Origin of the sequence: Micromonospora sp. GCM10011541 (assembly GCF_042650725.1) — a bacterium.
In the GTDB taxonomy this organism is placed as follows: domain Bacteria; phylum Actinomycetota; class Actinomycetes; order Mycobacteriales; family Micromonosporaceae; genus Micromonospora; species Micromonospora sicca.
Genome location: NZ_JBHSBP010000091.1, coordinates 1 through 54055, shown reverse-complemented (window position 1 = coordinate 54055; position 54055 = coordinate 1). Strand labels below are relative to the sequence as shown.

Here is a 54055-nt window from a genome sequence, read left to right as displayed (position 1 = left end):
CAGGTTGTAGAAGGAGGCCTCGTCGCAGATCAGGTAGTCCACGCGTACCCCCTCGGCCCAGGCGTCCCGGACCAGGTCGCGCAGGTCGAGGGCGTCGTTGACCTCGATGGCGGAGTGGGCCAGGCCGATGCGGGTGGTGACCTGCGGGCCGAGCGACCGGTCGATGCGCGTGGTGACCAGCCCGCGCCGGCCCTGCCGGGCATGGTTGTAGTTCATCTGCAGGGCCATGGTGGACTTGCCGCAGTCCATCGGCCCCCAGAAGAACTTCAGCGCGGCGGCGTGCAGCGGCCGCCCGTCGACGCCGCGGGCGGCGGCGCAGCCGGTGCGGGTGTCGTCCGGTCCGGGGAGGGGCCGGGCCAGGCAGATCGGGGCGGCAGCGGCGTCGTCGGTCACGTCGGGGCAGCCTAGTCGATCGATCCGCGCCGATCAGGACGGTGCGCGGCGGTCGCTACAGCACCCGGGGCGGGGTGTTGCCCGCAGCGACGATCGCCCGCCGGATCGGCACGGCGGCCAGCAGCGCGAACCCGACCACGAAGAAGATCAGCAGTGAGACCAGGCCCACCCGGTAGGAGGCGGTGAGCTGGAACACCAGGCCGAAGGCGAGCGGCCCGAGCCAGCTGGTGCCCTTGTCGCTGATCTCGTAGAAGCCGTAGTACTCGCCCTCCTTGCCGGCGGGGATGAGCTGGCTGAACAGCGACCGGCTCAGCGCCTGGCTGCCGCCCAGGACCAGGCCGATCGCCCCACCGAGGACCATGAACGGCAGCGGCGCCTCGGCGGGCAGCCGGAACGCGGCGATGATCACACCGGTCCAGAGCACCAGGCTGATCAGCACGGTCTTCCACGCGCCGATCCGCCCGGCGAGCGCGCCGAGCGCCAGCGCACCGCCGAAGGCGAGGAACTGCACCAGCAGGATCGTCGTGATCAGCGTGCTCTGCCCCAGCCGCAGCTCCTTGGTGCCGTACTGGCTGGCCAGGGTGATGACGGTCTGGATGCCGTCGTTGTAGACCAGGAAGGCGAGCAGGAAGAACAGCGTCAGCGGGTACGCCTTGATGTTCCGCAGGGTGTGGCCGAGCTGCCGGAACCCGTCGGTGAGCACGTTGCCGCCGCCGACCCGGGCCGCCGCGGCGGCGGCGGGATGTTCGCGCAGCCAGCGCAGCGGCACCAGGGTGAACGCCGCCCACCACACGCCCGCGGACACGATCGACCAGCGGGCCAGGTCGAGGGTGCGCTGCGGGTTGCCCTCCTCGCTGAGCATCGTCACCGCGACCAGGTTCAGCGCGAGCAGCAGGCCGCCACCGAGGTAGCCGATGGCCCAACCGCGGCTGGAGATGCCGTCGCGCTCGTCGGGCCCGCCGAGCTGCGGCAGGAACGAGTTGTAGACGACCACGGCCGCGCCGAAGGAGATGTTCGCGACCAGGAACAGCGCCCCGCCGAGCAGGTAGCGTTCGCCGGTGACGAAGGCGAAGGCGGTGGTGGCGCCGGCGCCGGTGAACGCGGCGGTGGCCAGCAGCCGCTTCTTGTGCATCGACCGGTCGGCGATCGCGCCCATCACCGGCAGCACGAACACGGTGAGGAAGACCGACAGCGAGATCAGGTACGGGTAGTAGGAGCCGGCGGCGACCCGGATGCCGAGCGGGTGCACGTACCCCTCGCAGGTGTCCGCGCCGAGTTCACAGCCGGCGGCCAGTTCGGTGACGGTGGTGAGGAACGGGCCGAGGAAGACGGTGATGACCGTGGTCTGGAAGGCCGAGTTGGCCCAGTCGTAGAGGTACCAGCCGCGCCGTTCCCGGCGGGTGCTCGACGGGGGCTCGTGCAGGGTCGGGCTGACCGTCTCGGCCATCGGGGTCCTCGTGAGTTCAGGCGGCCCAGTGGCCGCGGCTGCGGTAGACGTCGCGCAGCACGCCGACGTGATCGGTCATGATGCCATCCACGCCGAGATCAAGTAAGTCGTGCATCTCGGCAGGTTCGTCGATCGTCCAGACGTGCACCTGCAACCCGATCCGGTGGCAGTACGCCAGGAATCGCCGGTCGACCACGGGGATGCGCCCGTAGCGGACCGGGACCTGGGCGGCGACCACGGACGGCGGCAGCCGCAGCGACCGTCCGTGCAGGGAGGCCATCCGCAGCCGGGCCACGCCGCGCATGCCGAGGCTGGTGGCGACCTTCGGCCCGGCCAGGGCGCGCAGCCGGGTCAGCCGGGCGTCGCTGAAGGAGGCCAGCAGCACCCGCTCGCCGGCACCGGTCCGGGTGACGGTGGCGACGGTGGGTTCGACGCCGCCGTCGGCCTTGACGTCGATGTTGAAGCGGATCTCCGGCCAGGCGCCGAGGACCTCGTCGAGGCGGGGCACCACGGCGGCGCCGCCGACGCGTACCGAGGCCAGGTCGGCCCAGCGCAGGTCGGCGATGCGCCCCGGCTCGCCGGTGAGCCGGCGCAGGGTGGCGTCGTGGAAGACCACCGCCACGCCGTCGGCGGTGGCGTGCACGTCGGTTTCGACGTACCGGTAGCCCAGGGCGATGGCGCGGGCGAACGCGGCGGCGGTGTTCTCGTCGCCGTCGGCCGCGCCGCCGCGGTGGGCGAACGCCAGGGGCGCGGGGGCGTCGAGGTAGCCGGAGCGGGGCTGCACGCCCGGCAGTATGACCGCCCGTGGTGGCGCCCGGGTGACGGGCCGGCGATCACCTCGGGCCGGAAGCGCGACGCGACGGACAACCCCCGCTCCCTATCATTACCTATCCCGCCTATGATGTGGCGCGATGAGTGAAGATATGTACTCGGTGGAGCAGGTGGCCGAGCGGCTCGGCCTGCACCCGCGCACCGTGCGCGGCTACATCCGCGCCGGCCGGCTCCGGGCGGTGCGGATCGGCAAGCAGTACCGGATCGCCCGCGCCGACCTCGACGCGCTGACCGGCCGGCCGCCGGCGGCCCGGCCCGCCGCGGTTCCCGCGGTGGAGGTGTCGAGCATCGTGCAGGTCGACGGCGTCGACCGGGCCGCGGCCGACCGGCTGGGCACCCTCGTCCTGGCCGGGGTGAACACCGTCCACGACCCCGCGCACCCGCTGCGCGTTCAGACCGTCCACGACGAGGAGCGCCGGCGCATGAAGATCGTCATCCTGGGTGGCGCCGCGGCCACCGCCGACGTGCTGCACCTGCTCGACGCCGTCCTCGACGGCGGCAACGGCCTGCTCGCCGGGGAGGCCGCCCATGCCTGACGTGGTGCAGCAGCGGATGGGGGTGCCGGTGCTGGTGTGCGACCCGGCCGGCCCGCCGGTGGCCACCGTGGCGGACGCGTTGGACCTGATCGGCGCGGCGTTCCTCGGCGCCGAGGTGGTGGCCGTGCCGGCGAGCCGGCTCGACCCGGACTTCTTCGCCCTGGACACCCGCTTCGCCGGGGAGATCATGCAGAAGTTCGTCAACTACCGGCTGCGGCTGGCCGTCGTCGGTGACATCTCGCGGCACCTCGCGGCCAGCGCGGCCCTGCGCGCCCTGGTCCACGAGTCCAACCGGGCCGAGCACGTCTGGTTCGTCCCGGACCTCGACGCGCTGGACGCCCGGCTGGCCGGGGCGCCGTCGCACCGAGATTGATCAGGCCAGCCAGCCGGCGGTGATCGTGGCGACGGCGCGGCCGTCGAGGTCGGCGAGTTTCGCCCCGACGAACTGCCGGGCGGTGGTGGAGGTCTGCACGCGCGGCGCCGGCTCCGGGTCGGTCAGGGTGGCGACCACCGCCGCGGCGGCGTCCGCCGGGGACTGGGCGGCCGCGAACGCGCCGGCGGTGCGGTCCAGGTACGCCCGCAGCGCCGGCGCGTACACCCCGGCCTGCGCGACGGCGGCGTCCCGGTCGACGCCGACGTTGGCGACGAACTCGCTGGCCACCGCGCCGGGCTCCACCACGGTGACGAGGACGCCGACGGTCGCGGCGACCGGGGCGAGGGCCTCCATGAAGCCCTCGACGGCGAACTTCGCCGCGCAGTACGCCTCGTTGAACGGCTGCCCGACCACTCCGCCGACGCTGGTGACCGTGACGAGCCGTCCCCGACTGGCACGCAGGTGCGGCAGCGCGGCCCGGCTGACGTGCAGGACGCCGAAGAAGTTGACCTCCATGACGGCCCGTACGTCGTCGACGGTCTCCTCCTCCAGGGTGCCCACGTGCCCGGCGCCGGCGTTGTTGACCACCGCGTCGAGGCGCCCGCGGTCGGCGATCACGCCGGCCACGCAGGCGGTCACCGAGGCCGGGTCGACGACGTCGAGCCGGCGTACCTCGACCAGGTCGGCGACCCCGGCGGCGTCGGCGGCGCGGCGCAGCGCGTCAGCGCGCGACACGTCGCGCATGGTGGCCACGGCCCGCCAGCCGGCCCGGGCCGCGCCCACGGCGATCTCCAGGCCGATGCCGCTGGACGTGCCGGTGATCAGCGCGGTCGGTGCGCTCATGGCTGCCTCCTCCACGGGACGTGGTGTCCCGGCCCGAAGAGTCTCACCCTTCGCGTCGACTCGAAGGCAAATCAGCCGGCCGTGTGCCGCCGGTGCGATCGGGTGGTCTCGCTGGGGCGGCCGGGGTCGACGTGCCGGGGGCGGTCCGGCTCGTCGGGGCGCAGCGGCCCCAGGTCGTCGGTGATCGCGTCGATGATCCGGTCGGTGGCCCGCCGGGCCGCCCCCGGGGCGCCGGGGGGCAGGTCGGGCAGCACCACCGGGGCGCCGAAGTGCACCCGGATCGTCGGCCGGCGCAGCAGGGCCCGGGCGAGGCCGCGCAGCGCCCCCTTGGGCGCGCGGTACGGCAGCACCTCGTGGGAGCCCCACTGGGCGACGGGGATGACGGGGGCGCCGCTGGCCAGGGCGAGCCGGGCGGCGCCGGTCTTGCCGCGTTCGGGCCACATGCCCGGGTCCAGTCCGATCCGCCCCTCGGGGTAGAGCAGGATCACCGAGCCGCCGGCGACGGCCGCCACGGCGGTGTCGAGGGCCTGGTGGACGGAGGCGCTGCCCCGCTCGACGCGGATGTGTCCGGCCCGGCGCATCAGCGACCCGATGACCGGGGTGCGGAACAGCCCCGCGGTGGCCATGATCCGCGGGGCGACGCCCCGGGCGCGGCAGGCGGCCGCGAGGACCACCGGGTCGAACGGGCTGATGTGGTTGACGGCCAGGATCAGCGGCCCTCGGCGCAGTTCGGCCGGCACGTCGCCGGTGACCTCGAGGTGGGCCAGCGCGCCGACGATGGCGCGGGCGAGCAGTTGGGCGGCGCGCCAGAGCAGCGGCGGTCGCCACGGGGTCGGGGTGTTCATCAGTGCTGGATGGTCGCACGCGTCGGGGTGAGCGGGGGACCCGATTCCGGTGGCCGGCCGGCAGAGGTGATCAGGGTCATTGGTCCCGGGTGGGGTCGGGACCCCCGGCCCTGCCCAATTCTCTACGACGCCCGGTAGTATTTACTACGTCTCGTAGTATGCGCAGCTGGGGGTTTCAGGTGGACGCGTTGGACGTCGCCCGCTGGCAGTTCGGTGTCACCACCGTCTACCACTTTCTCTTCGTGCCGTTGACCATCGGGCTGTCGGTCCTGGTGGCCATCCTCCAGACCCTGTGGCACCGCACCGGCGACGAGCGGTACCTCAAGCTCACCAAGTTCTACGGCAAGCTGTTCCTGATCAACTTCGCGATGGGTGTGGTCACCGGCATCGTGCAGGAGTTCCAGTTCGGCATGAACTGGAGCGACTACTCGCGCTTCGTCGGCGACATCTTCGGTGCCCCGCTGGCCATCGAGGCCCTGGTCGCGTTCTTCCTCGAATCCACCTTCATCGGCCTGTGGATCTTCGGCTGGGACCGGCTGCCCAAGCGGGCGCACCTGGCCAGCATCTGGGTCGCCGCGATCGGCACCAACCTCAGCGCGTACTTCATCCTCGCCGCGAACTCGTTCATGCAGAACCCGGTCGGCTACCGGGTCAACCCGGACACCGGCCGGGCGGAGCTGACCGACTTCGTCGCCGTGCTCACCAACAAGGTCGCCCTGATCACCTTCCCGCACACCCTGGCAGGCTCGTTTCTGGTCGCCGGGTCACTGATCGTCGCCGTCGGCCTGTGGCACGTGATCCGCAACCGCGACAGCGCGGACACCGGCGCCTACCGCTTCGCCACCAAGTTCGGCTCCTGGGTGGTGCTGGTCTCCTCGGCGCTGGTGCTGTTCACCGGCGACATCCAGGGCAAGATCATGACCGAGGTGCAGCCGATGAAGATGGCCGCCGCCGAGGGCCTCTACACCACCGAGAGCCCCGCCTCGTTCTCCGTGCTCACCGTCGGCAGCCTCGACGGCAGCCGCGAGGTCTTCGCCATCAAGATCCCGTACCTGCTGTCGTACCTCGGCACCGGCGACCCCAACGGCACCGTCCACGGCATCGACGACCTGCAGGCCCAGTACGCCAGCCAGTACGGCGCCGGCAGCTACACCCCGATCATCCCGGTCACCTACTGGAGCTTCCGCTTCATGATCACCTTCGGGATGGCCGCCGCCGCGATCGCCCTGCTGGTGCTCTGGAGCCAGCGCAAGGGACGCACCCCCACCAGCAGGTGGCTGCTGCGCGCCGGCCTGGTGATGCCCGTGCTGCCGCTGCTGGCCAACTCCTTCGGCTGGATCTTCACCGAGATGGGCCGCCAGCCGTGGATCGTCTTCGGCGAGATGCTCACCCGCAACGGCGTGTCCCGCAGCGTCTCGCTGACCGAGGTCCTCACCTCCTTCACCGCCTTCACCCTGATCTACGCCACCCTCGCCGTGATCGAGTTCAAGCTGCTGGTCCGCTACGCCAGGGCCGGCGTACCCGACCTCACCCCGGCGCCCGTCGACGACACCACCGACGACGCCGAGCGTCCGCTCGCCTTCGCCTACTGATCCCCGGAGCCCATCGTGGAACTGACGACCGTCTGGTTTCTCCTCGTCGCCGTGCTCTTCACCGGCTACTTCATCCTCGAAGGCTTCGACTTCGGCGTCGGCATGCTGCTGCCCGTCCTCGGCCGCGACGACCGGGAACGCCGCGTCCTGATCAACACCATCGGCCCGGTCTGGGACGGCAACGAGGTCTGGCTGATCACCGCCGGTGGCGCCATGTTCGCCGCCTTCCCCGAGTGGTACGCCACCCTCTTCTCCGGCTTCTACCTGCCGCTGCTGCTGATCCTGCTCGCGCTGATCGCCCGCGGCGTCGCCTTCGAGTACCGGCACAAGCGCCCCGAGGCGTCCTGGAAGCGCCGCTGGGACCGAGCGATCTTCTTCGGCTCGCTGCTGCCGGCGATCCTGTGGGGCGTCGCGTTCGCCAACATCCTGCGCGGGGTGCCGCTCGACGCCGACCACGAGTACGTCGGCGGCCTGCTCGACCTGCTCCACCCGTACGCCCTGCTCGGCGGCCTGACCACCCTCGCCCTGTTCCTCACCCACGGCGCGGTGTTCATCGCCCTGAAGACCACCGGCGAGATCCGCGAGCGGGCCGCCGCGCTGGCCGTGCGGCTCGGCGTCGGCGCCGCCGTGGTCGCGGTGGCCTTCCTGGCCTGGACGCTGACCATCCGCTCCAGCGCCGCCGCCGTCGTGCTCGCCGTCGCCGCGGCCCTCGCCCTGCTCGGTGGTCTGGCCGCCGCCCGGGTACGCCGGGAGGGCTGGGCGTTCGCCGGCACCGCGGTGGCGATCGCCCTGGCGGTGGCGACCCTGTTCGCGGCGCTGTTCCCGAACGTGCTGCCGTCGACCCTGGACGCCGCCGGGACGCTCACCGCGACGAACGCCTCCTCCACCCCGTACACCCTGAAGATCATGACCTGGGTGGCCGTGGTGTTCACCCCGATCGTGCTGGCCTACCAGGGGTGGACGTACTGGGTTTTCCGCAAGCGGATCGGGGTAGTGCACATTCCGCAGCACTGACGAGTCTGCGGGTGCGGGAGGCGGGGCCGGTGCGAGGGGGTCGTACCGGCCCCGCGGGGTGTTCAGGCCATCGCCAGTTCGGCGTCGGCTCGCTGCTTGAGCAGGGTGAGGACGCGTCCGGCGACCTCCATCTCGGCGGCGGGGATGTCCGCGTACAGCCGAGCGGTGATGCCGGCGACCGCGTCGGCGATCCGGCCCTGCCGGGCCCGGCCGACGTCGGTGAGCGCGAGACCGGACCCGCCGGCGGGCAGCGCCCGGAGCAGCCCGGCGTCGGTCAGCTCGGCGAGTGTCGTCCCCACCGCCGGCTCGTCGACCTTCAGGGCGCCGGTCATCCGCTGGACGAGGGCCCCGCGCTCGACGGCCCCGCCCTCGGCGGCGACGGCGTTGAGCGCGACGGACTGGGCGAAGGTGATCCCCATGGTGGCCAGCTCGCGTTCGAGCACCGCCCGGGTGGCGTAGTGGGCCTGGCCGATGACCTGGCCGGTGAGGACGGGTGTGCGGGACATGGCTGCTCCTTTTGTTGGTAGCTCCAACGTTGGTTCGGCCAACATATCAGGTATCGTGGGTAGAGCCAACGGTTGCTGATATGGTCCCCACCATGGAGCCCACCACCGGCCCGGCGGCCCCCGCCCGGCTGCGGACGACCCCGAGCTGGCTGCTCACCCAGACCGCCGCCCACGCCGCCCGCCTGGTCGCCGACGGGCTCGGCGCGCTCGACGCGCGCGGCTACCACTACCGGCTGCTCGCCGCCCTCGACGAGCTCGGCCCGGCCAGCCAGGCCGAGCTGGGACGGCGCTGCGGCATCGACCGCAGCGACGTGGTCGCCGTGCTCAACGAACTCGCCGCGAAGGACCTGGTCCGCCGCGCACCCGACCCCGCCGACCGGCGGCGCAACGTGGTCACCCTCACCACCGCCGGCCGCCGCGAGCTGCGCCGGATGGCCGACACCCTCGACCGGGTCCAGGACACCCTGCTCGCCCCCCTGTCGCCGACCGACCGCGACGAGCTGACCCGGCTGCTCACCACCCTGCTCGACCACCACAGCGGCCGGTAGCCCCACCCCCAACCGCCCCCGCCCGTGCGACGGCCCCGACGAGCCGCCGCACGGGACACGCCGTCAGCGGGCGTCGCGCAACTCCGCCAGCCGCGCCTCGATCTCCGCCAGCTCCGCGCGCAGCTTCTCCGCCTGCTGCTCCGCCTCCGCCCGCTCCGCGGCCATGATCTGCTCCACCGCCTCCTGCACCCCCGGCACGTCCACCAGCGCCACCATCCGCAGCGCCTCCGCCGGCTTCACCACGTACGGCTTCGCGAGCGCCTTCGCGCCCTGCTGCGCCGCCACCGTCCACTCACCCTCGGCGTACGCCAACGTCACCGTCAGCCCGGCCGGGCCCTTCGGCTTCGCCGCCTTCACCGGCCGGCGCGCCGGCTTCGCCTCCACCTGCTGCTCCACCTTCGGCTCCTCCTGACGCGGCGCCGGCACCCGCGGCGTGTCCAACACGAACTCCGGCTCCGCCGGCGCGGCCGGCTCCTCGACCTGCGGCTTCGGCTCCGCCGCCACCTTCCGCCCCGCACCCCGCGGCGCGACCGCCACATCGGTGGGGGAGAAGGGCAACTCGTCGCGGCCGAACCGCACCACCACGAACTCCTCCGAGACCGCCGGATCGGTCAGCTCCACCACCTGGCCGACCTGGCCCGCCATCTGACCCGCCGCCGCCGTGAACACCACCCTCGGCTTACGGCCCGCGGCCAACGCCTCCCGGATGCCTTGCACCTCGTCAGTGGACAAACCCTGGCCCGCCATCACAGCCCTCTTCCGTACACATGTTTGATTGCAGCCTTGATACCAGCCGGCTGCGACACCGCGAAGATCAGGCCCCCAGTGCCCGCAACGCCGCGTCCGCGTGCTCGTTCATGCTCAACTCGCTGTGCACCACCGCCAGCACCCGCCGGTCCTGGCCGATCACGAACGTCATCCGCCGCGTGCTCAACGCCCCCAACGGCAGCCGCCGCCGCACCCCGAACGCCTCCGCCACCACGCCGTCGACGTCCGACAGCAGCGGATAGTCGAACCCGTGCCGCCGGGAGAACTCCGCCTGCTTCTCCACCGGATCCCGGCTGATTCCCACCCGCTGGGCGCCCACCGCCGCGAACTCCGCCGCCAGATCCCGGAAATGACAGCTCTCCGCCGTGCACCCCCGCGTCATCGCCGCCGGGTAGAAGAACAACACCGCCGGCCCCGCCGCCAGGAACTCCGACAACCGCCGCACCGTCCCCGTCTCGTCCGGCAGCGCGAAATCGTCCACCAGATCCCCGACACCCACACCCACCGCGCACCTCCGCTGATCGACCCGACGCGGGGAGCCTAGGCGATCACCCCCACACCCCGGCCACCTCGTCGAGCACCACCGCCGCCTGCGCCCGACCGGCCCGCGCCGCAGCCGCCCGCCGCGCCGGATCCAACACGTTGCGCCCGATCGCCGTCCGCGCCGCCGCGTCCGGCGCCACCACCGCCACCCGCGCCGACCGGCGCAACGCCGCCACCTGCGCCGACAGCCGCGGCATCGGCCCGAACGCCGACGACACCGGCGCCAACACCACCACCGCCTCCGCACCCGCCGCCAGGTCCGCGTTCACCGCCGAGCGCATCCCACCATCGACGTACCGGCGATCCCCGATCGTCACCGGCGGCCACACCCCCGGCACCGCGCAACTGGCCCCCACCGCGTCCACCAACGACACCCCGCTGGCCGCGTCGAACACCACGAACTCGCCCGAGCCCGCGTCCACCGCCGTCACCAGCAGCCGCCGCGCCGGCCACTCCCGCACCGGCAACCGCCCCTCGATCACCGCCCGCCGCGACGCCTCCGACGGCGTCCGCGCCGCCACCGCCATCGCCCCGATCCGCACCCGCGACCGCACCTCGTCCCGGGTACGCCCACCCGCCCACAACAGCCGCGCCACCGCGCCCACCCCGAACCGGGCGGCCACCTCACCCGAAGCCGGCCGCAACTGCGCCGCGTACAACTCCTCCAACGGCACCCCGGAACACACCTGCGCCCCCACCACCGACCCCGCCGACGTGCCCACCACCAGGTCCGCCCCGGCCAACTCCAGCCCACGCTGCGCCAACCCGGCCAGCAGCCCCAACTCCCAGGCCACCCCGGTCACCCCGCCACCGCCCAGCACCAACGCCCGCGTCATGTGTGATCGTCCTCTCCACCACCGCACCGTGCCGGTCACGGTAACGTCACCAGCACCACGAGGGCAGGGGAGAGGGCATTGCCGTCCGTCACCATCGTCACCGGCGGCAGCCGCGGCATCGGCGCGGCCACCGCCCGCCGCCTCGCCGCGGCCGGCCACGACATCGCCATCGGCTACCGCCGCGATCACACCGCCGCGAAAGCCGTCCTGGACGACATCCACGCCGCCGGCCGCCGCGGCCTCGTCGTCGCCGCCGACACCACCGACCCCGACCAGGTCCAGCGCCTCTTCGACACCGCCGCCGACCTCGGACCCGTCACCGGCCTGGTCAACAACGCCGGCATCACCAGCCCGATCGGCCCCTTCACCGAGCTGCGCCCCGACGACCTGCGCCAGGTCGTCGACGTCAACCTCATCGGGTACGTCCTCTGCGCCCAACAGGCCGCCCGCCGGATGACCCACGGCGGCGCCATCGTCAACGTCTCCTCCGCCGCCGCCACCCTCGGCAGCCCCGGCGAATACATCCACTACGCCGCCGTCAAGGCCGCCACCGACACCCTTACCCTCGGCCTGGCCAAGGAGCTCGCCCCGCACGGCATCCGCGTCAACGCCGTCGCACCCGGCATCATCCGCACCGACATCCACGCCCTGTCCGGCGTACCCGACCGGCCCGACAGCGCCGCCGGACGCATCCCGCTGGGGCGCGCCGGCGAACCCGACGAGGTCGCCGCCGCCATCACCTGGCTCCTCGGCCCCGACGCCTCCTACACCACCGGCGCCGTCCTGCGGGTCGCCGGCGGGCTGTGACGCCGACGGCCCGGGGGAGCACCCCGGGCCGTCCACACCACCGCCACAGCTAGCTCGTGAACAGCTTCGCCGCCGTGATCACCGTCTGCACCACCCCGTAACCGAGCAGGACCGACACCACCAACCAGGAGATCCACAACCGGACCCGCTGCCCGTGACCGACCTCGTTCATCGCGTGCCGCTCCTCTCCGCCGCCACCGGCTGCGTACCCTCATCCCCGCCGTGGCCCGACGCGGGCTCGTGGAACCGCTCCGGCACCGGCCGGATCAACAGGTTGGCGATGAACCCCACCGCCAGCACCCCGACCATCGTGAACAGCGCCGGCCGGTACGCCGCCGCGGTCAACGTCCCCGGCTTGCCCTGCGCGTCGAGGAACGCGTTGACGATCAGCGGCCCGGCCACCCCCGCCGCCGACCATGCCGTCAACAGCCGCCCGTGGATCGCCCCCACCTCGAACGTGCCGAACAGGTCCCGCAGGTACGCCGGCACCGTGGCGAACCCACCGCCGTAGAACGACAGGATCACGCACGCCAACAGCACGAACAACGCCGTCGCCGCGTGCCCGACCACCGCCAGCAGCACGTACAACACCATGCCCACGCCCAGATACACCAGGTAGATCGGCCTACGCCCGATCAGGTCCGACGTCGACGACCACACGAACCGGCCGGCCATGTTGAACAGCGACAGCAAGCCCACGAAGCCACCCGCCGCCGCCACCGAGACCGCCGACGTCCCGTTGTCCCGGAAGAAGTCCTGGATCATCGGGCTGGCCTGCTCCAGGATCCCGATGCCCGCGGTCACGTTGCAGAACAGCACCACCCACAGCAGCCAGAACGACCGCGTCCTCACGGCGTTCGCCGCCGACACGTTCGCCGTGGTCACCAGCGGCTTCGCCGCCACCTGCGCCGGATCGAAACCCGCCGGCCGCCAGTCGGGCGCCGGCACCCGCACGTTGAACACCCCGAACATCATGATCAGGAAGTAGCCGACGCCCAACGTCACGAACAACCACACCAGCGCGCCGCCCGACGCCGTCGACCCCGCGTTCGCCGGGTCGTAGCCCGGGTCGTAGAACGACAGCAGCTGACGAGACAGGGGAGAGGCCACCATCGCCCCACCACCGAACCCCATGATCGCCAGACCGGTCGCCAGACCCGGCCGGTCCGGGAACCACTTGATCAACGTGGAGACGGGGGAGATGTAGCCGATCCCGAGACCGATGCCACCGAGCAACCCGTACCCCAGGTACAGCAGCCACAACTGCTTCGTCGCGATGCCCAGCGCGCCGACCCCGAAGCCGGCCGCCCAGAAGCACGCCGAGACGAACATCGCCTTACGCGGCCCGTTCGCCTCCACCCACGTGCCCGCCACCGCGGCCGACAACCCCAGCATCACGATCGCGATGCTGAAGATCACCCCGATCGCCGTCTGACTCGCGTCGAAGTGCGCGATCAAAGAGTTCTTGTACACGCTGGTCGCGTAGACCTGCCCGATGCAGAGATGAATCGCCAACGCCGCCGGTGGAATCAGCCAACGGCTGTACCCCGGCGGCGCGACGGTGTGCCGACGATCGAGTGCGGAAAGCATGCTGCTTCCTCTCCGAAGATGGCGAGAACCCTCCCCGTTTCATGCCCCCACCGCACGCCGCGGCGAAACCCGCCACGCGCCCGACGGTCGAAACCCTGAGCCGAACGGTCACCCGCCTCGCGCCCGACTCACCCCACGTCGCCCCGCCGTCACGCCACGGAAGCGCCCGGCCCCATCTCACCCGAACCCGCCAGCGCCGGCCCGCTCCCGTCCGCCTCCCGCCACGGGATCAGCCGCAACGCCAACCGCGCCCGCCCCGGACCCGCCAACCGACGCGGCCCGTACTTCGCGTCGAACAACGCGAACACCCGCGCCCGCTGCGCGTCCCCGTCCACCCGCGCCAACCGGAACCGGGTACCCGACCAGCCGTCCACCGCCAACGGCCGGCGGCTTCCTGGTCGACGCGGTGCTGCCCCTCCCCGAGGAGGTACCGTCGACGGCGCCGGTCGCGGCCGGGCCCGACGGTCACCGGCGCACCCGAACCCTTGTCGAACCGAGCGAAACCATGGTGGACCGATGAGCGAGCGCACCGAGCGAATCATCAGGCTCAGCGCGTTGGTGCCTCATGTCGCCGAGCGGCTCGTGGTCAGCGACGAAACCGTGAAGACGCACGTGAGCCGACTACTGGGCAAGCTCGGCCTGCGGGACCGGACGCAGGCGGTCGTCGTCGCCTACGAGACCGGGCCGATCGTCCCGCGCGGCAACCAGGGGGGACCGTGAACGACGACGCGCTCGCCGCCTCGCTGACGGCGCACCTGGACCGCCTCACGTTCGTGGACCGGCCGACCGACGAGGTCACCGCGCTGCTCGTCGACGCGGTCGCCGCGTGGGGGGAGGCCCAGGGCTTCCGGGTGTACCGGCGCGCCACGAGTGTGGTCCCGCTGCCCGCCCCGTACCAGGACCGGCACTCGGTCGTCGACGTCGCCTGCGCTCGTCCCGTTGGCCGTCCCGTCGTGATCGAGGTGGACCGCACCGACCGCCGGCGTACCGTGGAGAAGCTGCTCGCCGAGGCCGACGCCGGCCGGGTCGCGCTCTGGGTGCGCTGGGGGCCGGGACCGTTCGCCGCACCGCCCCCGCCGATCCGCCTCGTCACCTGCGAGGTGGCCGTGCGCAACCACCGGCACTCGCGACTGCCGGCCCGCCCCGCGCCGCAGCACTCCGCGCCGGCCGGCGCCGCCGCCGAGCCGGTCGAGCTGCCGCTCACCCCAGACTGAGCTTCATGCCCTCGTGGCCGGCGACGAACCCGAGCGGATCGCGCGGGTCGGCGGTGATGCCGGCGATTGGCCCTCTGCGCTCCCACCACTCGGCTCGATTCCGGGCACCCGGCAGTCCGCTGGACCGCCCACAACAGAGCGTCACCGCACCCTGTCCGGATGCAGTAACCGTGCCGTCCGGCCAGTGGTCCGCCGCCGAAAGGGTGAAGCGGCAGGGCCTAGGCTGGGCGGCAGAGTGACCCACAACGCGGTGGGCCGAGGGGAGTGGCCCTAGTCGCGATCGCCGCAGGTCCAGCGGCCTCGCAAAGCGGACGGCACCCGAATCTACCCGGCGTTCAGATAGGTGGTGCGGCAGTGCGCGGCAAGACGCGATCGTGGTGGGGATGGGGAAACATCGAGGACGCGGTGGCCGGCCCGGAGCGGGAGGAACTCAGCCGGCGCACTGCGGAGGTGCTCCCGGGCGCGGACTTGACCGTGCACGAAGCGCCGCCGGTCGAGTCGTTCGGGGTGGGCGCCAGCCGGGTCCAGGCGCCGCAGGCTCTGGCGCCGCTGGTCTCGCAGGACGTCCGCGACCGGCTGGCGCACAGCCACGGGCAGGCGTTCCGCGACGTGGTGCGGGCGCTGCTGGGGAAGCTGTCCGACGTTCCCGACCTCGTCGTGCGCCCGACCTCGGAGGCCGACGTCGTCCACGTGCTGGACTGGTGCACCGATGCGAACATCGCGGTCATCCCGTTCGGGGGCGGCTCTTCGGTGGTGGGAGGCGTCGAGCCCCGTGTGGGCTGCGGGTACTCCGGAGTGGTCAGCTTGGACCTGACCTCGATGAACCACGTCCTTGAGGTCGACTCCACCAGCCGGGCCGCGCTCGTCCAGGCAGGGGTTCTGGGCCCGCATCTGGAGGAGCAGCTCAGGCCGCAGGGGTACACACTTCGGTTCTTCCCCCAGTCCTTCGAGTTCTCCAGCCTCGGCGGTTGGCTGGCCACTCGGGCCGGTGGCCACTTCGCGACGCAGCTCACCCACATCGACGACCTCACCGAGTCGCTGCGGGTGGTCACCCCCGCCGGCGTCATCGAGACCCGCCGGCTTCCGGGCTCGGGCGCCGGTCCCTCCCCGGACCGGTTGTTCCTCGGCTCCGAGGGATCGCTCGGTGTCATCACCCAAGCCTGGGTCCGGCTTCAGGACCGACCCCGCTGGCGGGCCGGCGCCTCGGTGGGTTTCGCGGACTACGACGCGGGCGTTCAGGCCGTGCGCGCGCTGTCCCAGTCCGGGCTCCACCCGGCCAACTGCCGGCTCCTGGATCCGATGGAGGCACTGATCAACGCGGGCTCCTCGACCGCTGTCCTGGTGCTCGGCTTCGAATCCGCCGATCACCCCGTCACCGCCTGGATGGAACGGGCGCTGGAGCTGTGCCGTGACCACGGCGGAGTCCTGCCCGAGCCGCCGCGTTACACCGACACCGCCGACCAGGCCGCGCGCAGCGGAGCCGCCGATACCTGGCGCTCCTCGTTCGTGCGGATGCCGTACCGGCGGGACGCGCTCGCGGCTCAGGGCATGATTGTGGAGACCTTCGAGACGGCCTGCACGTGGGACCGGTTCGACTCTCTACGCGCGGCCGTCAACGCCGCAGCCGAGGACGCCATGCACCAGGTCGGCGCCACAGGAGTCGTGACCTGCCGCTTCTCCCACGTCTACCCCGACGGCCCCGCACCGTATTTCGGGATCTACGCCGCTGGTGGGTGGGGCAAGACGGTGGAGCAGTGGGACGAGATCAAGGCGGCGGTCTCCGAGGCGCTGATCGCGGGCGGAGCCACCATCACCCACCATCACGCGGTGGGCCGTGATCACCGGCCGTGGTACGACCAGCAGCGCCCCGACCTGTTCGCCTCCGCGCTCCAGGCCGGCAAGGCGGCACTCGACCCGGCGGGGATCCTCAACCCCGGCGTGGTGATCGATCCCCTGCGCAACCGGTGAGGACACTGTCGGTGCGCGCGGTCACCGGCAGCAGCGACCGAGTTCAGAACCTCCGGTGCAGCAGGTCCAGACCCTCGGGCGCCCGCGTCCCGGTCGGGGAGAAGGATCTGCCCACCGCCGCCTTGAGCGCGTCGTAGCCGCGTTGCCGATCCAGGATGGATGGGAAAGGGACAGCTGTCCGTTCCCATCCATCCCGGGCCACCCGGACCCGGTCTGACCTGAGACGGCCCACGATAGCGAGAAGAGCCGAAGGCTGTGGCTTCTCACTATCGTGGGCCATCGCGCTGTTTGTCTTCTGATCGTGGTGGGCGTGGTGCCGTCACCGAAGGAGACATCGCAAGCGAGACAACGCTGGGTCACCGCCAGGCAGCCACAGGACGAGCATTACCGGCGGCCCGGCCAAGAGCCAGGAGCCGGCTGCGGAATGCCACCCCGTCCGGCCGGGTAGACACCCGCGTGGACAGCGGACCGATCGGTGACCACGGTTTCCTCGCGGACGGTCGCACCGCGGTCCTGGTGGACCGGGCCGGATCGGTGAACTGGTGGTGCCCACTACGCTTCGACGGGCCCTCCGTCTTCGGGCGGTTGCTCGACGACGACGCCGGGCACTGGTCGATCCAGCCGGAGGACCACTTCACCTCCGAGCGGTCCTACCTGGACGACACGCTCGTGCTGCGTACCGTCTTCACCACCCGCCAGGGCAGCGTGGCGGTGACCGACGCCCTCGCGCTGGAGCCCGGCGCACGAGGCCACGACATCGGCCTGCGCTCACCGCGGGTGCTGGGCCGCGTGGTCGAGGGGCTCTCCGGCGAGGTGCCGGTGCGCCTGGACTACCGGCCACGGTTCGAGTACGGGCGGGTGACCGCCTACCTGACGGGGCAGGAGGGCGTGGTCCACGCGACCGCCGGCGGCTGCCGGCTGAGCCTGCGCGCCGACGTCCCGCTGGAGTGCGGGCACGGTGACGCCACCGCGACCTTCACCGTCCGGGCCGGCCAAACCTACCGCTTCACCCTCGGCCACGCGCCGACCTACGATGCCGACCCGCCCGCGTTGCCCGACGCCGACCGGGTGGTGGCCGACGCCGTCGCCGGCTGGCGCTCCTGGGCCGACCTGCATGCGGACCAGTACCGCGGCCTGTTCCGCGACGAGGTGCGGCACAGCGCCCTCATCCTGCAGGGAATGACCTACCGACCCAGCGGCGCGATCGTCGCGGCGGCCACCACCTCGCTGCCCGAGGAACCGGGTGGGGACCGCAACTACGACTACCGCTACGTCTGGGTGCGCGACTTCAGCCTCACCCTCCAGGCCCTCTGGCGGGCGGCCTGCCCGGACGAGGCCAACCGGCAGTTCGCCTGGGTGGCCCGGGCGATGGGGCGCATCGGTGACGAACCGGTGCCCATCATGTACGGGGTGCAGGGGGAGCGGGACCTCACCGAGCACCCCCTCGACCACCTCGCCGGGTACGCCGACAGCCGGCCGGTCTTCGTCGGCAACGAGGCCTGGAGGCAGCGGCAGTCCGACGTGCTCGGCGAGATCCTCGACGCGGCCTGGCTGATGCGCCACTACCTCGACCCGATGATGCCCGACGTGCGCCAACTACTGCGGGACCTCGCCGACCAGGCGGTGCGCAACTGGCAGCGGCCGGACGCCGGCATGTGGGAGGCCCGCGACGCCGAACGGCACTACGTCTCGTCCAAGGTGCAGTGCTGGACGGCGCTGGACCGGGCCGTCCGCTTCGGCCCGCGGCTCGGCGACCAGACCGACGTGGCCCGCTGGGCCGCCGCCCGGGACGAGATCCGCGAGGCCGTACTGACCCAGGGCTGGCACGAGCGGCTCGGCGCGTACACCGGGGCCTTCGGTTCCGACAAGCTGGACGCCTCGGTGCTGCTCATGCCGCTGGTCGGCTTCCTGCCGGCCGACGACCCGCGGATGCGCTCCACGGTGCGCGTGATCGAACGCGAGCTGTCCCACGACGGGCTGCTGCGCCGCTGGGACGGCGACCCGGCCGGCTTCGTCATCTGCTCGTTCTGGCTGGTCAGCTGCCTGGCGCTGGCCGGTGAGGTGGACCGGGCCCACCACATGTTCGGGCGGCTCGCCGCCCGGGCCAATGATCTGGGGCTCTTCGCCGAGCAGATCGACCAAGCCACCGGGGAGCAGCTCGGCAACTTCCCGCAGGCCTTCTCGCACATCGGGCTGATCAATGCCGCCGGCAGGCTCACCGAGGCCCCCGAACGGCGCGCCGCCGCGGGCCAGCCGCCAGCCTCCGTGGTTCGTTCCGTCAAGGTTCGATAATGTACATTATGTCAAGTAGCGCGGGTGGGGCCCTCTTCCGGAGAGCCGCAGCGCGGCTCACGGCGAGTCCCGTTCGGCCGCCTGGGGCGTCCTGTGGTCTCCGTGCGCAACACTCCGTCCACAGCCCTGATGCGGGTCAAAGCACGCCGACGCCGCCAGGCCCGAGGCCGCGGATCTACCGCGCATGACACGGCGCAGACCCGCGCCGCCCACCTGCGAAATTCTCGGTGACGACCTCTGCGGGCCGACCGGCCTCTTGCCGGCCGTGCGTCGACGCCGCTCCCCTCTCCCGGGATAGCCAGAAACCCGAAAATCCTGCATAATATCCCTTATGCATGACAAACAGGACGAATCGGTAGGACGTCTGATCGAGGAGTTCCTGACCGCCCGGGCCACCCGCAAGCCCTCCCCGCACACCCTCGCGGCCTACCGGCGGGACCTGCACATCGTCGCCGCGCTGGTGGGCGAGGACAGCACCCCTCCCCTCCCCCTCGACCGGCTCATGATCGACGCCCTCTCTCCCCGGATCATGCGGGTCGCGTTCGCCCGGTTCGCCGCCCCCCGCGCCGCCGCCTCGGTGCACCGGGCCTGGTCGACGTGGAACAGCTTCTTCACCTTCCTGGTCGCCGAGGGGGTCGTACCGGGAAATCCCATGCCGGCGGTGGGACGGCCCCGCGCCCCGCTCCCCCAGCCCAAGCCGCTGCGCGGCGAGGACACCCCGGAGGAGCTGCTCGCCGCGGTGGCCCGCGAGGACGGTCGGCAGCGCGACCCGTGGCCGGAGCGGGACGTGGCGGTGCTGGCGCTGGCGCTCTGCGCCGGGCTGCGCCTGGCCGAACTGCTGGCGCTGCGGGTGGCGTCGGTGGCCGGTCGGCCCGGGGAACGCCGGGTCGACGTGGCGGGCAAGGGCGGTCGTCCCCGGGTGGTGCCGATCGAGGACGACCTGGACCGGGTGCTGACGGACTACCTGGACAGCCGCGCCCGCCGGTTCGGCGCGCGCAGCGTACGGCCGGATTCCGCGCTGCTGGTCGACCGGCGGGGCGAGCCGCTGCGCCGGGGTGGGTTGCAGTATCTGGTGGAGTCCTGTTACCGGCGGTCCGGGATCGGCGACCGGGTGCCGCACGGGGCGCGGCTGCACGCGCTGCGGCACACGTTCGCGACCCGGCTGGCGGAGGACGGGGCGAGCGCGGCGGAGATCATGCGGCTGCTGGGGCACGCGTCGCTGGCGTCGTCGCAGACCTACATCGAGGTGACAGCGGGTCAGCAGCGGGCGGCGGTGCGGTCGAACCGTACGAACCGGGCGTTGGCGGGTCTGGGGTGGCGGCGAGCTGTCGGGTGAGGAGCGGGGGTCGGGGTCTCACCGCGGCGGGCCGGCGTATCGACAAGGCCTTCCGGGAGCCGTTCGCTGTCGACGGTGAGCCGGTGTTGATCGGCGCGAGCACCGGCATGGTCTGCGGTGACCCGGACGAGGGCGGCGAGCGGACGTCGCAATGGACACGGCCAGGCAGGAGCGCCGCGAGGTTTCGGGGGTACGGACCAGCGTGGCGTGAGGCGCGCCAGGTCGGTCGTGCCCGCCGCTGGTGGCCCGCGGTCAGCCCTGCGGACGGTGCCGCCGGTCGAGCGAACGACGGTGCCGCTGCAGTGCCCGCTGGTGGGCGTACGCGAGCAGCCGGTGGAACTCCGCTGTGCTGCGGACGCCGGGGTTGAGCACGCACGCCCAGCCGTGGGTGCCGTAGGCGGGGTGGGGAAGGATCTGGTCGAGGGTGGTGAAGTCGACCGACGGGCGGTGGACGGCGCACTGGGCCGGCGGGTAGCCGAACCGGTGCTGGAACTCCTGGCGGCCGATGTCCAGGTTGACCCGGAAGACGCCCGGCCGGTCGAGCTGTGAGTCCTCGTCGAAGCCGGTGGTGTCGTGCGCGACGATCGTGGCGAAGGGTCGTCGGCGGTCGGGGCCGACGAAGAAGAACCGCTCGCCCCAGCTCGACGGCGGGACGCCCGACGCCTCGTCGGCCCGTACGACGGTGACCTCGGGCAGGGTGAGGATGCGGTCGGCGATGTCGGCCTCGCTCGGGGCCGGCCGGGTCGCGTCGACGTGCAGCAGGGCGTCGCAGTGCTCGAGGGTCGCCTCGTCGAGCGGGAAGTATCCCTGTTCGGGGGTGATGTCGGTGCGGGTGCGCAGGGTGCCCGCCCGCCGCAGGGGTGCGGGGTCGACGAGGGCGGTGCGCCGGCCCAGGGCGCCCTCGAACGTGTCGGCGGCGGGTTCCGCAAGGTTCAGGGCGGCGCTGGCGCCGAGGCTGCCGACGACGACTGCGTAGCGCCGGCCCAGCAGCGCCGACACGATGGCCCCGGCGCTGGACCACCGCAGGTCCATGTCGGCCAGTCGCCAGGTGCTGGGGTGCCGCTGCAGGTGGCGGTTGTGGGCGAAGACCAGTGTGGGCCCGCGGTCCTGTTCGTCGGTGCGGATGTCGAGCAGGTGCTGGGCCATCCAGGCGTCGCGGACGGCGAGCAGCCGGGAGGTGCGCGCGGCCGGGGTGGTCTTCTGGGCGGCCTGGGCGTGGTAGCGCAGCAGACCCAGCGCGGTGGTGGCGTGCACCCGCGTGCGGTGCCAGGCGGCGCGTGACGTTGCGGCCGTCAGCGCCGGGGCGTGGGCGTGCAGGGTGGTGAGCAGGTCGTCGGCGACGACGCGCAGTGCGGCGGCTTCGGGCGTGGCGCCGACGGACCGCTCCGGGTCCATGATCGCCGCCTGGTCGTGCCACCGTTCGTCGTCGCCGAGGAGGCTGTCGAGGTCGGCGCGGCCGTGCAGGAATGTGTCCGGCCCGAGGTGTTCGACCAGGTAGGTGTGCGCGTGCTGCAGGTGGCGTCGGGGGCTGGGCGCGCCGGTCATCTCCAGTGGCGCGTCGAACCCGTGGAAGGACAGGCGTTCGGCCGACGGGCGGTCGTCGTTGTACGCGCGCATCCAGGCCACGAGCTCGCGATTGGCGTCGAGCTGTCCGAAGCCGTGGCTGAAGCCGCGGGTCAGCACCGTCTCGAGGTCGGCGTCGCCGCCGTGGACGTACGCGTCGACGTGGAACGCGGCGACGCGGTCGGACTCGACGGCGACGGACCGGAAGCCGTGCGCGACCAGCGCTTCGAGGATGCGGTTGCGCAGGTGTGGGAAGGCCGGCTCGCCGTGGGTGGGCTCGCCGAGGGCCAGGAGCTGCGGCGGCGCGGGCAACGCCCGCAGCAGGGACGCGACCGCGGCGGCGTGGCCGGGTCCGGTCAGGTCGTACGACCAGCCGGCGGCAGGTACGGGAGAAGAAGCCATGACCTCTACCGTATCGTTGAACGTCCCATTGAGACTTTTCCGCGATGCGACCCGGGGGCTGCATGTGAACCCTCAAGCCGCGCGGGACAGGTCTGTCGGCCGGTGGATCTCACCCGTGCGCACGGCTACCCGGTCGGCGCCGAGATCATGCGGGCCGCGGTCCGCGGTGAGGTCGACGCGGCCCTGCGCGCGGTCGACCGCAGCCACGCCCAGTTGCTGGCCGACCGGGAGACGCTCGATGCCGTCGAGATGACCGTCGCCGTGCTCACCGCGTCGGCTACCGGCTGGCGCATCTGGCGACCGTCATGCGGCAGGTGCGGGCCGCCGACGGACCTGGGCCGCCGACGGACCTGGGCCGCTGGCGGAGTCGCTGTACGGGTGGCGGCGCCGGTTGGCCTCGCGGGGGCGCGCGATGCTGGTGGCCTCCGGCCGCCCCGCCGACCCTCGAGGCGGCCGGAGGCTGACCGGTTCCGGCCGGTGGCAGGATCGCCGTGGCGACGTACGCCCGGTGCCACGCGGTCCTGGCGGCGGACGCGCCGGGCCGGGAGGTGGCGTTGCGGCCGGCGTTCGAGGCGGCGGTGGCGGATCTTCAGGTGGCGTCGGCGGCGCAGCGGCGGCGGGCGGACGAGGTGGTGGCGTCGCTGTCGAGGTGGTGGGCGGTGGCGGGTGCGATCGGCGGGTGGGATGTGGCAGGCTGACCGCTGACGCGACTGGCGGCATCGGGGATGGCAGTAACCATCGGGGAGCTCGTCGCGGGGGTCGACCGCCTGGGCCTCCGCGGGCGAGGTGTGGCATGTCTTCTTCGGGTACGACGGCTCGGCTGTTGCCGGGTGGGCCGGTTGCGGAGCGGGTGCTGGCGGAGGTCGCCGAGGACGTGGCGGCGCTGCGCGCGGCGGGGGTGACGCCGGCGTTGGCGACGGTGCTGGTGGGTGACGACGACGCCAGTGCCGGGTACATCCGGATCAAGCAGCGGCAGGCGGCGGAGCTGGGGTTCGCCTCGCCGCACGTGCACCTGCCGGCCTCGAGCGCACAGGCGGATCTGCATCGGGTGTTGGAGGACTTCAACGCGGACAAGGATGTGCACGGGGTGCTGGTGCAGTATCCGATCCCGGGGCATCTGGACTACGACCGGGCGTTGCAGGTGCTGGATCCGGACAAGGACGTCGACGGGCTGCACCCGATGAACATGGGGCGGCTGGCGTTGGGCCTGCCGGGGCCGCTGCCGTGCACGCCGGCGGGCATCGAGGCGCTCCTGGCGTTCCACGGGGTGCCGGTGGCGGGCCGGGAGGTGGTGATCCTGGGTCGGGGCGCCACGCTGGGTCGGCCGTTGGCGATGCTGCTGGCGCAGAAGCGGCCGACGGCGAACGCGGCGGTGACGGTGGTGCACACCGGGGTGGCGGACTGGCCGCGCTACACGCGGCGGGCGGAGATCCTGATCGCGGCGGCGGGGGTGCCGGGCATCATCCAGCCGGAGCATGTGCGTCCGGGTGCGGTGGTGGTCGGCGGCGGGGTGCGCTACGAGGGCCGGCGGCTGCTGCCGGACGTGGACGAGTCGTGTGCCGAGGTGGCGGGGGCGATCACGCCGCGGGTCGGTGGGGTGGGGCCGACGACGGTGGCGATGTTGTTCCGCAACGCGGTGCTGGCGGCGCGGCGGGCGGCCGGCTTGAGCTGAGGCCCCCCGGGGGGTCGCGGTGGCCGGCGGGGCGGGCGTTCGCCGCGCCGGTCAGCCGAGGTCGACGACGAGGGGCCGGTGGTCGGAGATGGCCGACAGCGGGGTGTCGACGGCGGTGACCGGCGGGAGCCGGTCCAGGCCCTGCCGGTCGGCGAGGACGTGGTCGAGCTGGACGCGGGGCTGCCCGGCGGGATAGGTGGGGTGGCGGCCGAGGGGCCGCCACCGGGACAGCAGCGCGGCGGGTCCGGCGGGGAGGTTGAGGTCGCCCAGCAGGATCCGCGGGGCGGGCAGGGCGCGCAGGGCGCGGACGACGCGGCGCAGTTGGAGGATGTTCCAGCCGGGCACGAAGGACAGGTGGGTGGCGGCGACGGTGAGCGGGCCGTGCGGGGCGTCCAGGACGGCGGCGAGGACGACGCGGGGTTCGTCGCGCAGCAGGACGAGTCCGCCGCCGGGGCCGGGGACGTAGATCGGGGATCGTACGGGGGCCGGTCGTAGCCGGGTGACCTGCCAGGAGCGCACGGGATAGCGGCTGACCAGGCCGATGCCGTAGCAGGGTTCGCCGTGGCCGTCGTCGTCGTGGTTCAGGGGGCGGAACTGTTCGCCGGGGGTGCCGACGACGGCGGCGGCGAAGCGGTGTTCGGGGGCGCCCAGGGCGCGGGCGGCGATGGCGGTGAGGTCCAGGTTGCCGCTGCGGGACTGGTCGCGGTCGACCTCCTGCAGGGCGAGGATGTCGGCGTCGAGGGCGGTGACGGCGGCGGTGAGCCGGTCGGGGTCGACGAGTCCGTCGGTGAGGGATCGCCCGTGCAGCAGGTTGAAGGTGGCCAGGCGCACGAGCACACCCTACGTCGCCGTGGCAGGGTTGCCGGGTGCTCAAGGCGTTGGTCTGTTCGGTGCTGGTGTTCGTGGCGGTGGCGTCGGTCGGTGTGTGGTTGCGGCGGCGGCGGGGCCGCTGAACCCACCGCCGGGGCGGTGAGGCTGGCCACAGCTGGTCTCGCCGGTGCGCCGGGGGTGGGCAGAATTGCCGCCCGTGGACCCCTTGTCGCTGACCACCCTGCTGACCGCGGCCGCCATGGCGGGCTGGGTGGACGCGGTGGTCGGCGGGGGTGGGCTGTTGCTGCTGCCGGCGCTGCTGGTGGCCGCGCCGGGGGTGCCGGTGGCGACCGCGTTGGGCACGAACAAGCTGGCGGCGATCTTCGGCACGTCGACGGCTGCGGTGACGTACGCGCGGCGCACGAAGCTGGACTGGGCGGTGGCCGGGCCGTCGGCCGGGTTGGCGGTGCTGACGGCCGGGCTGGGCGCGGCCCTCGCGGGGGCGGTGCCGGCGGGGGCGTACCGGCCGGTGGTGCTGCTGGTGCTGGTGTCGGTGGCGGTGTTCGTGCTGGTGCGGCCCCGGTTGGGGGTGGTGGCGCAGCCGGCGCGGCGTACCCCGCGGCGGGTGGTCGCGGCGGTGGCGGTCGCCGGCCTGGGCATCGCCCTGTACGACGGGTTGATCGGCCCGGGCACGGGCACGTTCCTGGTGCTGGCGTTCACCGCGCTGGTGGGGGCGGACTTCGTGCACGGCTCGGCGATGGCGAAGGTGGTCAACGCGGGCACGAACCTGGGCGCGCTGGTGGTGTTCGCGTGGACGGGGCACGTGTGGTGGCTGCTGGGCGCGGCGATGGCGGTGTGCAACGTCGCCGGCGCCGCGCTGGGCGCGCGGATGGCGTTGCGGCGCGGCGCCGGTTTCGTGCGGGTGGTGCTGCTGGTGGTGGTGCTGGCCCTGGTCGGGAAGCTGGGCTACGACCAGTGGCTGGCCAGCTGATCGGCCGGTGGGTCGCCTGACCGGCCGGCGGCGAGCGTCGGCTCAGGCGTGCCGGACGACGTCGTCGTAGTCGAGCCGGGGCAGCCGGGGGAACCAGGCGTCCGGGCCGGGCTTGCCGATGTTGACCACGAGCACGGACCTCCAGCCGTTGTCGGCGAAGAACTCCTTGTCGAGGCCGTCGGCGTCGAAGCCGCCCATCGGTCCGGCGGCCAGCCCGGCGGCCCGGACGGCGAGCAGCCAGTAGCCGATCTGCAGGGTGGCGTTGAACCGGGCCATCCGCTCGCGGGCCTGCACGTCGCCCGCGAGGGCGTCGCGCATCTGCGCGCGGATCGGGAAGACCCGCGGGATGAACTCGTGGAAGTCGGTGTCGGCGGCCAGCACGGCGACGACCGGTGCGGACGCGGTCTTGGCCCGGTTGCCCTCGTTCATGTGGGTGAGCAGCCGTTCGCGGGGCTCACCGTCGCGGATGTAGAGCACCCGCAGCGGCTGGGTGTTCGCGGCGGTGGGCGGGTACTTGGCGAGTTCGAAGATGGCCCGCAGTTGCTCGTCGCTGACGGGTTCGTCGGTGAACGTGTTGGCGGTGCGGGCGTCGGTGAACAGCTGCGCCCGCGCCTCGGGGTGCAGGGTGATCAGGTCGGTCATCAGGGATCCTCGCTCTGATTGGGGTCCTCCTGCAACAGTAGCAGCTAGCTTTTTAGTAGTGCCGTGTCGTGTCGGCGCGGCCGGTATCCTCGGGGTATGACGGCCAGGCCGGAAGTCGGCGGCACAGCACGGGCGTGCGACGGGGGGATCGCCCGCGCCTTCGCGTTCCTCGGCAAGCGGTGGAACGGCGTGCTGCTGGCCACCCTGGCCAACGGACCGGCCGGCTTCGCCGAGCTGACCCGCGCACTGCCGGGGATCAGCGAATCGGTGCTCTCCGACCGCCTCGGCGAACTGGCCCGGGTGGGGCTGGTCTCCCGGACCGTGCGGGAGGGGCCCCCGCTGGGGGTCAGCTACCAGCTCACCGAGCGGGGCGCGGCGCTGGTGCCCGCCCTGGACGCCCTGGCGCGCTGGGCCCACGAGAACCTGCCCGTCGAACCGGCAGGCCGCCCCGGCTGCTGACCGGCGCTGTGTGATCATCGTCGGATGCCGGTACGCGCTGAACACGACCGGGCCGTCCTGGCCGACCTGCTGAGCCGGGACCCGGTGCTGCACGCGTATCAGCTGGGCGACCTGGACGACTTCTTCTGGCCGTACACCTCGTGGTTCCGCCGGGACGACCAGGTGGCGCTGCTCTACCACGGTGTCGCGCTGCCGACGCTGCTGGCGTTCGCGTCCCCGCGGCGGACCGCGGAGCTGGCGGAGCTGCTCACCGACCTCGCGCCGCTGCTGCCGGCCCGGCTGTGGGCGCACCTGTCCCCCGGCCTGGACACGACGCTGGCGCGGTGGTTCCGGGTCGCCGACGCCGCGACGCACCACCGGATGGCGTTGACCGACCCGGCGCGGCTGGCCCGGGTCACGCCCGCCGGCGAGGTGCTCGGCCCGGCCGACCTGCCCGAGCTGCTCGACCTCTACGCCACCGCCTACCCGGGCAACTGGTTCGACCCGCGGATGCTCGACACCGGCCAGTACGTCGGGGTCCGCGCCGCCGGTGAGCTGGTCACCGTCGCCGGCGTGCACGTCTGGTCGCCGACGTTCCGGGTGGCCGCGCTCGGCAACGTCACCACCCACCCGCGGGCGCGGGGACGCGGCCTGGCCGGCGCCGCCGTGGCCGCGCTGTGCGCCCGGCTGGCCGGCAGCGTCGACCACGTCACCCTCAACGTGCGGGCCGACAACCCGGCGCTGCGGCTGTACGAGCGGCTCGGCTTCACCCGCGTCGCCGACTTCGTCGAGTGCGGCCTGCACCACCGCGGGTGACGGCGAAGGTCGTCCAGCCTGACACGTCCAGTCGCCACGCCGGGTCAACAACCCGACCCTGAGCTGGGCTTATGTCGGACCCGCGGCGGCCCGTCGGACCCCTAGCGTCTCCTGCAGAGGTCGCGCCCATCAGGCGCGGCGGAGCTGAAGGAGTCACGATGGGTTCCACAGCAGTATCCGGGGGGCGAAGGAAAAGGGCGGTGATCGTCGCCGCAGCGGTGACCGCGATGGTGACCGCGGTGGCCACACCGGCGTGGGCCGCGCCGGGCGTCGACCCGGCCACCGTGGACCGGGCCGCGAACCCGGCCACCACCATCGACATCGCCAAGGTCGTCTCGACCCCGCCGATCCCGCCGAAGCCGGACGTGGTGCTGCTGGTCGACACGACCGGCAGCATGGGCACCGCGATCGCCAACGTCCGGACCAACCTGCAGCAGGTGATCACCAACGTCCGCACCGCGCAGCCCAGCGCCGAGTTCGCGGTCGCGTCGTACCGCGACGAGGGCGACGGGGCGGAGCTGTTCCGGGTGCGGCAGAACCTGACCGGCGACGGGACCGCCCTGCAGAACGCGGTCGACGGACTGGCCGCCGGCGGGGGCGGTGACGTCCCGGAGGCCTGGGTGAACGCCCTGTTCCAGGTCTCCGACGGGGCGATCGCGTACCGCTCCGGCAGCAGCCGGCTGGTCGTGCTGGTCGGCGACGCCCCCAGCCACGACCCGAGCGCCGGGCACACCCTGGCCCAGGCCACCGCGGCGCTGCAGGCCGACGACGCCCGGGTGCTGGCGGTGAACGTCAGCGGAGGCGGCGGCGGGCTGAACGCCGACGGTCAGGCCACGGCGGTGGCCGGCGCGACCGGCGGACAGGTCGTCGGCAGCGCGCCGGACACGGTGACCGCGGCGATCCTGGACGGGCTGCGGGACCTCGACGTGACCGTCACCCCGACGGTGACCTCGTGCGACCCGGGGCTGTCGGTGAGCTTCGACGCCGCGTCGCGGACCCAGCAGAGCGGCACCGACGTGCCGTTCGCCGAGACCATCACCGTGGCCGGCGACGCCACCCAGGGTGCCATCCTGCACTGCACGGTGGACTTCCTGCTCAACGGCCTGTCCGGCGGGCCGGCGTTCGTCGAGCAGATCACCGTCAAGGTCAACGACGTCACCCCGCCGACGGTGGTCGTCGACGACCGGACCGTCGAGGCGACCAGCCCCGCCGGGGCGGTCATCAGCTACCCGGCCACGGCCACCGACAACGTCGACGGACCGCTGACCCCGACCTGCGCGCCGCCGCCGGGCAGCACCTTCCCGCTGGGCGCCACCACGGTCACCTGCACCGCCACCGACGCGGCCGGCAACACCGGCAGCGACACCGCGGTCATGCGCGTGGTCGACACCACCGCGCCGACCACCCTGTGCGTGCCGACGAACAACCCCAGCGGCGACAACACCCCCGGCTCGTACAACCCGGACGGGTTCTACCAGCTGCGCTCGACCGACATCGTCGACACGAAGGTGGACGTGTTCGTCGGTGACACCGCCGACCCGTCGGTGCGCTTCGGGCCGTTCCCGGCCGACACCAAGATCAAGCTGGTGCAGGCGCCCGGCGCGCAGTCCCGCGTCAAGGACGGCACCGGAGACATCGACTACAAGGTGACGCTGCGCGGCGACGCGGTGATCACGGGCGTGGACGACTTCGGGAACTCCTCGACCGCGACCTGCCTGGTGGCCCCGCCGCCGAAGTGACCCATCGCCAATGGCGGGGGTGGCCGGTCGTCGGCCATCCCCGCTGCGCGTCAGCGTCCCCGGCTGGGTGAGTCGAAGCGGCCGGCGCGGATCTCCCGCAGCGCCTTGCGGCGGGCGTCGCCGCGCAGCGTGTCGACGTAGAGGCGGCCGGCGAGGTGGTCGGTCTCGTGCTGCAGGGCGCGGGCGAGGAACCCGCTGCCGGCGATGGTCAGCGGCTCCCCGTGCTGGTCGAAGCCGTGCGCGGTGGCGTGCATCGCCCGCGGGGTCGGGAAGTACAGCCCGGGAATGGACAGGCAGCCCTCGTCGTCGTCCTGCCGCTCCTCGGACAGCTCCAGCGTCGGGTTGATCATGTGCCCGCGGTGGCCGTCGGCGTCGTAGACGAACACCTGCGCGCTCACCCCGATCTGCGGGGCGGCCACGCCGGCCCGGCCGGGCGCGCCGAGCAGGGTGTCCATCAGGTCGGCGACCAGGGCGCGCAGGTCGGCGTCGAAGCTCGTCACCGGCTCGCACGGGGTGCGCAGCACGGGGTCGCCGATGATCCGGATGGGGCGCATAGTCATGTCCGGAAGGCTATCCGTCCGTTACGGCCGCCGACGCGCCCACCCGCCGCTCAGCCGGCGGCGCACCGGTCGCGGACGAGGACCTCGATGCCGTCGAGGATCCGCGCCAGGCCGAACTCGAAGGCCCGGCCCGGGTCGGCGGCGGCCTGGTACTCCTGCCCGGCGGCGGTGCCGACCCGCGCCGCGAGGGGGAACCGGCGCGGGTCCATCGCCTTCTCCAGGTACGGGGCGTGGGCGTGCCACCACTGTTGTTCGGTCATGCCGGTGCGCTGGGCGGCCTGGGCGGCTTCCACGGCGCCGCGTACCGCGCCGTGGACGTAGCTGCCCACCAGGGTGACCACGGCGTCCATCTCCAGGTCGGTCAGGCCGATGCCGTCGACCGCGCGCAGCTCGTACTCGTACCTGGCGATGAGGTTCGGGCCCAGCGGGGGGCGGGTGGTGGCGACCTGGAGCAGCCACGGGTGGCGCAGGTACAGCGCCCAGGTCTCCCGGGCGATCTGCGCCAGGCGGCCCCGCCACCCGCCGGGGACGTCCTCGGGCCGGGCGGTCTCGCCGTAGACGGTGTCGAGCATGACGTCGAGCAGTTCGCCCTTGCCGGGCACGTGCGTGTAGAGCGACATGGTGCCGACGCCGAGCCGCTCGGCGACCCGGCGCATGGACAGCGCGGCCAGCCCTTCGGCGTCGGCGACCTCGATGGCGGCGCGGACGATCCGGTCGACGCTCAGGTCGCCGCCCTTGCGGCTGGCCTTCTCCCGGGTGCGCCAGAGCAGGGCGAGGCTGCGCGCGGGGTCCCCGGTGCCGCTGTACTCGGTGGTCACCACCGGACCCTACCGGCGGGTCCGCCACCGGCAGGCCGTCACCCGGCGGTGTCCGGTCGGGCCGGCCTCCCCGGTCGGTCCGGGGCCAGGCCGGTGTCGGTGATCCGGTCGCGCAGCGGCCGGCGGCGCAGCGCGGCGAGGACCGCGTACAGCTCGTCGGCCAGGGGCACCGGCAGTTCGGCGTCGAGCTGCCGCATCGCGGTGGTGGTGGCGGCCCACTCCGCCTCGATCGCCGGCAGCAGCGCGTACGCCCGGTCGGTGAGGGTGACGATGCGTTGCCGGGCGTCCGCGCCGGGGCTGAGGGTGACCAGTCCGGCGCGGCTCATCTGGGCCACGCTCTGGCTGGCCGCCGAGTGGGTGACCCCGACCCGGGCGGCGAGGTCGCGGATGGCCAGGGGTCCGTCGGCGACCAGCACCCGCACCAGCGGTGAGAAGCGCGGCCGGTAGTCGGCCAGGCCCAGGTCGGCGTAGACCGCGGCGACGTCGCCGTCGAGCAGCTCCAGGACGTGGCGCAGCAGGGTGCCGAGCGCCTCGCGGTCGGGGGTTCCGGTCACGTCCGCTAATGTAACAGCCCTGTTGTATCTGGCCCGCGGGAGGGGAACCGGGATGTATCCACCGATCGAGCCGTACGCCCACGGGATGCTCGACGTCGGCGACGGCCAGCACGTGTACTGGGAGACCTGCGGCAACCCCGACGGCCGGCCCGCGCTGGTCGTGCACGGCGGGCCCGGCTCCGGCGCCACCCCCGCCTGGCGCCGGATGTTCGACCCGGCCGCCTACCGGATCGTCCTGTTCGACCAGCGCGGCTGCGGCCGCAGCACCCCGCACGCCGGCGATCCGGCCGTGGACCTGTCGGTCAACACCACCGGCCACCTGCTGGCCGACATCGAGCGGCTGCGCGTCCACCTCGGCATCGACCGTTGGCTGCTGCACGGCGCCTCCTGGGGCTCCTCGCTCGCCCTGGCGTACGCCCAGCGCCACCCCGAGCGGGTCACCGCGCTGGTGCTGTTCAGCGTGGTGGCCAACACCCGCCGGGAGATCGAGTGGGTCACCCGCGACATGGGCCGGATCTTCCCGCAGGAATGGGCCCGGTTCCGCGACGGGGTGCCCGAGGCCGACCGCGACGGCGACCTGTCGGCCGCGTACGCCCGGCTGCTCGCCGACCCGGACCCCGAGGTGCGCGACCGGGCGGCGCGCCACTGGTGCGCCTGGGAGGACGTGCACGTCAGTCTGGCCGGCGGCTACCGGCCCAGCCCCCGCTACGCCGACCCGGTGTTCCGGATGGGGTTCGCCCGGCTGGTCACCCACTACTTCAGCAACGGCGGGTTCATGCCCGACGGGTCGCTGCTGCGCGACGCCGGCAAGCTCGCCGGCATCCCGGGTGTGCTGGTGCAGGGCCGGCTCGACGTCAGCGGCCCGCCGGACATCGCCTGGCAGCTCACCCGGGCCTGGCCCGACGCCCGGCTGGAGATCGTGGAGACCGGCGGGCACGGCACCGGCCACGGCATGACCGAGAAGGTGCTGGCCGCGCTGGACGAGTTCGCCCGGGCCTGACGGCGGGCCGCTCAGCCGGCGGCGAGCAGGGCGCGCACCGGGGCGGCCTTCGCCGCCGCCTCGGCGACCTCCGCCGCCGGGTCGCTGCCCCAGGTGATGCCGCCGCCGGCCCACACGTGCAGCCGGTCGGCGTCCGCGGCGGCGGTGCGGATGGTCAGGCCCAGGTCGATCCGGCCGGACCCCACCCAGCCGAACGCGCCCATGCTCGCCCCGCGACCGACCGGCTCCAGGGCCGCGATCCGGTCCAGCGCGGCGAGCTTCGGCGCCCCGGTCACCGACCCGCCCGGGCAGACCGCCCGCAGCAGGTCCGCCAGGCCCAGCCCGTCGGCGGCCGCCGCCGACACCGTCGACTCCGCCTGCCACAGGTCGCACCACCGCCGTACGGCGAACAGCTCGTCGACCCGGACCGACCCGGTACGGGCCACCCGGGCCAGGTCGTTGCGCTCCAGGTCGACGATCATCACGTGTTCGGCGCGTTCCTTGGCCGAGGCGAGCAGCTCCCGCCGGCCTTCGGCGGTGGCCGGCCGGGTGCCCTTGATGGGCCGGGTCACCAGCCGTCCGCCGTCGACCTCGACCAGGGTCTCCGGGGAGGCGCAGCCGATCGCCCAGTCCAGGCCCGACAGCGTGCCGCCGTAGCGGGCGCCGGGCAGCGCGCCCAGGCGGGCCAGCGCGGGCAGCGGGTCGCCGGCGTACGGCGCGGCGGCGTGGCCGACCAGGTTGACCTGGTAGACGTCGCCCCGGCCGATGGCGGCGCGGACCGCCTCGACGGCGTCGGTGTGCTGCGCCGGGGTCCAGCTCTCCCGCCACGGTCCCAGCCACCACCGCGGCGCCGGGTCCGGCCGCCGCCCGGCCGCAACCGGGGTGGGGCGGACGTCGGCCGGCCGGAACCGACTGTGCGGCGCCGGACCGGCGTCGCCGTGCGCGTAGACGACGACCACCAGGTCGGGCAGCGCCGGCACCGGGGTGGCCGCGGCGGGCGCGCCGCCGGCCAGCAGGGCGCCGGCGGCGGCGGAGAGGTACAGGGCGGCGCCGCAGACCCCGTCCGGGTCGTGGCGGGCCGGGCGGCCCAGGTCGGCGAGGGCGACGCCGTGGCCGGTGAGGAACTCCTGCGCGAGAGCGGCCGGGTCGCCGCCGTCGTGGCAGCGCCATTGCAGCCGGGCGCGCTCGACGAGCCGCCCGCGACAGTCGTCGGGTGCCGCGGGTACGTCGATCAGCGCTGGTGGGAGCGTTTCCACGCCGGTCGGCTCTTTCTGGCTCATCCGTTCAGCGGATTTCGGGTAAACATGTCGGGTGGCTGCTCGATACCGCGCACTTTCGCTTGGTACTGTGCGTCACTGGTCATGTGAACCATGACACAGTGCCCCCACAGTCCGGAGAACCCGATGTGCCAGCACCAACCCACCTGCCCCTCCGCCGAGGCGACCGACCGCGAAGCCGCCCGGGTCATCGCCTGCTTCCGTGAGCAGGGCTGGAGCCTGCTCTGCAACGGTGTCATCGTCTTCGAGGACACCGGTGAGCTGCTCCCCGACGGCAGCACCATCGCCCCCCACCGCGGTCCCGCCCGGCACGCCCTCGTCGCCTAACTGATCACACTCGGTAACCGAGCGTTTCCGCCGACCCAGGCTAGTCCCCCGTCGGGGGACGGCCCTCCCCAGGTCGGCGCGCCGGCCGGGGCGGTGCGAGGACCGCCCCGGCGCAGCCCGGCTCAGCTCTCGAACGCCTCCGGCGACGGGCACGAGCAGACCAGGTTCCGGTCGCCGTACGCGCCGTCGATCCGGCGCACCGGCGGCCAGTACTTCGCCATCCGGTCCACCGTCCCCGGGTACGCGCCCACCGACCGCGGGTACGGGTGCGGCCACTCGTCCCCGGAGACCATCGCCGCGGTGTGCGGCGCGTTGGCCAGAGGGTTGTCCCCGGCCGGCCACTCCCCCGAGCCCACCTTGTCGATCTCCGCCCGGATGGCGATCATCGCGTCGCAGAACCGGTCCAGCTCGGCCAGGTCCTCGCTCTCGGTCGGCTCCACCATCAACGTCCCCGCCACGGGGAACGACATCGTCGGGGCGTGGAAGCCGTAGTCGATGAGCCGCTTGGCCACGTCGTCGACGCTGACCCCGGTCGCCTTGGTCAGCGGCCGCAGGTCGAGGATGCACTCGTGCGCCACCAGGCCCTTGTTGCCGGCGTACAGCACCGGGAAGTGGTTACGCAGCCGCGCCGCCACGTAGTTCGCCGCCAGGACCGCCACCCCGGTCGCCCGGGTGAGCCCCTCGGCGCCCATCATCCGCAGGTACGCCCACGGGATCGGCAGGATCCCCGCCGACCCGTACCTCGCCGCCGAGATGGCCGGCTTGCCGTCGACGTGCGCGCCGAGCGGGTCGCCGGGCAGGAACGGCGCCAGGTGCGCGCGCACCGCCACCGGGCCGACGCCCGGGCCGCCGCCGCCGTGCGGGATGCAGAACGTCTTGTGCAGGTTCAGGTGCGACACGTCCGCGCCGAACTTGCCGGGCTTGGCGAACCCGACCAGGGCGTTGAGGTTCGCCCCGTCGACGTACACCTGACCGCCGGCGTCGTGGACCTTCGCGCACAGCGACGCGATGCCCGTCTCGTACACGCCGTGCGTCGACGGGTACGTCACCATGATCGCCGCGAGGGCGTCCCGGTGCTTGTCGATCTTCGCGTCGAGGTCGACCAGGTCGACGTTGCCGTCGGCGTCGCAGGCCACCACGACCACCCGCATGCCGGCCATCACCGCCGACGCCGCGTTGGTGCCGTGCGCCGACGACGGGATCAGGCACACGTCGCGGTGCCCCGCGCCCCGGTCCCGGTGGTACGCCCGGATGGCCAGCAGCCCGGCCAGCTCACCCTGCGACCCGGCGTTGGGCTGCACGCTGACCGCGTCGTAGCCGGTCACCTCCGCCAGCCACGCCTCCAACTGCCCGATCAGCTCCCGGTAGCCGGCGGTCTGCGCGTCCGGGGCGAACGGGTGCAGGTGCGCGAACTCCGGCCAGGTGATCGCCTCCATCTCGGTGGTGGCGTTGAGCTTCATCGTGCACGACCCGAGCGGGATCATGCCCCGGTCCAGGGCGTAGTCGAAGTCCGACAGCCGCCGCAGGTAGCGCAGCATCGCCGTCTCGGAGTGGTGGGTGCGGAACACCGGGTGGGTGAGGAAGTCCGAGGTGCGCGCCAGCGTCACGGGCAGCGTGGCGTCCACGTCGCCGTCGACCCCGTCCACCCCGAACGCCGCCCACACCGACCGCAGGTGCACCCCGGTGGTGGTCTCGTCGCAGGAGACGCCCACCCGGTCGGCGTCGACCAGCCGCAGGTTCACGTTCCGCTCGGCGGCCGCCGCGACCACCTCGGCCGCCCGGCCCGGCACCACCGCGGTGACGGTGTCGAAGAACGCGACGTCCGTGACCTCGACGCCGCCGGCGCGCAGCCCCGCCGCGAGCCGCGCCGCCATGTCGTGGGTACGCCGGGCGATCGCGCGCAGCCCGTCCGGGCCGTGGTAGACGGCGTACATGCCGGCCATCACCGCCAGGAGCACCTGCGCGGTGCAGATGTTGCTGGTCGCCTTCTCCCGCCGGATGTGCTGCTCGCGGGTCTGCAACGCCAGCCGGTAGGCCGGGTTGCCGTCCGCGTCGCGGGACACCCCGACCAGCCGGCCGGGCAGCATCCGCTCCAGGCCCGCCCGTACCGCCAGGTAGCCGGCGTGCGGCCCACCGAAGCCCATCGGTACGCCGAACCGCTGGGTGGTGCCGGCGGCGATGTCGACGCCGATCTCCCCCGGCGGGCGCAGCAGCGTCAACGCCAGCAGGTCCGCCGCCACGGTGACCAGCGCCCCGACCGCGTGCGCGGCCTCGACCAGGGCGGTGTGGTCCCGCACCGCCCCGGACGCCCCCGGGTACTGCAGGTGCAGGCCGAAGAACTCGCCCGGCAGCTCCTCGGCGCCGAGGTCGAGCACCCGCACGTCGATGCCGAGCGGCTCGGCCCGGCTGGCGATCACCGCGATGGTCTGCGGCAGCGCGTCGGCGTCCACGACGTACACCGGGCTCCTGCTCTTCGACGCGCGGCGGGCGAGGGTCATCGCCTCGGCCGCGGCGGTGCCCTCGTCGAGCATGGAGGCGTTCGCGGTGGCCAGCCCGGTCAGGTCGGTGACCATGGTCTGGAAGTTCAGCAGCGCCTCCAGCCGGCCCTGGCTGATCTCCGGCTGGTACGGCGTGTACGCGGTGTACCAGGCCGGGTTCTCCAGCACGTTGCGGCGGATCACCGCCGGGGTGTGGGTGCCGTGGTAGCCCAGCCCGATCATCGACACGGCGACGGTGTTGCGGGCGGCCAGGGCGCGCAGCTCGGCGAGCGCCTCCCGCTCGCCGGCCGGGGCGGGCAGGTCGAGGGTGCCGTGCCAGCGGATCACCTCGGGGATCGCCGCGTCCATCAGCTCGTCGACCGAGCCGTAGCCGACGGTCTCCAGCATCCGGCGTTCGTCGTCCGGGTCGGGGCCGATGTGACGGTCGGCGAACTGCTCTGCGCTCATCGTGTGCGCTCCTGCGGGGCGAGGTCGACAGGTCGGCCTCCCCCTGAGTCACGCGCGAAGCGCTCCACAGCGCCTGCCCACGAGGTCCTTTTGCCTGAGAGGTTCCGGGGAGGAATCTGCCCCTTCGGCGCCGCCCCGGTGCTGCTGGGGCGGTCTCTCCCGCGTGGGTGGTACCGGCATGGTCAACGCTACCAGCGCCCGCGTTTCCGGCGGATGTCGTACCCCCGCCGCCGGGCGCGGGGAGGGGTCAGACGGTGGCGGGGGCCACCGCCGCCGGCACCGCGCCCCGACCGGCGTCCAGGGCCGGGGCGGCCCCCAGCCGGTCGGCCAGCGCGGGCAGCAGCCGCCCCAGCGGCGCGTCGACGGTCAACGCCGCGTACCCGTCCCCGCGGGTGGGGCCCTGGTTGGCGATCACCACCGGGATGCCGAGCTTCGCCGCCCGGATCACGAACCGCCGGCCCGACATCACCGTCAACGACGAGCCGAGCACCAGCAGCGACCGGGCCCGCTCCACCCGGGCGAAACAGTCGGCGACCCGGGCGGCGGGCACGGTCTCACCGAAGAACACCACGTCCGGTTTGAGCATGCCGGTGCCGCAGATGCCGCAGTCGACGGTGTGGAACCGGGCCACCGCCTCGTCGGGCAGCTCCACGTCGCCGTCGGGGTTGACCGCGGCGACCTGCGCGTCGAAACCCGGGTTGGCCTCCCGCAGCCGCCGGTCCAGCTCCTCGCGGGAGGTCGGGTTGCCGCAGTCCAGGCAGACCACCTCGTCGAGGCGGCCGTGCAGCTCCACCACCGCGCCGCTGCCGGCGGCGGTGTGCAGCCCGTCGACGTTCTGCGTGATCACGTCGGTGACCAGGCCGGCGTGTTGCAGCCGGGCCACCGCCCGGTGCCCGGCGTTCGGCGCCGCCCGGCCGATGGTGCGCCATCCGAGGTGGCTGCGCGCCCAGTAGCGCCGCCGCGCCTCGGGGTCGCGGGTGAACGCCTGGTAGGTCATCGGCGTGTGCCGGCGCGCCACCCCGCTGGGGCCCCGGTAATCCGGGATCCCCGACTCGGTGGACAGGCCGGCCCCGCTGAGCACCACGACGTCACCGGCGCCCACCAGCCGGGCCAACGCGTCCCACGTCTCCGTCACCCGTCCATGCTGCCTCACCGGCCGGGCAACGACGACCCGCCAGCCACCGGGCCGTTAGGTTGGGGGCATGCGCGTCGTCATCGCCGGAGGCCACGGCAAGATCGCCAAGCTGCTGGAACGGGACCTGGCCGGGCGCGGCGACCACGCGGTCGGCCTGATCCGCAACCCCGACCACGCCGCGGTGCTGCGCGCCGCCGGCGCGGAACCGGTCGTCTGCGACCTGGAACACAGCGACGTCGACACCCTCGCCGGGCACCTGGCCGGCGCCGACGCGGTGATCTTCGCTGCCGGGGCCGGCCCCGGCAGCGGCGCCGCCCGCAAGGACACCGTCGACCGGGCCGCCGCCGTGCTGCTCGCCGACGCCGCCGCCCGCGCCGGGGTCCGCCGCTACCTGCTGGTCTCCTCGATGGGCGTGGACAACCCGCCCGCGCCGGGCAGCGACGAGGTGTGGGCGGCGTACCTGCGGGCCAAGAAGGCCGCCGAGGAGGAGGTCACCGGCCGGGACCTCGACGTCACCGTGCTGCGCCCCGGCCGGCTCACCGACGACGAACCCGGCGGCCGGATCACGCTGGCCCGGCACGCCGCACGCGGCGCGGTCAGCCGCGCCGACGTCGCCCACGTGCTGCTCGCCCTGCTCGACGAACCCGCCACCGCCGGGCTGACCCTGGAACTCGTCGGCGGGGACACCCCGATCGGCGAGGCCGTCCGGGCGGTCACCGCCCGCTGACCCGACCCCGGGTACGGATCCGGGGCCGCATCCCGGCGCGCGGCGCACCGCCGAGGGCGCCGCCCCCGGCTGCCCGAAGGCGTAGCTCGCACCGGCGCTGCGCCGGTGCGGGGATCCCCCGCGACGCACCCAGCGGCGTTCTGCCGCGACGGCCACCCGTCGGCCTGGGGGATCGGCCCGCCGGTTGCGGAACGGCGGGCCGACCCCGGCTCAGCGCTGGTGGCGGGGCAGGGCCACCTGCGGCTGCCCGCCGCCCACCGACGCCGCGCCCGCGGTCTCCCGGGCGATCCGGTCCATCGTCCGGGCCAACTGCTCGCTGCCGTCGTCCAGGTGCCGGGCCGCCGCCTGCATGTGCGAGATCATCATCTCGCCGAAGATCCGCAACGCCTCCCGCGCCGCCACCGAGTCGTCGAAGTTCCCGCCCGCGCTGCTGCGGTACTGCGCCACCGCCCGCTCGGCCTCCTGCTTCGCCTCCTCCGCCGCGGCCTGCATGTAGCTCTGGTACTGCAGCTGGGCGTACTCGGCGACCCGCCGGGCGTAGTCGTGCGCCTGGGCGATGATCTGCTCGGCCTCCCGCTGCGCCGCGGACAGCAGGTTGACCTCCTTCGCCGCGGGCAGCTTCGCCGCCGCGTCGGTGCTCGGGATCACCCCGTGCCGATGCAGCTCCAAATGGTCGTTGAGCCGCTCGTTCTCCGCCCGCAGGCCCGCGACCTGCGTCGCCAGCAGATCCAGCTCGTCGGCCACCTGCATCCGGAACCGGTCCACGTCCGTCTGGTCGTAGCCGCGCCGCGTGAAAGACGCCGTGCCGAACTCCCACCGACGCACCCGGTCGGAGGTCATCCGGACCTGCACGGCACTGGAGACCTGAACTCCCTCGTACCTGCTGATCGGGGTTGCGCTCACCGGACACCTCCGGATTCGTCAGGGCCGGTCGCCGTCCGCCACGTCGGCCCGTACCAGTGCTTGCCGAAACCCTCGTGGTGCAGCTGACCGGCGTGGTAGCCGGCCTGCGTCAACGTGGTCACCGAATGGGAGACCATCTCGTCGGAACCGCAGATGTAGACGTGCCGGGAACGCCAGTCCCCGTCGGCCAACGCCCGGTCCACCGGCTGCACGAACTCGCCCGGCCGGCGCAGATCCATGCCCACCACATAGGTGACGGTCAACCACGGATACGACGACGCCAACTTGTCGATCGCGTCCGTGTCGTAGAACTCGTGTTGCGAACGGGCACCCACGTACAGGTCGACCTTGCGCCGCGAACCCTCCGCGGCGACCTGCTCCACCAACGACTTCACCGGCGCCCAGCCGGTGCCGCCGGCCAGCAGCAGCAGATCACTCGGGCCCGCCGACCACAGCAGCAGCCGATCCCCCACCGGCGCCGCCAGGTGGATCTGATCGCCCACCGCGCACCCGTACACCAGCCGCGACGACACCGCGCCACCGGGCACCGCACGCACGTGCAGCTCCAGGGTGCCGTCGGCGCGCGGCGCGTTCGCCGGCGAGTAGTACCGCCACGACCGCACCGCCGGGTGGGACACCCCGATCGACTGGCCCGGCGTGAACGGCAGCAGGTACTGCGGGCGCAACGTCAGCACCGCCACGTCGAACGTCCGGCGCTCGTGCCCGACGATCTCGGCCACCCACCACGGCGGGTTCACCGCTTCGGCGGCCTGCGCGGCGTCGATCATCACCTGCGAGACCAGCCCGTACGCGGCCGTCCAGTCCTGGGCCAGCTCGTCGGTCCACGCCTCGCCGAGGAAATGCCGCAGCGTCGCCAGCAGCGCCTCGCCGACCGCCGGGTAGTGCTCGGCGCGCACCGCGAACTTGCGGTGGTCGGCACCGAGATCCTTCAGGAACCCGACCAGGCCGTCGACCTGGTCCACGTGGGACACGATGTGCCCCAACGCAGTCACCAGTCGATCCCGCTGCCCGGCCATGTTCGTGGGGAACATCTGCCGGGTCTCCGGGTAGGCCAGGAACAGCGTCGAGTAGAAGTAGAGCGGCACCTGGTCGCCGTGCGCGGCGACCAGGGACCAGCTCTGCTTCAGCCGTGCCGCGTCCACCCTCAGACGCCCGACCCGTGACCGGACGACACCACCTGGTCCTGCACCTTCTCCAGGACGACCTGAACGTCGGTGATGATGTCCTGCGGCACCCCCAGCTCCGTGAGCGTCGCGGTCAGGTGCTCACCGACCTTCACGTAGTGCGCCACGGGGATGCCCAGCGGCTGGTGCGCCTCGGCCAGCCCACGGCCGGCGTACTCGTTGGGCCCGCCGAGCACCACGGTCAGCATCAGCGCCAGGTGCCGCCGCTGCTCCGTCATGTCGATGTCGGAGAAGTAGCCGGCCAGCTCCGGGTCGGCGAGCACCTTGTCGTAGAACAGCGCCACGGCCGCCTTGACCGAACTGGCGCCGCCAATGCGCGCGTAGTGGGAGGGCGCGGTTTCTTCGATAACCGTCACGGTCGTTCCTTCCAGGGTGAAGGGCCGCGCGAATCGGCGCGGAGGGGCAACCTGTCGGCTGGCGGGAGTTACCGTGACGTCAGCGCCAGCACGACCGTGTGGGACCATAGCGCGCCATCCGGATAAGGTCACGACCGGCCCATCGGAATTCGGACAACAGCCGACCGGACAGCATCGACATCGCCCGGATGGGCGGCAATCAGGACGTCTACGGCTGGTCACCAGCCGGAGACCGGTCCACGTGACACTCTCCACCCTGGACAATCCCGCCCGCGAGCCACACCACCATGCCGGCTTCGCCCCTGATCACCACCGACGCGATCCGGCCCGGCGACAGACGCACCGCCGGACGAGTCCCACCGACCGGACCGGCCCGGCCGCGCCCACGACCAACCCGACACGCTGCGTCACCAGCAAAGGGATCGCGTCGGGCCCCGGCCACGACGCGATCCGAAAAAGCCAACTCGGCGGCTCAACCCGCCCGGCGCCGCGCCCGACGCGCCGCCAACTCGTCCCCCACCGGCTCCGCCGCACCCGCCGCCTCAGGCGCCTCCGGCGCGGACGCCGCCGGCTCCTGCCCGACCGGCTCCGCCGGCAGGTGCGACAGCGAACCCTGGATCTCCTTGAACGCCCCGCCGATCGCGATGCCGAACACGCCCTGGCCGCCCTGCAACAGGTCGACCACCTCCTCCGGCGACCGGCACTCGTACACCGTCGTCCCGTCCGAGATCAGCGTGATCCCCGCCAGATCCTCCACCCCACGCGACCGCAACGCCTCGATCGCCTTCCGGATGTTCTGCAGGGACACCCCGGCGTCCAGCAACCGCTTCACGACCTTCAACACCACCAGATCGCGGAAGGAGTACAACCGGGACGTCCCCGAACCCGACGCGTCCCGCACGCTCGGCACCACCAGCCCCGTCCGGGCCCAGTAGTCCAACTGCCGATAACTGATACCCGCCGCGTGGCAGGCGGTCACACCCCGGTAGCCCACCGCACCATCACCCTCGGTGCCCGGGACGGGCGACGCCACACCCGACTGCTGCGGCGTACCCGGATCAGGATCTCGCGGCTCGTGCATCCGGACAACCTCCCCGCCCGTGCGGCGACACGCCGTTTCTCCGAACGTGCACCCCTCGACACCGCAACCCTATAGCGGCCCTCAGGAGTTACCACGGAGGAACCGACGCGACACGCCGCGCAGGCACCCGGAAGATCACCGACGACAACACCCAGTCACCCACGGTGACGCCAGATCGTCGGCCGCCGACACCCGGCCGGGCAGCGGACTCAGCCCGCGAAGTCCTCCGGCCGCACCTGCTCCAGGAACTCGCGGAACTTCTCCACCTCGTCCTCCTGCTCATCCGGGATCACGATCCCCGCCTCGCTGAGGACCTGCTCGGCACAACGAATCGGAGCCCCGACCCGCAACGCCAACGCGATGGAATCGCTCGGCCGCGCGGACACCCGCACACCGTCCCCGATCAGCAGATCGGCGTAGAAGACGTTCTCCTTCAACTCGGTGATCTCCACCGCCCGCAACGGCGCCTGCAACGCCGCCAGCACGTCCCGCAGCAGATCATGCGTCAACGGCCGGGCCGGCTTGACCCCCTGCTGCTCGTAGGCGATCGCCGTCGCCTCGACCGCGCCGATCCAGATCGGCAGATAGCGGTCCCCCTCGACCTCCCGCAGCAGGACGATCGGCTGGTTGCTGGGCAGCTCCACCCGAACTCCGACCACGCTCAGCTCGCGCACCGCCGCCTCCGTGTCGTTGTCACCTATGCCCGCACCGCGCCCTTCCCTGCACGGTACACGGACCGCGACACGGGAGTCCCATGCGCTACGTGCACCACGCGTCTCGCCGGAAAGGGGTTACCCCGGCAAGCCTACGACACGCTTCCCGGGGCAGATCTTTCCGCTCTCACGCAAGCGAAGGGCCGGGCGTCACCGACACCCGGCCCCGCACCGTCACCGACCCAACGACGACCGCAACCCCACCCGCACCAGGGCCGCGTGCAACTGCTGCGACAACGCCACCAACTCACGCGCCGTCTCCGCCGCCCGGGACCGCGCCGCCGGATCACTCTGCCGCGCCAACGGCGCCACCAACTGCGCGAACAGACCGACCTCCCGATCCGCCGCCGTCCGGTAACCCCGCAGATGCCGCGGCTCCAGCCCGTACGCCGCCAACCCCGCCACCGCCCGCGCGATGATCAGAGCATCCGCGTCGTACCAGCCCGCCGGATCGGACACCAGCACACCGAGCCGCTCCAACTCCGCCAACGTCGACTCGTCGATCCCGGAACGCGCGATCAGCTCCGCCCGCCCCAGCCGCACCTCCGACGACTCGGCAGGACCCGGCTCACCCCGCCCCGGCACCTCACCACCGGGACCGACCGTCACCAACGCCGGCCGCTGCCGACCCGACGCGCCACCCGACGCGTCGAACTCCGCCAACTGGTCACGGATCACCCGCAACGGCAGATACTGATCCCGCTGCGCGGTCAACACGAACCGCAACCGCGCCACATCGTCCCAGCTGTACTTCCGATACCCCGCCGGCGTCCGCTGCGGCTCCACCAGACCCTCGGTCTCCAGGAACCGCAACTTCGAGATCGTGACGTCCGGGAACTCCACCCGCAACTGCCCCAGCACCTCACCGATACTCATCAGCGGATGGGACCGGGCCGCCCCGGGCGGCGTCGAAGCCGCAGGCTCGTTCACCCCCGGCCGGCCTCCTCCTCCGGGCGCGGACCGGCGATGAACACCACCCGGAACTTGCCGATCTGCACCTCGTCACCATTGCTCAACGTGGCCGCCTCGACCCGCTCCCGGTTCACGTACGTGCCGTTCAGGCTGCCCACGTCCCGCACCGTGAACGTGCCACCGTCCCGGTGGAACTCGGCGTGCCGCCGCGACACCGTCACGTCGTCCAGGAAGATGTCACTGTCCGGGTGCCGGCCACTCGTCGTCACATCGTGGTCCAACAGGAACCGGGCGCCCGCGTTCGGACCCCGGCGAACCACCAGCAGCGCCATCCCCGGCGGCAACGAACCGGACATCCGGCTCGGCACCACATCGGTGTCCGGACCCTCCAGCACTTCGTCGAGCGAACCGAGATTGAGCGTCGAAGTGACGTCGAGTGGGGGGAACTCGTCGTCTGGGCGCGTCATGGGACCACCTCACGGATCTGTTCGGTCGGCGTCGGGTAATGGCGGGTCTGGCCGCCGGGCGTGTCACACCCGGCGGCTGGCTCCCCGTGCCCGGGAAGGCGCATTCCACAAACGCTCAACTATTGGGTTCTCGGTCGACTGGGCGAGCCTAGCCAGCGCCGAAATGCAGGGCAACCGGACGCGCAGAGAACAACCCCGCCCGCCCGGGACGACACTCAGCTCTCAGTGAGCTCGCGGTACGCGCCAGCGGTCAGCAGACCCTCGACCGCGGCCGGATCATCCGGGGTGATCTCCAACAACCACCCCGCACCGTACGGATCCGTGTTGATCACCTCAGGGGTGTCGCCGAGCGCCTCGTTACGCGCCGCCACCGTACCGCTGATCGGCGCGTAGATCTCCGACACGCTCTTCGTCGACTCGATCTCACCCAGCGGCTCACCGGCCGCCACCACCGCACCCTCGTCCGGCAACTGGACGAACACGATGTCACCCAGGGCGTCCTGCGCGAAGTGCGTGATGCCGACCCGGACGGCGCCACCGTCGCCATCGGCCACCCACTCGTGCTCGGCGGTGTACCGCAGATCCTCAGGAATCACCAGCTGCGTCCTTCATCCATCGGTGCACCGGGGGGAACCGGTGCCGGCCGCGCCCGGTCAGGAGACCGGACGGGCGTGTTCCAGCTTGATCGGGGCGTGCAGCTGCGAAACCTCCACAACCTCACGATCCACGGGGGTCACGCTACCGCCGGCATCGTTGACCGATGCGACCACCCCGCCGGGAATGTTCAACGCCGTACGCATCGTCGCCGGATCACCGATCACCAGGATCGTGTACGGGCCACTCAACCGCCGCCCGTCCACCACCAGGCCACCGCCCTCGGCGTCCACGAAATACGTCGACGCGATGATCCGCACCGCCGTCCCCTCGGCACCGGAGATCTGCATCGCCTCCGCGCCCGCGCCCCGCAACTCCTCCACCGCGTCCAGGATCCGCGTCGACGAGATCGCCTTGCCGTCACCCACGAAGCGCACCGACAGCCCCGGCCCCACCGCCGGCAACGTACCCGCCAGAATGCCCAACTCGTCGGCCCGCCGCGTCGCCTCCTCCAGCGCCGCCTGCCGACCCTGCTCACCCGAGCGCAGCTGCCGCTGGCTCTCCTCCAGCGCCTCGATGTCCTGCCGCAGCCGCCGCTCCCGGGAATCCAGATCCGACGAGATCCGGACCAGGTCCTCCTCCCGGGTCGCCGCCAGGGTCGGATCCGTCGAGGTCGTCTTCAACTGCACCACCAGGGTGAACCCCAGCAACGCCAGCAGCACGCCGATCATCGCCCCCGCCGACGTCAACCGCCGCCTACCCGACCCCTCCGCCACCGGCGCCGACGCGGCAGCCTCCGGCTCAGCCTCGGGACTCGCCGGCTCGGCCTCCGGGCTCGCCGGCGCGTCGGCCTCCCGCTCCGCCGGCCCGTCCGGCGCCAGCGGACTCAACTCATCGGGATCCGGCGCGTCCGGCCGCGGATCCGGCTCACCCGCCGGCCCCGCCGGCCGGGTCGGCTCCGCCGCCGGCCAACCGGTCCCGGTCTTCCTGTGCTCCTCGCTCATCGCCACCAACCTACGCCCGGAACAGGTGCCGGCGGATCGCCGCCACGTTTCCGAAGATGCGCACCCCGAGCACGACCACCACACCGGTGGACAGCTGACCGCCCACCCCCAACTGGTCACCCAGGTACACGATCAGACCCGCCACCAGAACGTTCGAGATGAACGACACCACGAACTGCTTGTCGTCGAAGATCCGGTCGAGCTTCGCCCGGACCCCGCCGAACACCGCGTCGAGCGCGGCCACCACGGCGATCGGCAGGTACGGCTGCAACGCAGCGGGCACGGTGGGGTCGAGGTACACCCCGAGGACCACACCGGCGAGCAACGCCAGCACCGCGATCATCGGCCACCTCCGGAGGGGCTGGGAGAGGTCCCCGAGCCGGACGGCCCGGGACTGGTCTTACCCGCGGCACCCGAACCCGACGGCGACGGGCTCGGACTGACCGAGGGCTCGGCGTAGCGTAGCCGCGGCTGCGGAGCCGCCGGCAGGGTGAGGTCCTCGGCCTCCTTCACCCCGAACGACAGGCCCGTGCTCCGCGCGACCTCCCGCATCAGGCTCGCCGCCCGGCTGTCGTCGAACCGGTCCCGCATCGAACCCGGACCGATCGCCGCCACCTCGTACGGGCCCGTCACCGGCCGGTAGTCGACGAGGATCGCCTCCCCCGCCGACCGGATCGTCGACGTCGCGGTCAACCGCTGCCCGTTGATTGCGACCGCCTCCGCGCCCGCCGCCCACAACGCGTTGGCCACCTTCTGCAGGTCGGAGTACAACACCCGGGACGGCCCCGCGTCCGCGCCCGTCACCGCGTCCTTGTCCTCGGCACCGTCGGCCAATCGCACCACCACACCGTCACCCCGCACCCGGGCCAGACCGGTGCCGGCCTCCAGGTTGCGCAACCGGGACGCCTGCGAGCCGCTCAGCGCCGCGTCCCGCTGCCGGCTCACCTCCTCGCGCAACTGCTCCGCGCGCGCGGTCAACCGGTCGGTCTCGCTCTCCCGCTGCTTGATCTCGGCGATCAGGCCGGCGCGCGCCTTCGCCCGGCCCGGCTCCTCCGCCATGGTCTCCCGGTAGGCGACGGAGAAGAGGAACCCGATCGCCACCACGACCACCACGGTCACCGGGCGGGCCGCCCAGCGGCGCAGGCCGGACGGCGGGGCCTGCCGGCGACGGGCCGCCGCGTCCGCGTACCCGGGGTCGAGGGGGTTGCGGAACAGGTCGGTGAGGAAGTCCGGCGCGTACACCCGGGCCGAGGGGTCCCGGCCCTCGCGGGGGGTCGAACTCATGCCGGCGCACCCCCGGCGCGGGCGCGCATCTCGCGGACCAGCCGACTGGCCTGCACCACGTACATCGCCCCGGCCACCCAGTAGAGCACCAACCCCCACCAGGCCAGCCCCCAGCCGATCGCGCCGGCGGCGGTCGCCACGCCGGGCGCCGCCGCGGCCAGCAGCAGGATCGGGAACGCGGCCAGCAGCAGGAAGGTGGCGGTCTTGCCTACGTAGTGCACCGGCGGCGGGCCGTAGCCGTACCGACGCAGCACGGCCAGCGAACCGAGCAGGAGCAGCTCGCGGGCGAGCAGCGCCCCGGTGAACTGCCACGGCACCACCTCCCGCGCGGTGAACGCCAGGAGCGTGGCCAGGATGTAGAGCCGGTCGGCGAGCGGGTCGAGCAGCTCTCCCAGCCGGCTGACCTGGTGCAGGCGGCGGGCGATCCAGCCGTCCACCCAGTCGCTGGTGCCGCCGATGGCGAGCACCACGATCGCCGCCACGTCCGCGCGGACGACCAGGAAGAGGTACAGGAAGAGCGGCACGCCGAGCAGGCGGACGAAACTGATCACGTTCGGCAGGGTGAGGACGCGGTCCCCCACGACCGCCGTCGTACCGCCGGAAGCCGAACGCTCCGCGCGAGCCGGGCGACGCGACACCGAACCCTCCCTCCGCAGCACGTTCCGGCGGCCGACCGTGGTCGACCGCTCCGGAGGAACATGCGCGTTGCCGGCCGGTCACCGCCGGCGCCCTCTGCGATCCCGGGCTGGGACCTCCCCCGATGCGGCCCACGATCGGTTCGATCGCGGGCCGGTGAGTTGCGCTGCCACTATATCGGGCGCTTCCCCGCGGCCCGGGTGCCCAGCTTGCGTCGCCGCTCAGCTTTCGGTTTGTGTGTGGCCTCGCACCACCGGTAAGGCATCCTAGGACACTAGTTGGAACTGACCGCCCGGCGGACCCGGCCGGTCCAGCCGGAACGATTAGGCGGTGCGGGCCGTGGCGGTGGAATCGGTGGCGGTCTGCGGCGCGGACATCGCCGCCGCTGCCTGGCTGAACGCGACCAGGGCCAGCAACAGCTCGTGCTGCACCCGGTTGGGCATCCGGTCGAGGACCGCCTGCACGGCCTGGTGCCGGCGGTCCCTCAGCTCGCGCAGCAGCGTCTCCGCCGCCGCGGTCGGGATCAACCGGACCTCGCGCCGGTCGCGGGGGTCCGCCACCCGGCGGACCAGGCCGACCGCCTCCAGCCGGTCGCAGAGCCGGCTGGCCGACGACGGCACCACGTCCAGCAGCTCAGCCAGCCGGTTCACGTTGGTCTCCGGGTGCGCCATGATCAGCGAGAGCACCCGCAGCTGGGTCGGCGAGACGCTGACGCTGTGCCGCGAGGTCGCCGAATCGAGCACGCCGACGAGCGCCTCAGCGGCCGCATCGATGGCCGCGGCAAGATTCGGAGGTCGCTCCACCCGCTGTCCCCTGCGATCGTCCCGTTCGTGTTCGCTCCGCCGGTCCGTTACCGCCCGCACCCGTCGTCCACACGGCCGGAACCGCGCCAGTCCAGGCAGACGACGACCGCGTCGTCACGGAGGTCCGCGTCGACGTGGTACGCGTGCAGTTCGCGCATCACCGTACCAACTGCCTCGGTCGCCGGCTGCAGCCGAGTGGACCGCATCGACCGCGCCATGGCCCGGTCCCCGTACGGCTCCTGGCCGCCCGGCTCGGCGGCGTACACGCCGTCGCTGACCACGAACAGCCGGTCCCCCGGCTCCACCGCGAACTCCTGCACGTCGTACCGGGTCTCGGCGAACATGCCCAGCGGCAGCTGCTGCTCCAGGGCGATCGGGGTGACCGTGCCCCCGCGCAGCCGCAGCACGTGCGGCGAACCGGCGTCCACCGCCTTGACCACGCCCCGCCGGGTGTCCAGCTCGAGCAGGAGCGTCGCCACGTGTCGGGTGCCGCGGTGCTGGTAGAAGATGGTGTCCGAGGCCAGCTCCGCCTGCTCGACCAGGCTGCCGCCGGACCGGCGGGCGTTGCGCATCGCGTTCACGGTGACCGCGGTGAGCAGCGCGGCCGCCAGGCCGTTGCCGGCGCCGTTGAGCACCGTGACGGTGAGCCGGTCGCCGTCGACCGACCAGTCGAAGTGGTCACCGCCGACCGTGTACGCCGGTTCGAGCTGGCCGGCCAGCAGGAACGCGTGGTGCGCGACGCTGCGTCCGGGCAGCAGGTCCCACTGCATCTCGGCGGCCATGCTCAGCCGCTCCCGACGCCGTGCCCGGCGGTAGCGGTCGGTCTCCCGGTCGGCCGCGCGCAGCGCCACCGCCAGCTCGCCCGCGATGTCCCGGGCCGCCTCCACCGCCGCCGGGTCCGGCTGGGCCGGCAGCTCGACCAGCAGCACCCCGAGCCGTTCACCCCACACCGACAGCGGCAGGTAGGCCCGGCACCGGCCGTCCTCGCCGGCGTCCAGCACCGGCTGCTGGCTGCTGAAGCAGCGCTGGGCCACGCCGTGGCAGGAGAGGAAGCCGGCGTCCGGCAACTCCGGGTCCAGCACCGGCCAGAGCCCGCTGAACCGGTAGTCGGCGATGAACACCTCGGTGCGCGACGCCCCCAGCGCCGCGCGGATCGCCCGGTCGGCGGCCTCCACCAACTGGTCGGGCGGGGCCACGCGCAGGGCGCGCGACACCTGTCCGGCCGCATCCGGCATGTGCATCCTCCGCGATTATTGCTCTGGGGCAAGCATCATACGGAGGCGTGCCGGCATCCCCGACGCCCGGTTCCGACCGGCGTGCGGGAAGGGCACCCGAGCCGACGGCGGGTCCCTCGCGGGGCCCGGGTCGAGGGGCGGCGGGACGGGAGGCGGGACCCGTCAGGCGGACGGCTTCGTGGCCACCACGCCGTAGAAGGCGTCCGGCACCGCGGCCGGCTCGCCGTCCGGACGCCACCGGGCGACCGGCCCGACGCCGTCGGCGGTGGGCTCCCAGCGGCCCAGCAGCGGACCGAACGCGGCGGGCGGGCGCATCCGGAACGCGGGGCCCATCAGCGCCAACGCCCGGGGGTACGCGGCCAGCTCCTCCCCGGCGCAGTCGACGGCCAGGAAGCTGCCCGGCGCGACCGCCTCGTAGAGCTCGTCCAGAGTCCGGGAGAGCGTCTCGTCGTCGAGGAACGCGGCCAGCCCGAGGAAGACCACCCCGACCGGCCGCCGCCCCCAGCCCGGGACGAACCGGTGCAGCTGGGCGGGGTCGATCGTGCCGATGTCGGTGGCGTCGCCGAACCCGTAGCCGGCCCGGTCGCTGCCGGCGAGGATGCGCTGGCCGAGCCGGATGGTCACCGGGTCGACGTCGGTGTAGAGGACGGTCGCCTCGGGAGCGGCCTCGTGCACATTGCCCCGGGTCGGCACGCCGGCCCCGAAGACCAGGAAGCTGTCCACCCCCGCGTCGGCGATCGACCGGACCGCCCGGCCGAGGAACTCCCGCAGCGAGCGGAAGATCACCGCGCAGGGTCCGTACGCCTCCTCGAAGGCGCGGGCCGCGGCCACGTCGACCGGGAAGTGGTGCTCGCCGCCGAGCCAAAAGTCGATCATGCGGGCGGTGCTCGGCTGGTCGGGCTCGGCCATCGACGAGGCTCCCTTCCCCGGGCGGTGGTCGACAGCGTACCCACGGGGCGGCTCCGGCGGTATCGCCCCGTGGACCGGCCGCCGGCCGCGATACTGGCCGCGGGCGTCCGGCGGCCAGGAGGTGCAGCGGTGAACTCGGCGAACGGCGCGGCGGTGGTGGTCGGCGTGGACGGCTCCGAGCCGGCGCTGCGGGCCGTCCGCCTCGCCGCGGCCGAGGCGGCCCGCCGGCACCGCCCGCTGCGGGTGGTGCACGGCTTCATCTGGCCGCTGCTGCACGCTGCGATGAATCCGGTCGCCGAGGGGCCCGGCGGCGGCCTGCGGCGCCAGGCGCAGGAGCTGGTGGCTACGGCGGTGGCCGAGGCGGAGGCGACGGCGCCGGCGGTACGGGTCTCCGGGGAGATCATCGACGGCGAGGCCTCCGCCGTGCTGGTCGGCGAGTCCCCCACCGCCGCGATGATCATGCTCGGCGACCGGGGCCTGGGCGGCTTCGCCTCGCTGGTGGTCGGCTCGGTGGCGATCCAGGTGGCCTCCTACGCGGACTGCCCGGTGCTGGTGGTCCGGGGCGAGGAGCACGCGGCCGGGCCGGTGGTGGTCGGGGTGGACGGTTCGGCGCTGTCCCGGGCCGCGGTCGAGTTCGCCGTCGAGGAGGCGGCGTTGCGCGGCGCCGGGCTGCACGCGGTGCACGCCTATCCGCACCCGGTCTCCAGCGGCCCCGGCGACATGCAACCCCTGGTCTACGAGGAGAACCAGCTGCGCGGGGAGGAGACCCGGATACTCGCCGAGTCCCTCGCCGGGCTCGCCGAGCGGTACCCGGAGGTCCCCGTCACCCGTGCGGTGGTGCACGGCCGGCCGGTCGCCGCGCTCACCGAGGCCAGCCGCCGGGCCCAGCTGCTGGTGGTCGGCAGCCAGGGCCGGAGCGAGCTGACCGGGCTGCTCCTCGGCTCGGTCGGCCACGCCCTGCTGCACCACGCCGCGTGCCCGGTCGCCGTGGTCCGCTCCCCCGCGTGAGCGTCGCCGGCACGAATGACCCCGACGGCGCCGGGTAGACGACCCGGGCACGCCTACAGGAGGAGGCAGCGATGCCAGGACCACGGCCGGGCAGCAGCGCGTACGACAAGGAACGGGCGCGGCTGCGCGATCTGATCGAGCAGTCCGGGCGGGCGTCGGACCAGGAGGCGAACCAGGTCGCCAACCGGATCCTGCAGGACGACCGCGGCCAACGGGGCGTCGTACGGGGGGAACGGACGTTCGGCCCGAAGGGCGAACGCGAACCGGGCGACCCGAAGTGAGAGCTGCGCCCCTGGTCGACGGCGCGATCGCGGGTGCGGTGGGCACCGTCGCGTTGAACGTGATGGGCTACCTCGACATCGCGGCGCGGGCCCGCCCGGCGAGCAGCACCCCGGAGGAGACCGTGCGGCGGCTCGCCGGGGCCGCGCACGTCGACCTCGGGCCCGAGGACCGGGCGGCCACCCGCCGCTCGGGCCTCGGGCCCGTGCTCGGGTACGCCACCGGCATCGCCGCCGGGGCCGCCTTCGGCCTCCTCGCCGCCCGCCGACGGGTCCCGCTGCCGATCGCCGCCGGGGTGCTCGGCGGCGGCGTCATGGCCACCACGGACGGTTCCATCGCCGCGCTCGGCGTGTCCGACCCGCGTACCTGGCGACCGAAGGACTGGCTGGCCGACATCGTTCCGCACCTGGCATACGGAATGGCGGCCGCAGCCACTTGGAAGCGGCTGCGGCCGCGGTCGCGGCACGGGCGTTAGCCCCGGGCGTCGCTCTCGTCATCGGCCACCGGCGCCCCCGCCGGGCCGAACGGCGAGACCTGCCCCTTCGGCGTCGGTCGTCCCCGGTCTCCCTGGGACGTCCCGCGGTTGCGCGGTGCGCCGGCGGGGCCGGGCTCCTTGCTGTCCTGGACGGTCGGGTTGTGCCCGTTGCGGCGCATCTCGGGCTGCTGCACGTTCGTCACGGGTTGCTCCTTCCGGTGGACACGCACGGCGTGGGCCGCGCACCTGTGCCGGTTACCCGCCGCCGTCGGACGCATTCCGGGGCGCCGCCGCAGGTCTGGGCCGACGCGGTACGGGTACACCCCACGGATGCGGGACGATCGGAACATGGCGCGGGTGCTGCTGGACCGGCAGGGCCGGACGTACGCCGAGGAGGCGGGGATCCGGCTGGCCGACCGCCCGCAGCCGCTGTACCAGCTGCTGGTGCTCAGCACGCTGCTGAGCACCCGGATCCGGGCCGGGGTGGCCCTCGCCGCCGCGCGGGAGCTCTTCGCGGCCGGGTACCGGACCCCGCAGGCGATGGAGGCGGCGAGCTGGCAGGACCGGGTCGACGCGCTCGGCCGCGGCCACTACCGCCGCTACGACGACCGGACCGCCACCATGCTGGACAACGGCGCCCGGCTCTGCCTGGACCGCTGGCACGGGGACCTGCGGCGGATGCACCGGGAGGCCGACGGCGACCGGCAGGCGCTGCGCCGGCTGCTCACCGAGTTCCCCGGCATCGGCCCCACCGGGGCGGACATCTTCCTGCGCGAGGCGCAGACGGTCTGGCCGGACGTGCGCCCGTACGCCGACCGGCGGACCCTGGCCGGCGCGAAGCGGCTGGGGCTGCCGGCGAACCCGGGCGGGCTGGCCGGCCTGGTCGGCGACGCCGACTTCGGGCGGCTCGCCTCGGCGCTGGTGCGGGTGGCGCTGGGCGAGGAGTCGGCCGGCGAGGTCAGCCGGAGCGCGGCGGCGCGCTGAGGGTGTGCAACTGTTGGCTGATTGACTAAGCGAACCTATGTGGTACGTTCTTGATCATGTCGTTGCTGCGCCTGGGTCCGGCCGCTGAGTACATCGGTGTGCATCCTGTGACGCTGCGACGGTGGGCGGATGAGGGACGGGTGGCGGTGACGTGGGTTGGTCGGGAGCGTCGGTTCGACTCTGCGTTGCTCGATGCGTTCGTCGGACGGGGTGAGCCGGAACGGCCGCGCCGTGAGGCGTTGTATGTGCGGGTGTCGGGTACGTCTGGCCAGGAGTCGTCGCTGGTGGCCCAAGAGGCGGAACTGCGGGCTACTGCTGCCGCCGAGGTGGTGGCCGTGTTCAAGGACAAGGCGTCTGGGCTGCGGGAGAACCGGCCGGGACTTGCCCGGCTGTTGAAGGGTGCGGCGGCGGGCGAGTTCACCGTGGTGAGAGTGACCCACCGCGACCGGCTGGCCCGGTTCGGCACGGCGTGGCTGACCGCTCTGCTCGCCCGTGACGGGGTGACTGTCGAGGTGCTGCACGCGAAGGGT

The 54055-nt window shown here is 73.2% G+C and carries 63 protein-coding genes, 1 pseudogene and 1 riboswitch (1 of these 65 cut by a window edge); of the genes and pseudogenes, 26 read left to right on the top strand and 38 right to left on the bottom strand.

What is annotated here, in order from left to right; translation table 11 throughout:
- The 3 genes in view from ACFOYX_RS31085 to ACFOYX_RS31075 are tightly spaced (at most 55 nt apart) and all read right to left on the bottom strand, a layout consistent with a single transcriptional unit that may run on beyond the window.
- Positions 1-393: the 5' portion of a thymidine kinase gene (locus ACFOYX_RS31085; protein WP_109805680.1), read on the bottom strand. It extends 324 nt beyond the left edge of the window; 393 of the gene's 717 nt are visible here — the first part of the coding sequence; it begins with the start codon at positions 391-393; its stop codon lies off the left edge, out of view.
- Between the two features lie 55 nt (positions 394-448).
- On the bottom strand, positions 449-1840 hold the full coding sequence (locus ACFOYX_RS31080; RefSeq protein ID WP_322439325.1) for an MFS transporter: 1392 nt from the start codon (positions 1838-1840) through the stop codon (positions 449-451).
- A 16-nt stretch (positions 1841-1856) separates the two neighbouring features.
- Complete coding sequence (locus ACFOYX_RS31075; protein WP_322439324.1) at positions 1857-2624, bottom strand: glycerophosphodiester phosphodiesterase; 768 nt, start codon at positions 2622-2624, stop codon at positions 1857-1859.
- Positions 2625-2751: 127 nt separating this feature from the next.
- Here ACFOYX_RS31075 and ACFOYX_RS31070 point away from each other — a divergent pair, with 127 nt between their 5' ends.
- Positions 2752-3207, top strand: coding sequence for a helix-turn-helix domain-containing protein (locus ACFOYX_RS31070; protein ID WP_236648596.1), 456 nt, complete (start codon positions 2752-2754; stop codon positions 3205-3207).
- Entirely contained in the window at positions 3200-3580 is a 381-nt protein-coding gene (locus ACFOYX_RS31065) for a DUF4180 domain-containing protein (RefSeq protein WP_322439323.1), read from the top strand. The genes ACFOYX_RS31070 and ACFOYX_RS31065 overlap by 8 nt, the downstream gene beginning before the upstream one ends.
- Here the strand turns inward: ACFOYX_RS31065 and ACFOYX_RS31060 are convergent, their stop codons facing one another.
- Both ACFOYX_RS31060 and ACFOYX_RS31055 read right to left on the bottom strand, forming a co-directional pair.
- Positions 3581-4423, bottom strand: coding sequence for an SDR family NAD(P)-dependent oxidoreductase (locus tag ACFOYX_RS31060; protein WP_322439322.1), 843 nt, complete (start codon positions 4421-4423; stop codon positions 3581-3583).
- Between the two features lie 71 nt (positions 4424-4494).
- The gene (locus ACFOYX_RS31055) at positions 4495-5268 is read right to left on the bottom strand and encodes a lysophospholipid acyltransferase family protein (RefSeq protein WP_322439321.1); all 774 of its coding nucleotides are present in this window, start codon (positions 5266-5268) and stop codon (positions 4495-4497) included.
- Between the two features lie 179 nt (positions 5269-5447).
- Here ACFOYX_RS31055 and ACFOYX_RS31050 point away from each other — a divergent pair, with 179 nt between their 5' ends.
- Positions 5448-6860 carry a cytochrome ubiquinol oxidase subunit I gene (locus ACFOYX_RS31050; protein ID WP_322439437.1) on the top strand — a complete coding sequence of 471 codons (1413 nt, stop codon included), beginning with the start codon at positions 5448-5450 and terminating at the stop codon, positions 6858-6860.
- A gap of 15 nt (positions 6861-6875) precedes the next feature.
- On the top strand, positions 6876-7874 hold the full coding sequence (gene cydB, locus ACFOYX_RS31045) for a cytochrome d ubiquinol oxidase subunit II (RefSeq protein WP_238453515.1): 999 nt from the start codon (positions 6876-6878) through the stop codon (positions 7872-7874).
- A 62-nt stretch (positions 7875-7936) separates the two neighbouring features.
- Here the strand turns inward: cydB and ACFOYX_RS31040 are convergent, their stop codons facing one another.
- Positions 7937-8380 (bottom strand): hypothetical protein, encoded by a 444-nt coding sequence (locus ACFOYX_RS31040; protein WP_322439320.1) that lies wholly within the window; start codon positions 8378-8380, stop codon positions 7937-7939.
- A 92-nt stretch (positions 8381-8472) separates the two neighbouring features.
- Here ACFOYX_RS31040 and ACFOYX_RS31035 point away from each other — a divergent pair, with 92 nt between their 5' ends.
- A complete protein-coding gene (locus ACFOYX_RS31035; RefSeq protein ID WP_238453513.1) occupies positions 8473-8928 on the top strand; it encodes a MarR family winged helix-turn-helix transcriptional regulator in 456 nt (151 codons plus the stop codon).
- Between the two features lie 63 nt (positions 8929-8991).
- On the opposite strand, the gene ACFOYX_RS31030 is transcribed toward ACFOYX_RS31035, so the two are convergent.
- The 3 genes from ACFOYX_RS31030 to ACFOYX_RS31020 form a co-directional block, all read right to left on the bottom strand.
- A complete protein-coding gene (locus tag ACFOYX_RS31030) occupies positions 8992-9675 on the bottom strand; it encodes a hypothetical protein (RefSeq protein ID WP_322439319.1) in 684 nt (227 codons plus the stop codon).
- A 67-nt stretch (positions 9676-9742) separates the two neighbouring features.
- Positions 9743-10201: a peroxiredoxin gene (locus ACFOYX_RS31025; protein WP_309233925.1), complete on the bottom strand. Its 459-nt coding sequence runs from the start codon at positions 10199-10201 to the stop codon at positions 9743-9745.
- A gap of 43 nt (positions 10202-10244) precedes the next feature.
- Positions 10245-11075, bottom strand: coding sequence for a patatin-like phospholipase family protein (locus ACFOYX_RS31020; protein ID WP_322439318.1), 831 nt, complete (start codon positions 11073-11075; stop codon positions 10245-10247).
- A 78-nt stretch (positions 11076-11153) separates the two neighbouring features.
- Between ACFOYX_RS31020 and ACFOYX_RS31015 the strand changes: the two genes are divergently transcribed.
- Complete coding sequence (locus tag ACFOYX_RS31015; protein ID WP_322439317.1) at positions 11154-11882, top strand: SDR family oxidoreductase; 729 nt, start codon at positions 11154-11156, stop codon at positions 11880-11882.
- A gap of 49 nt (positions 11883-11931) precedes the next feature.
- On the opposite strand, the gene ACFOYX_RS31010 is transcribed toward ACFOYX_RS31015, so the two are convergent.
- The 3 genes from ACFOYX_RS31010 to ACFOYX_RS31000 form a co-directional block, all read right to left on the bottom strand.
- On the bottom strand, positions 11932-12054 hold the full coding sequence (locus ACFOYX_RS31010) for a hypothetical protein (protein ID WP_255420269.1): 123 nt from the start codon (positions 12052-12054) through the stop codon (positions 11932-11934).
- A complete protein-coding gene (locus ACFOYX_RS31005) occupies positions 12051-13472 on the bottom strand; it encodes an OFA family MFS transporter (protein ID WP_322439316.1) in 1422 nt (473 codons plus the stop codon). The genes ACFOYX_RS31010 and ACFOYX_RS31005 overlap by 4 nt, the downstream gene beginning before the upstream one ends.
- 149 nt (positions 13473-13621) lie before the next feature.
- The gene (locus ACFOYX_RS31000) at positions 13622-13816 is read right to left on the bottom strand and encodes a hypothetical protein (RefSeq protein WP_377534636.1); all 195 of its coding nucleotides are present in this window, start codon (positions 13814-13816) and stop codon (positions 13622-13624) included.
- Between the two features lie 172 nt (positions 13817-13988).
- Between ACFOYX_RS31000 and ACFOYX_RS30995 the strand changes: the two genes are divergently transcribed.
- The 5 genes from ACFOYX_RS30995 (at position 13989) to ACFOYX_RS30975 (ending at position 20282) form a co-directional block, all read left to right on the top strand.
- Positions 13989-14192 carry a response regulator transcription factor gene (locus ACFOYX_RS30995; RefSeq protein WP_375373458.1) on the top strand — a complete coding sequence of 68 codons (204 nt, stop codon included), beginning with the start codon at positions 13989-13991 and terminating at the stop codon, positions 14190-14192.
- The gene (locus ACFOYX_RS30990; RefSeq protein WP_322439314.1) at positions 14189-14686 is read left to right on the top strand and encodes a hypothetical protein; all 498 of its coding nucleotides are present in this window, start codon (positions 14189-14191) and stop codon (positions 14684-14686) included. Before ACFOYX_RS30995 ends, ACFOYX_RS30990 begins: the two co-directional genes overlap by 4 nt.
- Positions 14687-15040: 354 nt before the next feature.
- Positions 15041-16654, top strand: coding sequence for an FAD-binding oxidoreductase (locus ACFOYX_RS30985; protein WP_322439313.1), 1614 nt, complete (start codon positions 15041-15043; stop codon positions 16652-16654).
- Positions 16655-17110: 456 nt separating this feature from the next.
- Complete coding sequence (locus tag ACFOYX_RS30980) at positions 17111-18946, top strand: glycoside hydrolase family 15 protein (protein ID WP_322439312.1); 1836 nt, start codon at positions 17111-17113, stop codon at positions 18944-18946.
- Positions 18947-19277: 331 nt separating this feature from the next.
- A complete protein-coding gene (locus ACFOYX_RS30975) occupies positions 19278-20282 on the top strand; it encodes a tyrosine-type recombinase/integrase (RefSeq protein ID WP_322439311.1) in 1005 nt (334 codons plus the stop codon).
- 252 nt (positions 20283-20534) lie between these two features.
- Here the strand turns inward: ACFOYX_RS30975 and ACFOYX_RS30970 are convergent, their stop codons facing one another.
- A complete protein-coding gene (locus tag ACFOYX_RS30970) occupies positions 20535-22247 on the bottom strand; it encodes a DUF6194 family protein (RefSeq protein ID WP_322439310.1) in 1713 nt (570 codons plus the stop codon).
- A gap of 72 nt (positions 22248-22319) precedes the next feature.
- Entirely contained in the window at positions 22320-22454 is a 135-nt protein-coding gene (locus ACFOYX_RS30965) for a hypothetical protein (RefSeq protein ID WP_322475074.1), read from the bottom strand.
- Positions 22455-22738: 284 nt separating this feature from the next.
- Between ACFOYX_RS30965 and ACFOYX_RS30960 the strand changes: the two genes are divergently transcribed.
- Positions 22739-22945, top strand: a complete 207-nt coding sequence (locus tag ACFOYX_RS30960) for a hypothetical protein (RefSeq protein ID WP_322439308.1) — start codon at positions 22739-22741, stop codon at positions 22943-22945.
- Between the two features lie 95 nt (positions 22946-23040).
- Entirely contained in the window at positions 23041-23919 is an 879-nt protein-coding gene (locus ACFOYX_RS30955) for a tetrahydrofolate dehydrogenase/cyclohydrolase catalytic domain-containing protein (protein ID WP_322439307.1), read from the top strand.
- A 51-nt stretch (positions 23920-23970) separates the two neighbouring features.
- Here ACFOYX_RS30955 and ACFOYX_RS30950 read toward each other — a convergent pair whose 3' ends face one another.
- Positions 23971-24750, bottom strand: a complete 780-nt coding sequence (locus tag ACFOYX_RS30950) for an endonuclease/exonuclease/phosphatase family protein (RefSeq protein ID WP_322439306.1) — start codon at positions 24748-24750, stop codon at positions 23971-23973.
- Between the two features lie 196 nt (positions 24751-24946).
- Here ACFOYX_RS30950 and ACFOYX_RS30945 point away from each other — a divergent pair, with 196 nt between their 5' ends.
- Positions 24947-25720, top strand: a complete 774-nt coding sequence (locus ACFOYX_RS30945) for a TSUP family transporter (RefSeq protein WP_322439305.1) — start codon at positions 24947-24949, stop codon at positions 25718-25720.
- A gap of 42 nt (positions 25721-25762) precedes the next feature.
- On the opposite strand, the gene ACFOYX_RS30940 is transcribed toward ACFOYX_RS30945, so the two are convergent.
- Positions 25763-26362 carry a malonic semialdehyde reductase gene (locus ACFOYX_RS30940; RefSeq protein ID WP_109805492.1) on the bottom strand — a complete coding sequence of 200 codons (600 nt, stop codon included), beginning with the start codon at positions 26360-26362 and terminating at the stop codon, positions 25763-25765.
- A 96-nt stretch (positions 26363-26458) separates the two neighbouring features.
- On the opposite strand from ACFOYX_RS30940, the gene ACFOYX_RS30935 reads away from it, so the two are divergent.
- From ACFOYX_RS30935 to ACFOYX_RS30925, 3 genes are all read left to right on the top strand, one after another.
- Positions 26459-26821, top strand: coding sequence for a helix-turn-helix domain-containing protein (locus ACFOYX_RS30935; RefSeq protein WP_109805493.1), 363 nt, complete (start codon positions 26459-26461; stop codon positions 26819-26821).
- A 24-nt stretch (positions 26822-26845) separates the two neighbouring features.
- Entirely contained in the window at positions 26846-27616 is a 771-nt protein-coding gene (locus tag ACFOYX_RS30930) for a GNAT family N-acetyltransferase (protein WP_322439304.1), read from the top strand.
- Between the two features lie 200 nt (positions 27617-27816).
- Entirely contained in the window at positions 27817-29355 is a 1539-nt protein-coding gene (locus tag ACFOYX_RS30925) for a VWA domain-containing protein (protein WP_322439303.1), read from the top strand.
- A 50-nt stretch (positions 29356-29405) separates the two neighbouring features.
- On the opposite strand, the gene def is transcribed toward ACFOYX_RS30925, so the two are convergent.
- The 3 genes from def to ACFOYX_RS30910 are packed head-to-tail and all read right to left on the bottom strand — an operon-like array spanning position 29406 to position 31287.
- Positions 29406-29915, bottom strand: coding sequence for a peptide deformylase (gene def, locus ACFOYX_RS30920; protein ID WP_322439302.1), 510 nt, complete (start codon positions 29913-29915; stop codon positions 29406-29408).
- Between the two features lie 50 nt (positions 29916-29965).
- On the bottom strand, positions 29966-30733 hold the full coding sequence (locus ACFOYX_RS30915) for a TetR/AcrR family transcriptional regulator (protein WP_322439301.1): 768 nt from the start codon (positions 30731-30733) through the stop codon (positions 29966-29968).
- 38 nt (positions 30734-30771) lie between these two features.
- On the bottom strand, positions 30772-31287 hold the full coding sequence (locus ACFOYX_RS30910; protein ID WP_322439300.1) for a MarR family winged helix-turn-helix transcriptional regulator: 516 nt from the start codon (positions 31285-31287) through the stop codon (positions 30772-30774).
- A 52-nt stretch (positions 31288-31339) separates the two neighbouring features.
- Between ACFOYX_RS30910 and pip the strand changes: the two genes are divergently transcribed.
- The gene (gene pip / locus ACFOYX_RS30905; protein ID WP_322439299.1) at positions 31340-32287 is read left to right on the top strand and encodes a prolyl aminopeptidase; all 948 of its coding nucleotides are present in this window, start codon (positions 31340-31342) and stop codon (positions 32285-32287) included.
- An 11-nt stretch (positions 32288-32298) separates the two neighbouring features.
- On the opposite strand, the gene ACFOYX_RS30900 is transcribed toward pip, so the two are convergent.
- Positions 32299-33546 (bottom strand): chorismate-binding protein, encoded by a 1248-nt coding sequence (locus ACFOYX_RS30900; protein ID WP_322439298.1) that lies wholly within the window; start codon positions 33544-33546, stop codon positions 32299-32301.
- A gap of 123 nt (positions 33547-33669) precedes the next feature.
- On the opposite strand from ACFOYX_RS30900, the gene ACFOYX_RS30895 reads away from it, so the two are divergent.
- Entirely contained in the window at positions 33670-33870 is a 201-nt protein-coding gene (locus ACFOYX_RS30895) for a DUF5999 family protein (RefSeq protein ID WP_088962150.1), read from the top strand.
- A 122-nt stretch (positions 33871-33992) separates the two neighbouring features.
- On the opposite strand, the gene gcvP is transcribed toward ACFOYX_RS30895, so the two are convergent.
- The gene (gcvP, locus tag ACFOYX_RS30890; RefSeq protein WP_322439297.1) at positions 33993-36815 is read right to left on the bottom strand and encodes an aminomethyl-transferring glycine dehydrogenase; all 2823 of its coding nucleotides are present in this window, start codon (positions 36813-36815) and stop codon (positions 33993-33995) included.
- A 72-nt stretch (positions 36816-36887) separates the two neighbouring features.
- A riboswitch (glycine riboswitch) is annotated at positions 36888-36987 on the bottom strand.
- A gap of 75 nt (positions 36988-37062) precedes the next feature.
- The gene (locus ACFOYX_RS30885; protein ID WP_322439296.1) at positions 37063-37950 is read right to left on the bottom strand and encodes an NAD-dependent protein deacetylase; all 888 of its coding nucleotides are present in this window, start codon (positions 37948-37950) and stop codon (positions 37063-37065) included.
- Positions 37951-38017: 67 nt separating this feature from the next.
- Between ACFOYX_RS30885 and ACFOYX_RS30880 the strand changes: the two genes are divergently transcribed.
- A complete protein-coding gene (locus tag ACFOYX_RS30880) occupies positions 38018-38677 on the top strand; it encodes an NAD(P)H-binding protein (RefSeq protein WP_322439295.1) in 660 nt (219 codons plus the stop codon).
- Between the two features lie 210 nt (positions 38678-38887).
- On the opposite strand, the gene ACFOYX_RS30875 is transcribed toward ACFOYX_RS30880, so the two are convergent.
- The 15 genes from ACFOYX_RS30875 to ACFOYX_RS30805 form a co-directional block, all read right to left on the bottom strand.
- Entirely contained in the window at positions 38888-39580 is a 693-nt protein-coding gene (locus ACFOYX_RS30875; protein ID WP_238453954.1) for a DivIVA domain-containing protein, read from the bottom strand.
- Positions 39577-40743 carry a globin domain-containing protein gene (locus ACFOYX_RS30870; protein WP_322439294.1) on the bottom strand — a complete coding sequence of 389 codons (1167 nt, stop codon included), beginning with the start codon at positions 40741-40743 and terminating at the stop codon, positions 39577-39579. The genes ACFOYX_RS30875 and ACFOYX_RS30870 overlap by 4 nt, the downstream gene beginning before the upstream one ends.
- A 2-nt stretch (positions 40744-40745) precedes the next feature.
- The gene (locus ACFOYX_RS30865; RefSeq protein WP_109805505.1) at positions 40746-41141 is read right to left on the bottom strand and encodes a group 1 truncated hemoglobin; all 396 of its coding nucleotides are present in this window, start codon (positions 41139-41141) and stop codon (positions 40746-40748) included.
- 472 nt (positions 41142-41613) lie between these two features.
- The gene (locus ACFOYX_RS30860; protein ID WP_109805506.1) at positions 41614-42222 is read right to left on the bottom strand and encodes a MerR family transcriptional regulator; all 609 of its coding nucleotides are present in this window, start codon (positions 42220-42222) and stop codon (positions 41614-41616) included.
- 209 nt (positions 42223-42431) lie between these two features.
- Positions 42432-42896 carry a bifunctional nuclease family protein gene (locus tag ACFOYX_RS30855; RefSeq protein WP_073833177.1) on the bottom strand — a complete coding sequence of 155 codons (465 nt, stop codon included), beginning with the start codon at positions 42894-42896 and terminating at the stop codon, positions 42432-42434.
- Between the two features lie 213 nt (positions 42897-43109).
- Complete coding sequence (locus tag ACFOYX_RS30850) at positions 43110-43811, bottom strand: MerR family transcriptional regulator (RefSeq protein ID WP_322439293.1); 702 nt, start codon at positions 43809-43811, stop codon at positions 43110-43112.
- Between the two features lie 50 nt (positions 43812-43861).
- Complete coding sequence (locus ACFOYX_RS30845) at positions 43862-44314, bottom strand: FHA domain-containing protein (RefSeq protein WP_007071101.1); 453 nt, start codon at positions 44312-44314, stop codon at positions 43862-43864.
- A 215-nt stretch (positions 44315-44529) separates the two neighbouring features.
- Positions 44530-44910 (bottom strand): glycine cleavage system protein GcvH, encoded by a 381-nt coding sequence (gene gcvH, locus ACFOYX_RS30840; protein ID WP_322439292.1) that lies wholly within the window; start codon positions 44908-44910, stop codon positions 44530-44532.
- A gap of 57 nt (positions 44911-44967) precedes the next feature.
- Positions 44968-45912: a DUF881 domain-containing protein gene (locus tag ACFOYX_RS30835; protein WP_322439291.1), complete on the bottom strand. Its 945-nt coding sequence runs from the start codon at positions 45910-45912 to the stop codon at positions 44968-44970.
- 10 nt (positions 45913-45922) lie between these two features.
- On the bottom strand, positions 45923-46255 hold the full coding sequence (locus ACFOYX_RS30830) for a small basic family protein (protein ID WP_007071104.1): 333 nt from the start codon (positions 46253-46255) through the stop codon (positions 45923-45925).
- Positions 46252-47196 (bottom strand): DUF881 domain-containing protein, encoded by a 945-nt coding sequence (locus ACFOYX_RS30825; RefSeq protein ID WP_322439289.1) that lies wholly within the window; start codon positions 47194-47196, stop codon positions 46252-46254. The genes ACFOYX_RS30830 and ACFOYX_RS30825 overlap by 4 nt, the downstream gene beginning before the upstream one ends.
- Complete coding sequence (locus ACFOYX_RS30820) at positions 47193-47834, bottom strand: CDP-alcohol phosphatidyltransferase family protein (RefSeq protein ID WP_322439288.1); 642 nt, start codon at positions 47832-47834, stop codon at positions 47193-47195. The genes ACFOYX_RS30825 and ACFOYX_RS30820 overlap by 4 nt, the downstream gene beginning before the upstream one ends.
- 321 nt (positions 47835-48155) lie before the next feature.
- Positions 48156-48635, bottom strand: a complete 480-nt coding sequence (locus tag ACFOYX_RS30815) for a MarR family transcriptional regulator (protein ID WP_322439287.1) — start codon at positions 48633-48635, stop codon at positions 48156-48158.
- A 47-nt stretch (positions 48636-48682) separates the two neighbouring features.
- Positions 48683-49870, bottom strand: a complete 1188-nt coding sequence (locus ACFOYX_RS30810) for a PP2C family protein-serine/threonine phosphatase (protein ID WP_322439436.1) — start codon at positions 49868-49870, stop codon at positions 48683-48685.
- Positions 49871-50032: 162 nt separating this feature from the next.
- Positions 50033-50779 (bottom strand): SAM-dependent methyltransferase, encoded by a 747-nt coding sequence (locus tag ACFOYX_RS30805; protein WP_322439286.1) that lies wholly within the window; start codon positions 50777-50779, stop codon positions 50033-50035.
- A 129-nt stretch (positions 50780-50908) separates the two neighbouring features.
- Here ACFOYX_RS30805 and ACFOYX_RS30800 point away from each other — a divergent pair, with 129 nt between their 5' ends.
- The 3 genes from ACFOYX_RS30800 (at position 50909) to ACFOYX_RS30790 (ending at position 52541) form a co-directional block, all read left to right on the top strand.
- Positions 50909-51787: a universal stress protein gene (locus ACFOYX_RS30800; RefSeq protein WP_322439285.1), complete on the top strand. Its 879-nt coding sequence runs from the start codon at positions 50909-50911 to the stop codon at positions 51785-51787.
- A gap of 71 nt (positions 51788-51858) precedes the next feature.
- On the top strand, positions 51859-52068 hold the full coding sequence (locus ACFOYX_RS30795; RefSeq protein WP_109803921.1) for a phosphatidylethanolamine-binding protein: 210 nt from the start codon (positions 51859-51861) through the stop codon (positions 52066-52068).
- Positions 52065-52541, top strand: a complete 477-nt coding sequence (locus ACFOYX_RS30790) for a hypothetical protein (protein WP_322439284.1) — start codon at positions 52065-52067, stop codon at positions 52539-52541. Before ACFOYX_RS30795 ends, ACFOYX_RS30790 begins: the two co-directional genes overlap by 4 nt.
- On the opposite strand, the gene ACFOYX_RS30785 is transcribed toward ACFOYX_RS30790, so the two are convergent.
- Entirely contained in the window at positions 52538-52744 is a 207-nt protein-coding gene (locus ACFOYX_RS30785) for a hypothetical protein (protein ID WP_322439283.1), read from the bottom strand. The two genes, ACFOYX_RS30790 and ACFOYX_RS30785, sit on opposite strands and share 4 nt — an antisense overlap.
- Before the next feature lie 127 nt (positions 52745-52871).
- Here ACFOYX_RS30785 and ACFOYX_RS30780 point away from each other — a divergent pair, with 127 nt between their 5' ends.
- The 3 genes and pseudogenes from ACFOYX_RS30780 to ACFOYX_RS30770 form a co-directional block, all read left to right on the top strand.
- Positions 52872-53525 carry a hypothetical protein gene (locus ACFOYX_RS30780; protein WP_322439282.1) on the top strand — a complete coding sequence of 218 codons (654 nt, stop codon included), beginning with the start codon at positions 52872-52874 and terminating at the stop codon, positions 53523-53525.
- 56 nt (positions 53526-53581) lie between these two features.
- A pseudogene (locus ACFOYX_RS30775) lies at positions 53582-53716 on the top strand (helix-turn-helix domain-containing protein); the annotation flags it as partial.
- Between the two features lie 60 nt (positions 53717-53776).
- Positions 53777-54055: recombinase family protein (locus ACFOYX_RS30770; protein WP_377534642.1), on the top strand; the 279-nt coding region annotated here is incomplete at its 3' end.

What these genes read in the sequence shown, in the direction of transcription:
- ACFOYX_RS31080 (WP_322439325.1), bottom strand. Translation starts at nt 1,840, where the DNA reads ATGGCCGAGACGGTCAGCCCGACCCTGCACGAGCCCCCGTCGAGCACC.
- ACFOYX_RS31070 (WP_236648596.1), top strand. Translation starts at nt 2,752, where the DNA reads ATGAGTGAAGATATGTACTCGGTGGAGCAGGTGGCCGAGCGGCTCGGC.
- ACFOYX_RS31065 (WP_322439323.1), top strand. Translation starts at nt 3,200, where the DNA reads ATGCCTGACGTGGTGCAGCAGCGGATGGGGGTGCCGGTGCTGGTGTGC.
- ACFOYX_RS31060 (WP_322439322.1), bottom strand. Translation starts at nt 4,423, where the DNA reads ATGAGCGCACCGACCGCGCTGATCACCGGCACGTCCAGCGGCATCGGC.
- ACFOYX_RS31055 (WP_322439321.1), bottom strand. Translation starts at nt 5,268, where the DNA reads ATGAACACCCCGACCCCGTGGCGACCGCCGCTGCTCTGGCGCGCCGCC.
- ACFOYX_RS31040 (WP_322439320.1), bottom strand. Translation starts at nt 8,380, where the DNA reads ATGTCCCGCACACCCGTCCTCACCGGCCAGGTCATCGGCCAGGCCCAC.
- ACFOYX_RS31035 (WP_238453513.1), top strand. Translation starts at nt 8,473, where the DNA reads ATGGAGCCCACCACCGGCCCGGCGGCCCCCGCCCGGCTGCGGACGACC.
- ACFOYX_RS31030 (WP_322439319.1), bottom strand. Translation starts at nt 9,675, where the DNA reads ATGGCGGGCCAGGGTTTGTCCACTGACGAGGTGCAAGGCATCCGGGAG.
- ACFOYX_RS31020 (WP_322439318.1), bottom strand. Translation starts at nt 11,075, where the DNA reads ATGACGCGGGCGTTGGTGCTGGGCGGTGGCGGGGTGACCGGGGTGGCC.
- ACFOYX_RS31010 (WP_255420269.1), bottom strand. Translation starts at nt 12,054, where the DNA reads ATGAACGAGGTCGGTCACGGGCAGCGGGTCCGGTTGTGGATCTCCTGG.
- ACFOYX_RS31005 (WP_322439316.1), bottom strand. Translation starts at nt 13,472, where the DNA reads ATGCTTTCCGCACTCGATCGTCGGCACACCGTCGCGCCGCCGGGGTAC.
- ACFOYX_RS30995 (WP_375373458.1), top strand. Translation starts at nt 13,989, where the DNA reads ATGAGCGAGCGCACCGAGCGAATCATCAGGCTCAGCGCGTTGGTGCCT.
- ACFOYX_RS30975 (WP_322439311.1), top strand. Translation starts at nt 19,278, where the DNA reads ATGCATGACAAACAGGACGAATCGGTAGGACGTCTGATCGAGGAGTTC.
- ACFOYX_RS30970 (WP_322439310.1), bottom strand. Translation starts at nt 22,247, where the DNA reads ATGGCTTCTTCTCCCGTACCTGCCGCCGGCTGGTCGTACGACCTGACC.
- ACFOYX_RS30955 (WP_322439307.1), top strand. Translation starts at nt 23,041, where the DNA reads ATGTCTTCTTCGGGTACGACGGCTCGGCTGTTGCCGGGTGGGCCGGTT.
- ACFOYX_RS30940 (WP_109805492.1), bottom strand. Translation starts at nt 26,362, where the DNA reads ATGACCGACCTGATCACCCTGCACCCCGAGGCGCGGGCGCAGCTGTTC.
- ACFOYX_RS30935 (WP_109805493.1), top strand. Translation starts at nt 26,459, where the DNA reads ATGACGGCCAGGCCGGAAGTCGGCGGCACAGCACGGGCGTGCGACGGG.
- ACFOYX_RS30930 (WP_322439304.1), top strand. Translation starts at nt 26,846, where the DNA reads ATGCCGGTACGCGCTGAACACGACCGGGCCGTCCTGGCCGACCTGCTG.
- def (WP_322439302.1), bottom strand. Translation starts at nt 29,915, where the DNA reads ATGACTATGCGCCCCATCCGGATCATCGGCGACCCCGTGCTGCGCACC.
- pip (WP_322439299.1), top strand. Translation starts at nt 31,340, where the DNA reads ATGTATCCACCGATCGAGCCGTACGCCCACGGGATGCTCGACGTCGGC.
- ACFOYX_RS30900 (WP_322439298.1), bottom strand. Translation starts at nt 33,546, where the DNA reads ATGAGCCAGAAAGAGCCGACCGGCGTGGAAACGCTCCCACCAGCGCTG.
- ACFOYX_RS30895 (WP_088962150.1), top strand. Translation starts at nt 33,670, where the DNA reads ATGTGCCAGCACCAACCCACCTGCCCCTCCGCCGAGGCGACCGACCGC.
- gcvP (WP_322439297.1), bottom strand. Translation starts at nt 36,815, where the DNA reads ATGAGCGCAGAGCAGTTCGCCGACCGTCACATCGGCCCCGACCCGGAC.
- ACFOYX_RS30880 (WP_322439295.1), top strand. Translation starts at nt 38,018, where the DNA reads ATGCGCGTCGTCATCGCCGGAGGCCACGGCAAGATCGCCAAGCTGCTG.
- ACFOYX_RS30860 (WP_109805506.1), bottom strand. Translation starts at nt 42,222, where the DNA reads ATGCACGAGCCGCGAGATCCTGATCCGGGTACGCCGCAGCAGTCGGGT.
- ACFOYX_RS30850 (WP_322439293.1), bottom strand. Translation starts at nt 43,811, where the DNA reads ATGAGTATCGGTGAGGTGCTGGGGCAGTTGCGGGTGGAGTTCCCGGAC.
- ACFOYX_RS30845 (WP_007071101.1), bottom strand. Translation starts at nt 44,314, where the DNA reads ATGACGCGCCCAGACGACGAGTTCCCCCCACTCGACGTCACTTCGACG.
- ACFOYX_RS30835 (WP_322439291.1), bottom strand. Translation starts at nt 45,912, where the DNA reads ATGAGCGAGGAGCACAGGAAGACCGGGACCGGTTGGCCGGCGGCGGAG.
- ACFOYX_RS30830 (WP_007071104.1), bottom strand. Translation starts at nt 46,255, where the DNA reads ATGATCGCGGTGCTGGCGTTGCTCGCCGGTGTGGTCCTCGGGGTGTAC.
- ACFOYX_RS30825 (WP_322439289.1), bottom strand. Translation starts at nt 47,196, where the DNA reads ATGAGTTCGACCCCCCGCGAGGGCCGGGACCCCTCGGCCCGGGTGTAC.
- ACFOYX_RS30810 (WP_322439436.1), bottom strand. Translation starts at nt 49,870, where the DNA reads ATGCCGGATGCGGCCGGACAGGTGTCGCGCGCCCTGCGCGTGGCCCCG.
- ACFOYX_RS30805 (WP_322439286.1), bottom strand. Translation starts at nt 50,779, where the DNA reads ATGGCCGAGCCCGACCAGCCGAGCACCGCCCGCATGATCGACTTTTGG.
- ACFOYX_RS30795 (WP_109803921.1), top strand. Translation starts at nt 51,859, where the DNA reads ATGCCAGGACCACGGCCGGGCAGCAGCGCGTACGACAAGGAACGGGCG.
- ACFOYX_RS30780 (WP_322439282.1), top strand. Translation starts at nt 52,872, where the DNA reads ATGCGGGACGATCGGAACATGGCGCGGGTGCTGCTGGACCGGCAGGGC.